Consider the following 56,180-nt stretch of genomic DNA (forward strand, 5'->3'; position numbering starts at 1 on the left):
TGTAATTCTTGATGACATTGTCATCCGCAAGCATCTGGTCCGGAACTTTCTGACCGACTACGTAGCTTATGTAACGCATGTTGTGCGATTGCGCCGCGACACCCAGTGACACAACGCCCAGCGAGATGAACAACAGACCGGAAAATGCAATTCTGCTCACGCGCATAACACTCTCCCATGTTGTGAACAAGACACTCTCACCCCTGCTGGCACTCTATGGGGGGCATCCTCGTATATCAATCGCTTTTTCAGCCAACACCGCAGGTGAGAGCGATCGGAATTTCTTGCACCATGCCCGGTGCCGCACGGCGAGTTGCGCAAGGAGCTGATCGGCTGCCTGTGCCAGGGCAGGAGCATGCGCAAGCCGCACACCCGCGGACCGGATTGCCCGCAAGAACGATCAAACGCGCCCGCCGAGGCTGCGGTTACCCTGCACCCCTCGACTCCACCGCCGGGTTTTACGGATGGCCGCTGCCGAAAAAGCGCTCTGGTTCATCGAAAGCCATTACAGCGAGGACCTGTCGCTGAGCCGCATCGCCGAGGTGGCCGGGGTCTCGCCGTTCCATCTGGCGCGGCTGTTCCAGGCGATGACCGGCTGCTCGGTGGTGCGCTACCTGCGCGCGCGCCGGATGACCGAAGCCGCGCGCCGCCTGGCCGGTGGCGCGCCGGACATCCTGGAGGTGGCGCTGGCCAGCGGCTACGGTTCGCACGAGGCGTTCACGCGTGCCTTCGGCGAACAGTTCGGCCTGAACCCGGCAAGCGTGCGCGAGCGCGGTTCGGTGGCCGGCCTTGCACTGGTCGAACCCTGGCGCACCGCCGACGACGTGCGCGTGGCGCTGGACGAGCCCCGCCTTGCCCGCGACGGCACGCGCCTCATCGCCGGGCTCGGCTGCCGTTACATGCCCGACACCACGCAAGGCATCCCGGCGCAGTGGCAGCGCCTGTCCCTGCATCACGCGGCCGCGCTGCCGAAACGGCATACCGCGTTCGGCGTGTGCTGCAACGGCGACGACGAGGGCAGCTTCGAGTACATCGCCGGCGCCGACGTGCCGGGTTTCGGCGGCCTGGATCCTGCGCTCAGCACCTTGCGGCTACCGGCACGCGAGTACGTGGTAGCCACCCACCACGGCCATATCTCGGACATCCGCCGTACCTGGCAGGCCTTCGTCGGCGACTGGCTGCCGCGCTCGGGCCTGCAGCTTGCCGATGCGCCCGAGTTCGAGAAATACGGCGCTGATTTCGACGACACCGGCGGCATCGGCGATGTCGAAATCTGGCTGCCCCTGCAAACCTGACACTCCACCGCCACCGCCATCGACGAGGACCGCATGACTGCACGCACTTTTCTCATTGCCCTGGCCGCCGCATCGCTGGGCGTCTGCACCCTGGCCCGCGCCGGCGCGGTGGGCGAAACCCACCGCGTGGCGCACACGCCAAGCGCCGCGCTGCGCGATGCGCAGCACCGCAGCGAGCTGCGCATCACCGTGTGGTATCCCGCCGCCGGCGACGTCGCCGAAGCGCCGCTGCAAATCGGACCGCCGGGGCACCCGCTGTTCGACGCCGGCCGCGCCGCGGCCGACGCGCCCTTCGCGCCGGGCCGACACCCGGTGATCCTGTTCTCGCACGGCTTCGGTGGCAGCGCGCGGATCATGGCCTGGTTCGGCACCGCGCTCGCACGCGCCGGCGACGTGGTGATCGCGGTGGATCACCCAGGCACCAACGCACGCGACCCGATCACCATGGCCGGCAGCCTGCTGGTATGGGATCGCGCGGTGGATCTGCGCGTGGCCCTCGATACGGCCAGGGATGACGCCCTCATCGGCCCGCATCTGGACACGCAGCGGCTCGGCGTAGCGGGCTTTTCGATGGGCGGTTTCGCGGCCCTGGTGAGCGCCGGCGCGCGGGTCGACCTCGATCACATCATCCGGTTCTGCCAATCGCATGCCGCCGATGCCACGTGCGCGGCACAGGCCGAGGCACCCGACCAGACCATGGCGGCCCGCGAACAGGCGCTGAAGGCGCCGGCAATGGCGGCGCTGGCGAAACACGCCGGCGACGATTACGCGATTCCCGGCATCCGGGCGGTGTTCGTGATGGCGCCGGGCGGGATCGAGGCGCTGCGCCGGACAGCCTGCGCGCGCTGAATACACCGGTGAGCATCCTGCTCGGCGATGCCGATCCGGTGGCCCCGCCGGCCAGCAACGGCAAGCTCGCCGCGACATTGCTGCCCCATGCCGCCCTGAAAACGCTCCCCGGCGTCGGCCACTACGACTTCCTCGCCGATTGCACCGCGCAGGGCCAACAGCAGGAGCCGATCTGCCAGCACATTCGCGTACCGCAGCAGCGCACCCACGCCACCGCGATTGCCACTGCGGAGGCGTTCTTCGAAAGCCATCTCTAGCGGGTGCCGGAGAGGAGACAAGGTGTCGGGGGTAATTTTTCAGGTGGCGCGTCGGGTCGTTTGAAAAATTGTCCCCGACACTTTATTGGCACCATGCCTACGCATGTAGAGTTTCCCCACCGAAGGAGCCCTGGAAGCCGGCAAGCCGCCAACTGGTCGACAAGGATCTGGAAGACAAGGATGGTCACCAGAGTACCGGACCACTTCCGTGGCCACCTCAAAGTTGTCGCTGGCACCTCTTCAATCATGGCTTCTCTGCGCCAGCCATCAGCGCGCGATGCCTCGCGTCGGTCCGATCGTCCGCCGGATACAGGCACTCGATGCGCAACTCCTGCGTGGCGATGGTCTGCGGCGCACCCACCGTGGTGACCATCGAGAAATAGCTGAGCGCATGGCCGTCCTTGACGAAGCTCAACGGGATCATCGGCAACGTCGGCTCCGATATCGCCGCCTCGGCCGGCCCCAAGACATCTTCCACGCCGGGATAGGCCATCAGCGCGGCGAGCAGGTCCCGGGTGCGCTCGTCGGTCACATGCCCCACCGACTCGCGATGCACACGCAGGACGAGACTCTTCGCGGTGCGGTCCCAGTGCGCGATGAAGGGGCGCAGGCCGGCAGGGTCGAACATCAGCTGCAGCAGGTTGCGCGGCTTCGGTCGCTGATCGAGATCGATGAACGTGTTGAAGAAGCGCGGTGCCGATGCGTTCGTCATGGACACATTCCAGTAGCGGTCCATCACCAGTGCGGGAAAGGGCTCGTGCTGGCGCAACACGCGCTCCAGAGCGGCGTTCACGCTCTTCATCTCGTCGGCGCTCCACGCATCCTCGTCGTAGATCGGCGCGAAGCCCGCCGCCAGCAGCAGGCGGTTGCGGTCGCGGAACGGCACCTCCAGCCCCTGCGCGATATTCATCAGGGTCTGCCGGCTCGGCGCGCTGCGGCCGCTTTCGATGAAACTGAGATGGCGCTGGGATACGCCGGTATCCAGCGACAACTCGATCTGGCTCTTGCCGCGCGTGCCGCGCCAGTAGCGAAGCAGTTCGCCCAGTTCGCCGCCGCCGGCGGCTTCGGTTGGCCGTGTGGTCATGCGATATCACCTGCATCGTCCGTACAAGGGAAGCCGCTCCGGGCGGAGCGTGCGGTGCCGGAACGCATGCGCCCGGCACCGCCCGATCATCCGCCACACGGCATCAGAACGCCGTCGGGCCGACCGCGCCGAACCAGCGACGGACCTTGGCCGGATCCTGCTCGTCCATGTAGAAAAAGTGCACCATCGTCGGCCGCACGACCGGCAGCGCCGGATCGTCGAAGCTCATCCGCACCTTGCCGTGGAACACCTTGATCGAGCCGCCGTCCCAATACTCCACCACGTCGTGGTGGGCGGTGAAGCCGCGGTCGATGAACCGGCGAAGGTTCTCGCGGATGCTGTCGCGGCCGTGCCAGTCGGCCACGCCGAGGTTGCAGACGGCATCCTGCACGAAACAGTCGAAGCCCTTGCCGAAGGTCTTGTCGTCGATCTCCTTCCAGAAATCGAGCAGCCACTGCGGCGGGTCCTGGCGGGTGAAAGTCATCGTGGTCATCGCATCTCTCCTGGGTATCTGGTTGGGCACCTGGCAAGGTGCCCGGAGTGACCCGAATATCAGTCGATGCGCATCGTTTCGTCGGGCGTGAAGCCACTATCCGTGACATGTCGCCTGCCGGCAACGACGTGAGAGGTAATAAAAGACGCGCCGATACGTGGTGCTGGGGATCCGGCAGGACGTGTGCGCCAGCCATATGCATTTGCAGTGCGGCGGCACGACCGTGTACGCGGGCGAGCATGTCCATCGTCGTGGGCAGGTGCCGGGCGCGTGGGCCAGTCCGGCAGTTCCACGCGCCACACCTGCACTTCCAGCTTTCCAACGCCGCGACCTTCGATGGGTCGGAAGGCCTGCTGTTCACCTTCGACCGCTCCGACCTGCCGGGGCCGGAAACCGAAGCGCAGCTGTTCGGCCAGGATGCCCCGTGGACACCGTCAACGGGGCGCCACCGCCAAGCGCCATTGCTGCTCGACATTGTGGTGATCGGGTTTCCGGCGTCCCGGTGATGCCACGAAGATGTCCCCGAGACCTTTTCTCCCGTATGCCGCCCGTGCAGCCTGGCGCCAATCCGGTGAAGTGCGACCATGCCCCGCGGCAATGCCGCGTAGAATGGCTGGTTTACGCTCCCCGAGCACCCTCATGGCTCTCACCGCCACCATCCACAAGGCCGAACTGTCGATCAGCGACATGGACCGGCACTATTACGCCACCCATCCGCTGACGCTCGCACGGCATCCCTCGGAGACCGAGGAGCGGCTGATGGCGCGCCTGCTGGCGTTCGCGCTGTATGCCGACGAACGGCTGGAGTTCGGCAAGGGGCTCAGCGACACCGACGAACCGGCCTTGTGGCGCAAGGCCTATACCGACGAGATCGAGCTGTGGATCGACGTCGGCCTGCCCGACGAAACGCGCCTGCGCAAGGCCTGCAACCAGTCGGGGCAAGTCGTGGTGCTGGCCTATGGCGGCCATGCCGCCGACGTCTGGTGGAGCAAGATCGCCAACGCGCTCACGCGCCACGACAAGCTCAGCGTGCTCGTCATCGACCCCGCCGACATGCAACAACTGGCCGCCCTGTGCGAGCGCACCATGCGCCTGCAATGCCTGATCCAGGATGGCGAACTGCAACTCATCGCCGGAGACACCACGCTGGCGATCCGCCCCGATATCCGCATGGGCGACTACGCCGTCGCCTGAGCCCGGCCGATCCATCCGGCGGAACCCGGCTACGGGGAACCTCGAATAACTCGTCATTCCTGCGCAAGCAGGAATCCAGTGACGTCCAAACCTTCGAAAGTCGAAGGCGCTGGATCCCAGCTTGTGCTGGGATGACGAGCGAAAGCAGGTTTTTCGAGGTTACCTGCGGCGCGTGCGCTGCCGGTTCGCCCCCCGCCAAATGTCCGCTGCTGTTCGAAGCAGACCGGGTAGGCGTGATGCCCCACCGAAAGAAAACGGACCCGCCGCGGCCCAAAGCTGTCACCATGACTCCGCGGCGAATTCCCGCCCGCAGGAGCGTCCCATGAAAGGCATGAACCAGAAAAAGGGCGACAAGAAGAAACCCCTGAAGACGGCCAAGGAAAAGAAAGCCGAAAAGGTCGCCAAGAAGGCCGCCAAGAGCTGACCGGGCGCCACCGCGCAGCGGTCGGCGCCAGCTTCAACCCTTCATCTGTGCCGCCTCGCGTCCCTGCTGGCGGATGACGGCCTCCTCGCGCGCATCGATGATCGATTGCATCACGCTGTCGACGTCCACCGCGCCCTCGTCGAACACGAAGTGGCCGGTCAGCTCGCTGTCCGGCCGCAGTTCGCCCTGCTCGAACAGCGCCCACATCTCCTCGGCGTAGTGCGTATCGAGCAGTTCCGGCGCGAAGCGCGACAGGCTGATCGTGATATTGCCCACGTCCCGCCGCAGCATGGTGCGCGCGGCATGGTTGCCGGCGGCGCTGACCACCTGCGGCAGATCGATGATGACCGGGCCGTCGGCCGCCACCAGCACGTTGTATTCGGACAGGTCGCCATGGACCAGTCCCTCGCACAACATGCACGCGACCTGCCGCACCAGGAAGCGGTGGTAGTCGCGCGCCGTCTGCGCCGACAGCTCCACCTCGCCCAGCCGCGGCGCCGAACGGCCCTCGGCGTCGGTAAGCAGCTCCATCACCAGCACGCCGCCAAAGTAGCCGTACGGCTGCGGCACCCGCACGCCCGCGCCCGCCAGTTGGTACAGCGCATCCACCTCGGCGCTTTTCCATGCCGCCTCGGCCTCCTTGCGCCCGAACTTGCTGGCCTTGCCCATCGCGCGCGCCTGACGGCTGCCGCGCACCTTGCGGCCCTCCTGATATTGCACGCGCTGCTGGAAGCTGCGCTGGGCCATGTCCTTGTAGACCTTGGCGCAACGCACTTCGTCGCCCGAGCGCACGACATAGACCGACGCCTCCTTGCCGCTTTTCAGCGGATGCAGGACTTCATCGATCACACCATCGTCAACGAGTGCCTGCAGGCTGGCAGGGGATTTCATGCGTGGGAAGGCTCGCTGACGGGAAAAAGACCCGCCATTATGACTGACAGGCCGTTATCGGCTGACCGCACGCCGCGGCCACCCGTTCAGGCCTGGAAAGGTGCCAGGGGCAATTTTCAGAAAGGCCACGTGCGCCAGGGACTTGTCCCTAACACCTTTTCCAGGCCGCATCCCGTTGCTCACTGCGCCGGCAACTGCGCATCCAGGAAGGCGTAGATGTCGGCGAACTCCGCGGCTTCGGCACCCAGCGAGGTCTGCATGCCATGGCCGCCGTTGGCGTCGGTGCGGATCCATACCGGCCGTCCGCTGGTGTCGGCGGTGCGCAGGCGCGCCGCGAACTTGCCGGTCTGCCAGGTGGACACGCGATTGTCGTTGAGGCCCACAGCCAGCAGCACGGCCGGGTACGCCGTGTGCGGCTTGATCTGCTGGTAAGGGTCCATCGCCAGCATCCAGGGGAAGTCCGAGGCCTTGCGCGGGTCGCCCATCTCGCCGATCTGGTTGGCGCCGTTGCGCGCATGCAGCAGGCGGATCGGATTGAGCTCGCCCACCAGGCACACGGCCGCGCCGAACTTGTCCGGGTCATGCACGATCGCACCACCGACCGCCAGGCCGCCGGCGCTGCCGGAAATCAGCGCGGTGCGTTGCGGGCGGCTGTAGCCCAGTTCGCCCAGGCGCTGCACGGCGGCGACGAAGTCCTCCACGCCCTTGTGCTTGTTCGGCCCTCTGCCGGCCTGGTGCCAGGCCTCGCCCTTCTCGCCGCCGCCGCGTATGTGCACGTAGGCAAACACGTTGCCCTGCTTGACCCATGCCAGCCGGGTGGGCTTGAACGAAGGCAGGATGGAGATGCCGTAGCTGCCATACGCGAATACGATGGCACGGTGCGAGCCGTCCAGCGTGGCGTCCTTGCGGTGCAGGATGGTGAGCGGCACGTGGGTGCCGTCCGGGCTGACCAGCTCGGTCTCGGTGGCCTCGACCATGCCGTAGTCGGCGGGGCTGGCTTCGTCCTGGCCCAGGCTGTGCAAAGTGCGGTCCGCGGGGTCGTAGCGCCAGGACTTCGGCGGCGTGGTCCAGCCGCGCAGTTCCAGCAGGAAACCGTCCTGGCCCGGGTCGGCGTGGAACAGCGAGGCCGAGCCGGACAACGGCATCGGCACGGCGTCCACCTTGCCGGTGCGGTAGTCGATGCGGCGGATGTCGTCGATGCCGTTCCTGGAAACCTTCACGTACAGCGCATCGCGGGCCGGCGCGACCTGCTGGGCGTCGTACAGGCCGACACCGGCCACCATGTCGTCGCCCTGCAGCGGCAGGATGGAGCGGGCCTGCCTGATCGACGCGTCGGGGCGCGACAGGTCCAGCGCCAGCACCTCGCCATTGGAACGTGCACGCGTTGAAACCAGGTACAGCGTGTCACCGTGGATGGCCGCGGCCTGCACGTGGTCGTCCAGGTCTGCAATGCAGTGCCAGCTCGCGCCCGGCTTCATCGCTTCGGCCTGCGGCGCCACGCAGTAGCGCTGGTCGGCCTGTGCGCCCAGCGACTGGCCCAGCGCCCAGCGCGAGCCGGCAGGAAATGCGATCACCGGGAAGCTGCGCGCAGGCATCGCGAACGATGGATTGACGCCTTCACCCTGGCCGGCGCGCAGCAGGATAGTGTCCTGCGACACCGGCGTGCCCAGCTTGTGCAGGCGTGCGCGCATGTCCTGCAGGGGATCGCCGCCGGTACGCTGCGCGGGCGGCGCCATCTGCGTGTACACGAAGCCGCTGCCGTCGGGCAGCCACTCGGCACCGAACTCGCCCCACACCGGCTCCACCGCATCGCCGGTGGGCTTGCCGGTCTTCACGTCCAGCACTTCGAGCCGGGTGACTTCGCTGCCGCCGTGGTCGACGTTCACCGCCACCTTGCTGCCGTCGGGCGACGGCGTGTACAGCGTGATCGAGGCGTGGCCGCCGTCACCCTGGATAGTGGACGGATCCAGCAGCACGCGCTCGGTGCCGCCCGCGTCACGCACCATCAGCGTGCCGCTGCCCTCCGCGCCCTGGCGGATAAAGAACAGCCTGCCGCCGGCATCGCGCTGGTTGCGGTGTATCACGGTGGTTCCATCGACCCTGGCCAGCGCCTGCTGCCAGCGCTGCAGGGTAGGCAAGGCGTCCAGCTTGGCGCGTGTGTACTGGCCCTGCGCGACCAGCCAGCGCTGGAACTCGTCGTTGTTGTCGCCTTCCATCCAGCGGTAGGGATCGTGCACGGTGTGGCCGAACAAGTGTTCGACCACGTCGGCCGTGCGCGCCGGCGGCGGCGCGCCATCCTGCGCGGCGAAAGCAAACGAGGCGAACGGTGCGAACAGGCTGGCGGCGGTGGCAACGGCCAGTGGAGCGGACCAGCGGAGCAGTCGGCGCATGAGCATGTCCTTGGCGTCCAAAGGAATCTCGCACCGCCGATCCTCGCGCATGCAGAGACTCCGGGACACCCCCATCCGTCATGCAGCGCGTGGGATGTGAACACCGTCGCAGGCACGCGCTCTTGTAGAGCGGCGTCAGATTGAGCTGACCAGGATTCGACTGACACCTTTTCCGTTTTCCAGGTAAAGCCCAGCAAGCGAACGTGACCCTGGTCCTGGCGCGCCCCGCACTGACACAACCCTAACGAGCGTCGTTGTTGAATGCAGGCACTTGGCTCACGGAGAGACGCTCATGAAGACACGAATCAGCGGTATGGCCACGACATGCGTGGTGGCGATCACCCTCGGCCTGGCCTGCGGATCGGCGGACGCACAGAGCCTGGGCGGTCTCGGCGGGAAGCTGGGTGGAATGCTCCCCGGTGGCGGCGAATCCGGCAGCACGGGCAACGTGGCGGGCATCCTGCAGTACTGCGTCAAGAACAACTATCTGGGCGGCGACTCAGGTGCATCCGGCATTGCAGGCAAACTGCTCGGCAAGACTGACGGCGGAGCGAGCAACTCCGATTATTCCAGCGGCGCAGAAGGCATTCTCAAGGGCAAGGACGGCAGCACCACGAACCTGGGCAGCATGGGTGGCGGCAACAGCGACATGAAATCCAAGCTGACAACCAAGGCTTGCGGTGTCGTCCTCAAGCAGGGCAAGTCGCTCGTGGGAAGCAGCGCATCGTCGTCCCCCCTGGGCAACGCCGGATCGCTGCTGGGGCATTGATCGGCGTACCCAACTGAACCAGGGGCAGGTTCGCAGGACTTAAGTGAACCTGAGTCCGTTCTTGTTGCGTTTGCAGAAACCGGGGACAGAGTCGACTTTCCAAGGTGTCGACCTCACAAAGTGCATTCTGACCCCCGTTTTCGCGCGGGACACCGCGCTGGGTACTCGACACCCACGTCGTGCTGTCGGCGCTGATCCGTCCCGGCGGCGTCAGCGGCCGCCTGCGTCTCGCCTGGCAGGCGGCACTGTGCGTGCCACTGGCCAGCCGTGCCACCGCCGCCGAGCTGATCCGCGTACTCGCCTATCCCAAGTTCAAGCTGACACCCGACGAACAGCACGACCTCCTCGCCGACTACCTACCGTGGACGGAGACCTTCCGCATCCCCGACCCGCCGCCCCGCACGCCGCCGTGCCGCGACCCGCACGACCTGCCGTTCCTGCAACTGGCGCTCGCCGCGAAAGCCGATGCACTGGTCACCGGCGACGCCGACCTGCACGTGCTCGCTCCGCTGCGCGGTCTCGCCATCCTCACGCCAGCGCAGGCGGTCGAGCGGCTGTCGTCGTGAACGTTCGACGGCGACTGGGTCATCCACCGTTTTCGAAATCCAGGGCAGCGTCCGAGGTTTCGCTCTCGCGCAACCGGATTAACCCGGCCATGCTTAACCGGACAACGCGCTCAGCCGATCCTTCAACCTTTGAACCTCCACCCGGTCCTTTGAATAACTTGGAAGTTGGAACGAAGCCGTCTCCAAATACCTGATTACGGATGTCGCGAGACCCAATTGACGAGGCTTAGCCTTTAAATATGCCCACGCAAGTTGCAATGAACAACGAAACTTTGGTACTCCAAATTTTTCAGCCCTAGAAAGAGAAGCCTCTGCCGAGCGAACTTCCCCTAAACGCGCCTCTATCATGCCACGCGTAAACCAGAGCTCACCCTCATTTGGCTGCAGCCCTGTCGCAATTTTTGCATTATGCAACGCCGCCGACATATCCCTATATTCGTGGAATAGAAAATAAGCAAACCTATCAAACAAGAATCCGTTCGTACTGTCAGTAACCACCGCTTGCTCATAGAGAGATTTTGCAGCACTGATATCCCCTTCAGCCAAAGCACGGTGAGCCGCTTTCGCCACAGGAATACGGAAAGCTTCCTTAACCCGATCACCCGTAAATGCCCTCGCTCTGCGCAAGAACTGAGTGTATAGCTGCTTCGCCCTATTAATCTCCTCCTGAGTGACGATTGCCTTGTCAGAACAGAAATCGAGGAAATTATTCGAAAAGCTGATTTGGACGCCACCCTCTATATTTACAACGGAGGCAATCCCGCTGGACTCTTCGATAGCGCGTTCAGCGTCGTTAATTGATATGTCGCATACGTTAGCGCAAATTTTTAGAGACTGGCTATCGTGAACGTCTGCAACTCTAGTCATTAGAACCAAAAGGCGACGCATATCTTTCGACAACCGAACCCATGCATCGGAAAACAAAAAGCTACCGAGATCCTTCCGAAGCATTCCGGCCACGCGCTCTTTAGCTTTTGAGAGCGTATTGTAGTTGGGGTCATTCAACGCATTCAAAAAAGCGTCCAATACTAGTGGCCGACGCTCGAGGCCTTGAACTACGTCAATAAGCTCAATGTCACTCGCCTTTTTGATTGCAGAAATTTTTAGCTTATCTTGGCCTCGAGCTCTCAAAAACTTCACTGCTTCGACAGTGCTAAGCGGCTTTACTTCCACCGGATCCGCCCCAAGCACCTCTCGGCGACGACTCGTTACAATTATTCGACCCAACCTCCTGGCAACATCTTTAATTTCCTGACCCAGTTGATCCCGCTCCGTTTCGTTCTCGATCAAAGTTTCCGCGTTATCAATAATTATAAGATGCTCATTTTTTTCCAGGCCAAGCTCATTACGCATCCGCTCCTGCATCAGCATTGCTGCCGCACCCACCGACTTACGATAAAAATCTCGGTCCGGATACTCTTCAAACAATAAGACATACAGGTGAGAGAGAAGATCCATAAGGTGCGGCTGTCCCATTCCAATTGGAGCAAGCCCATCAACGCCAAACTGGGAGCGTTTAGCCGTATAGAATGAAATGACACGCGGCCTCCATTCCACGCGCATCTCTTCCTCTAAGATCTTATGAAGGAATTCGACCACTAACGTCGTTTTGCCGACCCCACCGTCACCGTATACGAGACAAGCTCTCGATTCCACGTCTGAAAACCAGTCGTTGATCGATATACACTCTTCCGAACGTCCAGTGAATGTGTCCGTTATACGCTCCGGAATGTAGCAAAGAGGACGCCAACCGTTATCAAATTTTACAAGTAATGGCTGGTGTTTCCCAACAAAGCATGCAAATATGTTTGCAGCTTCATATGAATAGGATTCGATTTGGCCGTTCTGGCCATAATACTGCGCCTGGATCCGAACCTTCGAGCTATTGATAATTCTGATCCTCCGCACGAGAACCGGGCGACCATGCACACATGCCAGCATCCGCAATCGAACTTCGCCACCCACGGGGCCAACAAGCAATTCGGAACCATCCAAACGCGGCAAAAGGAAACCCAAGGTAGAAAGCACATACTTATAAGCCTCTAACTCAGCTTCACGATCGCAGCCACCTGGAAGCCCGTGCCCCTCTCCACCATCATTGCGTAGCGCGACAATTTTTCGCAACAAAGAAAACAACGTTGGAGCGACATCCGCACACAGGTGAAGCGCGGAGCTCTGATCAGGTATTTCCGCCATTCCGACTCGATATAACCCACTCCAGCCATTTTGATCCGCAGAAATTAGAAGCGAATCTAGAGAATCGACGAGGACACCATCGGTCGGGCTACGCAAACCATCAAGAGTTTCATGTGATGGCTGCGTGTCTGGGGAAGGACTCCGACACGCAATCCATTCTAGAAGCGAATAATCAACTACCTGCAAAAGATGTCGTATGGCAGCTACGAAATGTACCCGAGATTCTACATCAGAAGAGCTGGCCTGAATTTTATCGGCAAGGCCATTGAAATATGCGCGCACCCTATTCCCCTGTTTTAATTCGGACTTCGTTTAGGCGCCAGATCACACAGAAGGTGAAACCTGGGTTCCCCACGCACTTGATTACGACCCCATAGAATGGCTGGTGCTTGCACCGATCTTTTTAATGCCTTAGCCCATCGGCAACTTCAACCCCTGCTCCCTCGCACATTCAACAGCAATGTCATACCCCGCATCCGCATGCCGCATCACCCCGGTGCCCGGATCGTTCCACAGCACCCGCGCAATGCGCTTGTCCGCCTCCGCGCTGCCATCGCATACGATCACCACGCCGGCATGCTGGCTGTAACCCATGCCCACGCCACCGCCGTGATGGAAACTGACCCAGGTCGCGCCACCCGCCGTATTGAGCAGCGCATTGAGCAACGGCCAGTCGGACACGGCGTCGCTGCCGTCCTTCATTGCCTCGGTCTCGCGGTTCGGTGAGGCGACGGAGCCGGAGTCGAGGTGATCGCGGCCGATCACCACCGGCGCCTTCAGCTCGCCGTTGCGCACCATTTCGTTGAACGCGAGGCCGAGCTTGTGGCGTTGGCCCAGGCCCACCCAGCAGATGCGCGCGGGCAGGCCCTGGAAGTTGATGCGCTCCTTGGCCATGTCCAGCCAATTATGCAGGTGCTCGTCGTCGGGAATCAGCTCCTTCACCTTCTGGTCGGTCTTGTAGATGTCCTCCGGGTCGCCGCTGAGCGCCACCCAGCGGAACGGGCCGACGCCGCGGCAGAACAGCGGGCGGACGTAGGCGGGTACGAAACCGGGGAAGGCGAAGGCGTTGTCGCAGCCTTCGTCCTTGGCCATCTGGCGGATGTTGTTGCCGTAGTCGAAGGTGGGGATGCCCTGCGCATGGAAGGCGAGCATGGCTTCCACGTGCTTCTTCATGGATTGTTTGGCGGCGTCGCGGGTGCCGTTGGGGTCGCTCTTGCGGCGCTCGAACCATTGCTCCACGGTCCAGCCGCTGGGCAGGTAGCCGTTGACCGGATCGTGCGCGCTGGTCTGGTCGGTGACGGCGTCGGGCTTCACGCCGCGGCGCACGAGTTCGGGCAGCACGTCGGCGGCGTTGCCGAGCAGCGCGATGGATTTGGCTTCGCCGGCGGCGGTGTACTTGGCGATGCGCGCCAGCGCGTCGTCGAGGTCGCTGGCCTGCTCGTCCACGTAGCGGGTCTTGAGGCGGAAGTCGATGCGGCTCTGCTGGCACTCGATGGTGAGGCTGCACGCGCCGGCGAGGCTGGCCGCCAGCGGCTGCGCGCCGCCCATGCCGCCGAGGCCCGCTGTCAATATCCACTTGCCCTTGAGGCTGCCGCCGTAGCTCTGCCGGCCCATCTCCACGAAGGTTTCGTAGGTGCCCTGCACGATGCCCTGCGAGCCGATGTAGATCCACGAGCCGGCTGTCATCTGGCCGTACATCATCAGGCCCTTCTTATCGAGCTCGTTGAAGTGCTCCCAGTTGGCCCAGGCCGGCACCAGGTTGGAGTTGGCGATCAGCACGCGCGGCGCGTCCCTGTGGGTGGGGAACACGCCCACCGGCTTGCCGGACTGCACCAGCAGCGTCTCGTCGTCGCCCAGCTCGCGCAGGCTGCGCAGGATGGCGTCGAAGCATTCCCAGTTGCGCGCGGCGCGGCCGATGCCGCCGTACACCACCAGTTCCGCCGGGTTCTCCGCCACCTCGGGGTCGAGGTTGTTCTGGATCATGCGGAACGGCGCCTCGGTGAGCCAGCTCTTGCAGGTGAGCGTGCTGCCGCGCGGCGCGCGGATGGTGCGGGTGGTGTCGATGCGGGTGGGAGCGTTCATGGCGATCTCGCGGAACCGGAGAAAACCCGATTGTGGCGAGCGCCATGCCTGACGGCAAACCGCAGTGCGGCATCGCGGCTGGTCAGCTCGACTTGCTGCGCCGGTAGTAACGCTTGGCCTTGTCGCGGCTGCCGCAGTCGGCCATGTCGCACCAGCGGCGTTGGCCGTTGCGCGTCTGGTCCTCGAACAGCCAGTCGCACGACGGGCAATGGCGCAGCCGTTCGCGCTGCCCCGCCGTTACCAGCTCCGCGGCATCGAGCAGGACGGGCGCCAATGCGTCCCGGATCGTGACGGGCTCGATCCAGCGCCAGCCGAGGCTGTCCGGATCGATGACGCGACGGCTGCCGGCGACGCCGATCGCCTCGCTCAAGCGGGCTACCGCGGCGGCTGATGGCGACCCGCCGTGCGCCATCGGCCTCAGCACGGCAGCCAGCAGGGTGCGCACGTCGTGAACGGCGGCCACGTCCACCTCGCCAGCGGGTTCCGGCAGGCCCACGGCCCGGAGCCAGCCGCGGATGTTCCGGGGTGAATCGAGCCAATCGTGGGCACGCGGCGTATCCGGCCAACTGATGGTGTTGACCAGGTCGAGCGGTGGCCTTCCACCGACCAGTTTGTAGGTTCCCCGGTAGGCGCCGGGGTCGAGGTCGATCGCGTCCATGTCGACAATTTACCACTAAACGATGTTTGACAGGTGAGTCATCGAGGTCTATAAACCTCACCATCATGAACACACTTGCTGGTAATACAGATCAATACCCGGGCAGCCCCGCCGACCGCGTCCCGCCGCATCTCTACTTCGTGGGGAGCGCGCTGTTCCATTACCTAGGCCCCTCGTTCGCGGTGCTGCTGTTCGCCCGCGTCCCGGTTCCCGGGGTCGCCTGGCTGCGCATCGTCTCGGCCGCGGCGGTGTTTGCGCTCTGGCGCAGGCCCTGGCGGGCCCTGCACGACATGGACGGCCACGAACGGCGGCTGATCCTTGCGCTGGGTGGCGTCCTCGCGGTCATGAATTACTGCTTCTACGAGGCCATCGCCGCGCTTCCGCTCGGCACGGTGGCCGCCATCGAGTTCGTCGGGCCCGTGATGCTGGCCGCCGCGGGTGCGCGCCAGCCACGCAACCTGGCGGCGCTCGCGCTGGCGGTGGCCGGCGTGTACCACCTCACTGCCCCGCTGTGGCGCGGACAGCCGATGGCATTCCTGTGGGCGTTCGCGAATGCCGGGCTGTTCATGCTCTACATCGTGCTGGCCCATCGCATCGCCCGCGCCAGCCCCCGCACGAGCCCGATCGACCGGCTGGGCGCGGCCATGCTGGTCGCCGGCGTGGCGATCTCGCCGCTGGGCCTGGCCGATGCCCTGCCCGCGCTGCTCGACCCGGCGTCCCTCGCCGCGGGCATCGGCGTCGGCCTCAGCTCGTCGGTCATTCCGTATGTCTGCGACCAGCTCGCGATGCGCCGCCTGCCGCGCGCGACCTATGCCGTGTTCGTCGCCCTGCTCCCGGCGACGGCGGTGCTGGTCGGCATCGTGGTGCTGCGGCAATGGCCTACCCGGGCGGAATGGACCGGCGTGGCGCTGGTGGCCGTGGCCGTCGCCCTGCACCGCCCATCGGACTAACCGCAATACAGGAAGGCACCCCATGCAATACGTCAATCTGGGCCGCAGCGGCCTCAAGGTTTCCCGCATCTGCCTCGGCGCGATGAGCTACGGCTCATCGGCGGCCAAGCCCTGGATCCTCGACGAGCCCGCGGGCCGTCCGTTCATCCAGCGTGCGCTGGAGCTCGGCATCAACTACTTCGATACGGCGGACATGTATTCGGACGGCGAGAGCGAACGCGTGCTTGGCCGCGCGCTGCGTGACTTCGCGCAGCGGGACGAGGTGGTGGTCGCCACCAAGGTGTTCTATCCGACAGGCCGCGGCCCCAACGGCCGTGGCCTGTCGCGCAAGCACATCCTCGACGCGATCGACGGGTCGCTGCAGCGGCTGGGCATGGACTACGTAGACCTGTACCAGGTGCATCGCTGGGACGACGAAACGCCGATAGAGGAAACCCTGGCGGCGCTGGCTGACATCGTCAGGGCGGGCAAGGTGCGGTACATCGGCGCATCGAGCATGTTTGCCTGGCAGTTCCAGAAGGCCTTGATGACCGCCGACCGGCATGGCTGGCCGCGCTTCGTCTCGATGCAGAACCACTACAACCTGGTCTATCGCGAAGAGGAACGGGAGATGCTGCCGCTGTGCCGCGCCGAAGGGATCGGCGTCGTGCCGTGGAGCCCGCTGGCGCGAGGCCTGCTGGCCGGCAACCGGTCACGCGATGGCGTCCGCACGAAGCGTGCGGACAGCGACGCATTCGCCGCAAGCCTGTACGGCAGCGACGACGATTTTGCCGTCGCCGACGCGGTCTCGAAGCTGGCCGCTGCGCGCGGGATTGCGCCGGCACAGGTCGCGCTGGCGTGGCTGCTGCGCCAGCCCGGCGTCACCGCGCCCATCGTCGGCGCCACCCGGATGACGCACCTCGAACAGGCCGTCGCATCGCTGGACGTGCGACTGGACGACGATGAATGCGCGCAGCTGGAGGCCCCCTACCGTCCGCACCGCGTACTCGGGCACGACTGAGCCGGCGCCGGCGCCGACAATATGCATGTGGCGGGATGCCCGAAACGGCGAAATCTCAATGGCAGCCCTGCGGTGGCGACAACTTCGCGTGGAACAGCACGTCGTAGGCCAGCGTGCCCATCACGGCATAGCCGCGGTCGTTCGGATGCAGGCCCGCGTCGCCCGCGCAGACGGTCGCCATGCCGACCGGCAACGGGGACTGCTTCGCGACCAGCGGCGGCGGCGCGTACGCGCCTGCCACGGCTTCGGCGAAATCGATCACGCCGTCGAACGCACCCGAGTGGCGTATCCACTCGTTGAACTGTAGCCGCACGGCTTCCCGTTGCGGGCTGTACCAGTCCGAAACCCCGGCAAACGGCGTGACCGTGCCGGCATAAATGCGCAGATGGTGCTGGTGGGCGACGTCGGCCAGCATGCGCATCGACGCGATCAGGTCGCCGGTCGACGCGCCGTTCGGGTAGCCGGCCGGATCGATGCCGCGATTGATGTCGTTGGCGCCGAACAGCACGACCACGTCGGTAACGCCGGGGCGGTCGACCACGTCGCGCAGGAAACGCTTCAGGCCGGAAGCGCCGGCGCCTGGCGCACCGATCTGGTCGGTGGTCAGTTCGTCGGCACTGATGCCGGCATTCACCACCGCCGCTGCGTCGCCGTTGCGCTGGGCGACGCGGGCCAGCACCGCCGGCCAGGATGCGCCGGGTGCGCTGGCGAGGTAGCCATCGGTGATCGAGTCGCCGAACGCGACGATGCCGCGGATGTCGGCCGGTGCCTCGACCTCGACACCGGCCAGCAGGTAGATGTGATCGTCCCGCGTACGCGGCAATGCCTTCGCGGCCGGCCGCTGCGCCAGCGACGGCTGTCGCGTGGCGTCGCCGTCGACCGCGTACGTGGTGTGCGCCCGTTCCAGCGGATGGAAATCGGCCAGCTGCGCCGGCCCGTCGAAGTACAGGCTGACGACCACGTTCGACAGCGCCGGCACGTGCAGGTCGACCGGGTCGCTGACGGCCTCGCTGCCGGGCGCGATGGTGACCGAAGGCTTGCCGTCGAAGCTCAGCGGCCGATCGCTGCCGGGATCGATCGCCGACAGGTCGCCGGCATGGCCGGCGCCGAGGGCGATCCGCGCGGTGCTCACGGTGAGCGACGCACGGCCGTAGTAGTTCGACAGCCGGATGCGCACGCGGCCGCCGCCGGCGCTGACGTTCACGCTCTGGCGCAGGGTCAGGTGATCGACCGTGGGCGCGCGCTCGACCGGCTGCCCCCAGGCGTCCCGTTCCGGCTTGCCGTCACGACCGGCGGCGCGCGCGACCTGCGAAGTCATCGCCTGCCCCCAACTGGCGACCCATTTCCGCGCCGCCGGCTTCGTGGGAGCCGCGCAGGCCGGGAGCAGCAGGCATGCCGACAGCAACGCCGCAAGCGCGACGATGCACGGCGTAGGGGCATTGCGACATGCATGGGTCATGCGTGTGTGCCCAGGGAAGGGAGCGGTGTTGCCTGGATCGTTCGGCAATCCGCATCCGGCTGTCAATGCGCCGCACCGGCCAGCCGTGATCCCGTCGCCAGGCTGGCCCGGGGCGCTCCACCACCCCGACCGGAACATCGTTCCTGCCCCGATTGACGAGCACCGGGCAGCGGCAGAGACTGGCAAACCGGGGATCCGGGCATGGCCATCGCGCGTCACAGCGGGGGAGGCTGCCATGCATGCCAAAGAGTCGATGTACCGCTTTACGATCGCCACCACGATGCTGCTCGCCATGGGCGGCTTGCAGGCCGCCGACAAGAAGGCGCCGACGGATGCCGAACTGATCGCGAGCGCGATGCGGGCGGCGCCGGCGAGCGTCGCGAAAAACGCCACGATCGTCGTGCCGGGCGCGGACGGCACGATGCGCACGCTGCGCAAGGGCACGAACGCGTTCACGTGCATGCCGGACAACCCGGCCACGCCGGGGCCGGACCCGATGTGCGCGGACAAGAACGCGTGGGCGTGGCTCGGCGCGTACATGGCGCACAAGCCGCCGCCGTCCGGGACCGGCATCGCGTACATGCTGCAGGGCGGCGTCGATGCAAGCAACACCGATCCGTCCGCGATGAAACCCGCGGCAGGCCAGCACTGGATCCGCACCGGCCCGCACCTGATGATCTTCGGCGCGGATGCGGCGTTCTACGACGCGTATCCGAAGAGCGCGACACCGGACACTTCGGTGCCGTACGTGATGTGGGCCGGCACGCCCTACCAGCACCTGATGGCGCCCGTGCACTGAGCCCATGCGGGAAAGACAAGGCTCGTGCCATTGATGTCCGAAAACGGCGAGTCGCAACGGCTCGCCGGTGCTAGCCTGCCGGCATGAACGATCCCCATGCCGTCACCCTGCTCGACCCGCGCACCTGCGAGCAGGCGCGGCTCAGCCGCGACGCACGCTTCGACGGCCTGTTCTTCACCGCCGTCAGCAGCACCGGCATCTACTGCCGGCCGGTGTGCCCGGCGCCATCGCCGAAGCGCGAGAACGTGCGCTATTACGCGAGCGCGGCAGCGGCGGAAGCGGCCGGTTTCCGGCCCTGCCTGCGTTGCCGCCCGGAGCTGTCGCCGGGCAATGACGTGTGGCAGCGTGGCGACCACGTGGTGGCACGGGCGCTGAAGCTGATCGGACATGGCGCGCTGGACGAAGGTTCGCTGGACCAGCTGGCCGCGCGCGTCGGCGTGGGCGCGCGGCAATTGCGCCGGCTGTTCGTGGAGCGGCTCGGCGCGCCGCCGCTCAGCGTGCACACTACGCGCCGCCTGCTGTTCGCGAAGCAGCTGTTGACGGAGACGAGCCTGCCGGTGACGGAAGTCGCGCTCGCGTCCGGCTTCCGCAGCCTGCGCCGCTTCAATGCCGCGTTCGCGCAGGCGAACCGCATCGCGCCGCGTGAACTGCGCCGCCAGCCGCGCACAGCGGCAACGGACGGCGCGCTGGTGCTGCGGCTGGCGTATCGACCGCCGTTCGATTTCGCGTCGCTGCTCGCGTTCCTGCGCGGCCGCGCACTGCCGGGTATCGAGCAGGTGGACGAAGCCAGCTATGCGCGCGTGTTCGGCCCCGCCGACGCGCCGGGCTGGTTGCGCGTTTCCGCATGGCTGGATGGCGGGCACGCACTGAAGCTGGAACTGCACTGCCCGCAACCGGCACGGATGCTGGATGTGGTGGCTCGCGTGCGTCGCCTGTTCGACCTGGACGCGGACCCGCGCGCGATCGTCGGCGCGTTGCGCAGCGATGCCACACTGCGCCCGCTGCTGCGCAGGCGCCCGGGCCTGCGCCTGCCGGGCAGCTGGGACGGCTTCGAGATCGCGGTGCGCGCGATCCTCGGCCAGCAGGTGAGCGTGGCCGCGGCGCGCACGCTGGCCACGCGCCTCGTGCAGCGCCACGGCGCGGCATTGGACGCGGCGCCGCTGCTCGGCCTGGACCGTCTGTTTCCCGCACCCGAAGCGCTGGCGGATGCCGACCTGCGCGAGATCGGCGTGACCACGGCACGCGCGGCGACGATCCGCGGCATGGCGCGCGCGCTGCTGGACGGCCATGTGGATTTCCGCGCGGAGCAGCCGCTGGACGAATTCGTGGCGCGCTGGGTCGCCCTCCCCGGCATCGGCGAATGGACCGCGCACTACATGGCGATGCGTGCATTGAACCACCCCGACGCGTTTCCGGCCGCCGACCTGATCCTGCGCCGTGCCGCCGCAGGCGATGGCGAGGCGCTTGGCACGAAGGCGCTGACCGCGCTGGCCGAGGCATGGCGGCCGTGGCGCGCTTATGCAGTGATCCACCTGTGGCGTGGCAGCGCCGATGCCACGCCGGCACCGCGCGCGAAGCGCAAGGGAGCGACCGCATGAATGCGCCGGAGACGATCTGGTACGACGAGTTGCCCACGCCGATCGGCCAGCTGCGCCTGGTCGCCGATGCGCAGGGCCTGCGCGAGGTGTGGTTCGAGAGCGGACGTCACCAGCGTGCGCCCGCACCGCATTGGCGCCACGACCCGGACCGGCTCGCGTTCGCCCGCGTGCAGCTGGAGGAATATTTCGCCGGCACGCGGCAGGTGTTCGCGTTGCCGCTGCATCCGCTGGGCACGCCGTTCCAGCTCGCGGTGTGGCACGAATTGGCGCGCATCCCCTACGGCAGCACCACCAGCTACGGCGAAATGGCGCGGCGCATCGGCCAGCCGCAGGCGGTACGCGCGGTGGGCGCCGCGAACGGGCGCAACCCGTTGCCGATCGTGCTGCCTTGCCATCGCGTGATCGGCGCGGACGGCAGCCTCACCGGCTTCGGTGGCGGCCTGCCGGTGAAACGCTACCTATTGTCGATGGAACAGCGCATCGCGCACGGCGACCTGTTCGCCGCATCCTGACTCCAGCCGGCACGCCGGAAACCCCAAGTCTCCCCTGGCCATGCCGGATGGCCTATTGCCGTGGCCGCCCGCCGATGTATACAGTGTATACATGAAGAAGCCGGATACCGCCGCGAAGATCCTCCGTGCCGCGCATCGCCTGTTCGACCGCGAGGGCGCGGACGCCGTGACGATGCGGCGGGTGGCCGAGCAGGTCGGCATCACGCCGATGGCGATCTATCGCCATTTCCCGAATCGCGAGGCCTTGCTGAAACGGATCTCGGACGATAGCTTCGAGACGGTGGCGCAGGAATGGCGCGGCCGCTCGCGCCAGCGCGACACCCTGAAGCGCCTGCTCGCCACGCAGGAGAAATACCTGGACTACGCACTGGCCCATCCGCACCTGTTCGACCATGCCTTCTCGGCGCGCCGCGACGACGCGCGACGCTTTCCCGAGGACTTCCGCACGCGCCGCTCGCCCACGTTCAACGTGGTCGCCGACACGCTGGCCGCAGGCATGCGCCAGGGCCTGCTGCGCGAAGACGACCCATGGGACGTCGCCATGACGCTGTGGGCACACACGCACGGCCTGATCGCGCTCTACCGCGCCGGCCGCTTCAGCTACGACGAAGCGCAGTTCCGCAAGTTCTATCTGGCATCGATTGGGAGATTGCTCGATGGCATCAAGGCTTGATCGTCACGCGCTGCCGGCGTGGCTGGCGGCAACCGCACTGTCCGCGCTGGTCTGGTGGTTCGGCAGCGGCCTGCATCCACGGTGGTGGCTGACCTGGCTGGCGCCACTGCCCGTGCTGTGGCTGGCCCCGCGCGTGCCGGCACGATGGGCTGCGCTGGCGGCGTTCGTCGCCTATGCCGTCGGCGGGATGAACCTGTGGGATTACCTGCACGGGGTGATCGGTCTCCCGCTGCAGTTCGACATCTACTCGATCGCGGCGCCCGCGCTGGTGTTCGCGCTGTGCGCATTGCTCTACCGGCGCCTGCTCCGCTCGGGCCATGTGGTGTCGGCTGCGCTGGCCGTGCCTGCGCTGTGGGTCGCCATCGAATACCTCAACAATCTGGGCTCGCCGCACGGCACCTGGGGCAGCATTGCCTACAGCCAGATGGACGCGCTGCCGGTCATCCAGATCGCTGCCGTCACCGGCATCTGGGGCATCGGTTTTCTCGTGCTGCTGCTGCCGGCCGCACTCGCCGCGCGCCTGACGCCCACGGCACCGCGGCGCGGGCGCACGATGGCTGTGGGCATCACCGTGCTGCTGGTCGCAGCCGCATGCGGCTACGGCATCTGGCGTCTGGCGGCGGCCGCCACCGGCAGCTTGCGCATCGGCCTGGTGTCGCTGGAGAAGCCGATCCGGCCTGTACTGGACAGCACCGCCGGCCAGGCCCTCGAAACGCGCTATGCCGAGGCCATCGGGCAACTCGCTGCCGCCGGCGCCAAGGCAGTCGTCATCCCCGAAACCTCGTTCGCCACGAACGCGGACACCGTGCCGGCATTTGCCGCACTGGCGCAACAGGATGGCCTGATCCTGGACATCGGCATCGACGGCAGGAACGACCCACATGCCGAGCGCAACATGGTCATGGCGTTCCAGCCGAGCGCTTCCGCGCCAGTCACTTATTTCAAGCACCACCTGATCCCGGGCTTCGAGCACCAGTACACGCCCGGCGAGCGCTACACGATGCTGGACGGCTCCCCGCGAACCGGGCTGGCCATCTGCAAGGACATGGATTTCCACGACACCGGCCAAGGCTATGCGATGCTCGGCGCACAGCTGCTGCTGGTGCCTGCCTGGGACTTCGGCGTGGATGGCTGGCTGCACAGCCGCATGGCCATCATGCGCGGCGTGGAAAGCGGTTTCGCCATCGCCCGGGCCGCGCGCAGCGGCCGCCTCACGCTCAGCGACGATCGCGGCCGCGTGCTGGCGGAAGCGTCCAGCGAGCGGCACGACACCACGCTGGTAGGCAACCTGCCGCTGCGCGAAACACGGACGCTGTACTCCCGCTGGGGCGACTGGTTCGCCTGGCTGGATCTGGTGCTGCTCGTCGCCCTGCTGTTCGCGGCGTGCCTGCCCATGCGTCGACGCGCCTGATCCGCGTGGGCACAGGTGCCAGCGAAGCCTCAGTGGCCCTGCGATTTCTTCGACGTGCCGGTCGTCGCGGCGGCAGGCTGCCGTGACGGCAACGCGGAAGCGTCACCGTACCGGTTGACGAGATCCTGCTGGCGGGCGTTCTCGAGATCCTGCTGCGCGCGATTGGCCTGGTCCTGCTGGTTGCGCGCGGCGGCGCCCTGCGCCAACGGCTGTTGCTGCATGTTCGCCACGTTCTGGCGCTGCTGCGCCTGCTGCTGGCTCTTCTGCAGCTGGTCGCCGACCTGTTGTTGCCGCACGGACTGCTGGAAGCGGGCGTTCGCAGGGGACGTCTGCGCCATGGCCGTGCCCGTGAAAGCGAGCAACCCCGCCAGCAGCCAGTGCGGCATGGAACGGTGCAGTTTTTCACCCCAAAGACGTGCGATGGTCATGTCGTTTAGGCGATCATGGAAGGACGTTCGTATCGTATGGATTCCTGCATGAAGATTCCGTTTCGCCTGCTGCTGGCCGTGCTGGTGGCGCTTGGCGCCGGTTGCGCCACGCAAGCACCCGTCCCCGCAACCACCACGCAAGCCGCCACCACGGCTGCCGCACGCCCCGCACCGCTGCTGCTGATCTCGATCGACGCGTTCCGTGCGGACTATATCGACCGCGGCCTCACGCCTACCCTGGCCATGCTGGCGAAGAGCGGCGTGCACGCCGAAGCGATGCAGCCGTCGTTCCCCTCGCTGACCTTTCCGAACCACTACACCCTGGTCACCGGCCTGTATCCGGACCACCACGGCATCGTCAACAACACCATGTTCGATCCGCAGCTGGGCAAGTTCTCGCTGGGCAACCGCAAGGCAGTGAGCGACGGCCGCTGGTGGGCCGAGGGCACGCCGATCTGGGAGACCGCGGACGCGCACGGCCTGCGCACCGCCACCATGTTCTGGCCCGGCAGCGAGGCGGACATCCACGGCAGGCATCCGGACTACTGGAAACCCTACGACGGCAAGGTGACGCCCGACCAGCGCGTGGACCAGGTGCTGGCCTGGCTGGACCTGCCCGCCGACCAGCGGCCCGGCTTCCTCACCCTGTACTTCGACGAGGTCGACCACGCCGGCCACGACCATGGCCCGGATTCGCCCCAGGTCAACCAGGCGCTGCGCGACACCGATGCGGCGCTGGCGCGGCTGGTGCAGGGCTTGAAGCAGCGCGGCCTGTTCGACCGGATCAACCTGATCGTGCTCGCCGACCACGGCATGGCCAGCGTGCCGCTGGAAAACAATGTGCTGATCGACAAGCTGCTGCCGTTGGACGACGTGCACACCGTCAGCCTCGGCATCCTCGCCGGCTTCAATCCGAAGCCAGGCCACGACTTCGCCGCGATCGAGCGCAAGCTGGAACAGCCGCAGCAGCACATGCGCTGCTGGGACAAGACACGCATCCCCGCCCGTTTCCACTACGGCAGCAACCCGCGCGTGCCGCAACTGGTGTGCCTGGCCGACACCGGCTGGCGCATCACCACCACCGAATACCAGGCGCGGCACAAGGGCCACGTCAGCATCGGCGACCATGGCTACGACAACGCCGATCCGCGCATGCGGGCGCTGTTCGTGGCGCACGGCCCGGCGTTCCGCGAGGGCCTCACCGTGCCCGAGTTCCCGAACGTGGACGTCTACCCGCTGATGACCCGCCTGCTCGGCATCCCCGCCGCCGCGAACGACGGCGACTACGACGCGGTGAAGGACATGCTGAAGCCGGCGGCGCAATAAATCCTTGTAGGAGCACACCCTGTGCGCGATGGCTCTGGCGTCTGATCGAAGCAAAAGCCATCGCGCACAGGGTGCGCTCCTACAAAACGTCGCTAGGGCATCGCGCCCTTGCTCATCGGCGTGGGCGGCGTGGCCACGTTCACCAGCGGCTTCAGCCGGATCAGCCCCAGTGCGATCGCCAGGCCGGCCAATACCAGCGCGCCGACGAAGGCGGCCACGCCGTTCCAGCCGCGCGCGGCGTAGAACAGGCCGCCACTGGCGCCGGCCACGCTGGAGCCCATGTAGTAGCAGAACAGGTACGTCGACGAAGCCTGCGCCTTCGCCGCGCCGGCGCGCCGGCCCACCCAGCTGCTGACGATGGAATGGCCGCCGAAGAAGCCGAACGTGATCGCCACGATGCCCAGCGTGATCAGCCACAGCGACGCGGCCAGCGTCAGCAGCACGCCCGCCAGCATCAGCGCGAGCGCCGTCCACAGCACCTTGCGGCGGCCCAGCTGGCCGGCGAGATGGCCCATCCACGCCGAACTGAAGGTGCCGATCAGGTAGATGCCGAAGATCAGGCCCACCACGGCCTGGCTGAGGTTGTACGGCGGCGCGAGCAGGCGGTAGCCGAGGTAGTTGTAGACGGTGACGAAGGCGCCCAGCAGCAGGAAACCCTCGACGAACAGCCACGGCAGGCCGCGGTCGTGGAACATGCCCGAGAAACGCGCGGCCAGCGCGCGCGTGGAGAGCGGCTGGCGCGCGAAATGTCGCGACGGCGGCAACGCGCGCCAGAATGCCAGCGCGCAGGCCAGGCCGATCACGCCCACCACGGCCACGCCCACGCGCCAGTCGAAGAAATCGGTGAGCACGCCGGTGACGAGGCGTCCGCCCATGCCGCCCACCGCGCTGCCGCTGATGTACAGGCCCATGCCGAGGCCGATCGACTCGACGTGCATCTCCTCGCTGAGATAGGTCATCGCCACCGCGGGCAGGCCGCTCAGCGTGAGCCCCAGCAAGGTGCGCACCACGAGCAGCGAGCCCCAACTCGGCATCGCCGCGCTGGCCAGCACCAGCACCGCGGAGGACAGCAGCGAAGCCACCATCACCGGCTTGCGCCCCCAGGCATCCGACAGCCCACCCGCGAATAGCATCGCGAACGCCAGCACGCCGGTGGTGAGCGACAGCGACATCGCCGCGCCGGCCTCGCTGACGCCGTAGTCGCGGCTGAACTCCGGCATCAGCGGCTGCACGCAGTACAGCAGGCCGAAGGTGGCCAGGCCCGCGGCGAACAGCGCGAGGTTGGTGCGGCGGAACGCGGGCGTGCCATGGTGGATGTAGTCGTCCGTGACCGGCGACGCGACAGCGTGGCTTTGGGCGTCCATCAGGTGCCGAGGCTTCGGGTGGGCGGGGATGCGTCAGGATAATCCCGCCCGGCACGATGATCGACCCTGCGCCACCGGCGCCGCGTCTGGCCGCGCGTGGCGCCGGCGTATCGTCAGGCGCGCGCCGGCTTGCGCGCGAAGAACGCCACGATCAGGCCGAACAGCAGCATGGCGAGCAGGTTCAGCACGACCGGCATCGGCGCGGCCGGCGCCTTGAACGGCGCGGCGGACAGCGGCACCACCGCGTAATTCATCACCACGTAGATCGCCACGCCGTAGGCCAGCCCCGCCAGCGGCCAGCGGCCGCGCAGCCAGGTCATGCGCGTGGCGGCCATCACGAAGATCGCGGCGATCAGCAGCGACATCGCCCATTGCAGGCCCAGCCCCAGCCAGGCGGCCGGCGCACCGGCCTGGAACGAGGCGTTGCCCAGCACGCCGCTGGCGATCGCATGCAGGATCATGGCGGGACTGAGATGGTTGATAAGCGCCGCGGCGCCGATGTCGATGGTGCCGGCGATGAAGCCGCCGCAGAGTATGGCTCGACCGGTCTGGTTCATGCGTGACAGCCCTCGATGCGTGGAGTGGCGCAAACCGGCGCGGACACGCGCCGGGGGAAGCTGCTGTGTACGCCCCGGTATGGGCGAAAACCTGTGCCGGTCGTCACGGGCTTTCGCGGCTCTCGCGAGGCCGGCGCTCAACGCGCCGGCTCAAGCTCCAGCAGCCAACCCTTGCCCGGCTCCACCGGGATCGCGTCGCCCGGCTTGAACGTGGCGGCGGGCTGGAAGCCCTCCACCGCAGGCGCCACCAGGCGGACACGCGAAGGATTCAAGCCGAGCATCTTCCAGTCGATCGTCAGCTTCACCTTCGTCGTGGCGGGCGCCCACGAAGCGATCGACACCAGGGTCTTGTCACCCTTGCGCACGTAGCTGGTGGCGAGCACGTCCGGGTTGCCGGTTTTCACCGGCGTGTCGTGCACCCACCAGCCGATCATGTCCGCCTGCTCGATGCCGAACGCATCCCAGAGCTGCCACAGGTGGCGCGGGTCGCCGCCGGTCCACGGCAGGCGATTGGTCATGCCGAACACCATGCCCCGCCACGGGTTGCCACCGTTCTGCAGCATCTCGCCCATCAGGCCGTAGGGGATGCCGGAGATCTCGGTGAGCCAGTACGCGGGCGAGGTGTGTTCGTAATCGAACTCCTCCCCGAACCACAGGCGGTCGATGTACGGGAACAGGCCCATGTAGAGCAGCGCGCTGTTGATGTAGCCGTCGCGCGCGTCGAACTGGCTGGCCGAATGCAGGTCGATCAGCGGGTGCGGGCGATGCGCGTCCAGCACCTTGCGCACGCGTTTCATGGTGGTGCGGTCGTAGGCCACGTCGTCGAGGTACAAGCCATCGATGCCGACGTTGCGCGCCAGCCAGTCCAGGCCTTCGATGTAGTAGTTGTGCCAGCGGCTCTGGCCGGCGTCGATCACCGCCGCGTCGCGGTTCTCCGGCACATGCCAGGCGGGGATGTAGTCGCCATCCAGATGCTCCTGCAGCCAGGAGAAGCCGCCGCCCCTGCCGGCGCTGATGATCTCGCTGCACGGCCCGGGCGCGGCCTTGCCGTCGGCGCCGATGCGGCAACCAGTGAGGCTTTCCAGCATCGGCAGTTCGGGCGAGCGGTCGGACAACTCGCGGATGGTGTCGTAGATCTTCACCTCCATGCCCAATGCATGCGCCTGGTCGATGAAGGCCTTCATCGCCACGGGCGTGAGGAACGGGTAGTTGATCCACGGATTGATCGGCGTGGCATGGTGGATGTTCACCACGTTCGCGCCTTCGGCCTTGATCTGCTCGAGGTTGGCGTAGCCGTGGTAGTAGCGCTCGGCGAAGTGCTGCGCCGGCTTGATGACCTTGAACGGTGTCACCCGCAGCACGAGGTCGTAGTGCAGCGTCTGTCCCGCCGCCATCGTGCGCGCGCCGCTGAATGCCTTGACCAGGTAGCGCGCGCCGTCGCGCGCAAACGTGATGCCGCCGGCGCCCGCGTTGTCCCACGAGCTGGGCATCACCAGCGGCTGCTGGTGGTAGAAGTTGGTGTTGAGCGGACGCCGGTAATGCTCATCGCGCAGGTGGAATTCCAGGCCCGCGTTCACCGCGCCGATCCATGCGCCGTCCTGGTTGTTCTCCACGTTCCACTTCCACGCGAAGCTGTCCGGCGTGGCGGAGCCGGTGCGGCCCAGGCCCAGCTCGTACTGCGCCACGTCGTTCTTCAGCGGGATCTCCAGACGGATGTCGTCGAGCTTCACCGCCTGTGTGGCGGTGAGTGCGATCGCGTAGCTGAGCGTGCCGTCCATCTCCAGGCTCGCGGTCACCTCGCCACGCAGCGGGCCGGCCTGCCCCGCCACCTGCCAGTGCACCTTGCCGGGGCCATCCACCACGACCTTGGGCGTGCCCGCAGCATTCAGGGCATGCGTGCTGCCGCCAGCGTCCTGCACCAGCAATTGCATCGGCGCTGCCAGCAAGGCGCGTGGAGTTTTCGTGTAGCCGGTCATGCGTTCGTCGAAGAAGCTGTCGATCTGCGCCGGCAGGCCGCTGGGCGCGAGCATCACGGTGCGCCCGAGGATGCCGAGCTTCGCGCCATGCACGGTCACCGCGGTGAACGGCTTCACCAGGTCGTTGTTCTGCGCCAGCGTGGAATTCAGCCAGCGCAGGCGGGTGAGCCTGGAGGGATCATTGTCGCCGTGCGCCACCGCTTCGCCTGCATCTACGGTGATCGCCAGCGGCACCTGCCGCGGCGGCACGCCGTCCGCGCTGATCGTCAGCGTGCCGCGATAGACGCCGGGCTTGGCGTCGGCGGGAACGTCCAGCCCCATCCACAACGGCTGCACGCGCCCTTGCGCCACGTCGAGGCGATCGGTGAACGGCTTGCCGGCATAGTCGATGCCGCCGAGGTTGAAGCAGGTGAGCCGCGCGGCCGGGATCGCGGCGCCATCCGGACCATGCAGCTCGCCGAAACTCACGCGCACGTCCTGCGCCGCGGCGCGCGCGGTCCACAGGCCGACCTGGAAGCCCAGGTATTCGCCGCGCAACGCATGATCGGCGAAATTGCCGCCCGCGCCGCGCCCGGCCCAGCGCTCGGGGAGCTGGGTGAACATGCGGATCGGGTGCTCGCGCGTCTCCGGGAACAGCAGCCAGGGTTGGCCGGGGTTCGCCGCCAGCACGCGTTGCACTTCGGCCGGCGTGGCGGTGTGCTCCATGTCGGTGTAGGCGTCGAAATCGTCCACCGCCTGGTAGCCGGTCACGCGCGCCTGTGGCAGCTTCGCCGCGCGGCGCGGATCGTCGAGACGATTCTTCTTCACCCACGCGGCGTCGGCGGTATCCGTCGGTGCGCGGTATTTCACCGTGGGGTAGTTGCGCGAACCGCTGCTGATATAGGGCTGGTAGTAGATCGCATAGGTGCCGGCCTGCTTCGCCTCGAACGCCAGCACGCCTTCGGCCTGGTCGATGCGCTCGCGCACCACGTTGCCCACCACCTGCCCGTCCGGACCAACCACGATGGTGGCCACGCTTTCGGGATGGTGGTCGCGCCGGTGCCAGGGGATCGTCGCCTGCACCGCCGTGGCGGGCTTGGCCACGGCGACGGTGTAGCGGTGGTTGCCGTACTGGTCGGCGTTCCAGCGCAGCTGCACGCCATCTTGGAGCGTCTGCGTCTGCGCCACGGCAGCGCTGATGCTGCCGGCAAGCAAGGCACAGGTCAGCAGGCCCAAAGCTCGTGGATGACGCATGGCGGCTCCCCTCGGTCGATGATCGAAGCCCGATATGTAACCTGTTGGCCGACATTACGCAAGAAAACGATCTAAAACGAAATCACTTGAAACAATTTTTGTAGCAAGCCCGGACGTCATATCCACATGCCAAGGCTTCATTTTTTTGGACGTCCATTCATCAGCAGACTCGGATCACCCCGCGAAGAAGCCGTGATCCCGCATGCGAAGACGCTCCCTTTTGCTGCTCGCCGGCCTGCTGCTGGCCCCGCTCGCCCATGCCGACGACGGCGTGCCCTACATCGACCTGCGCTACCGCGACAGCACGTTGCACCAGGCCAACCTCGCCGACACCGGCCACGCCCACACCTTGCGCCTGCAACTGGGTTACCTGTGGACGCCGCTGCCCGGTTTCTCCGCCTATGCGGAAGGCACCAGGGTGCTCTCGCTGTTCGGTCGCCAATACAACGACACCACCGGCAGGCGCACACCCTACCCCGCCGAAGCCGATCCCCCTTCCACCGAATTGAGCAGCGCATGGGTGGGCTACGCAGACGATACCGCAGGCGTCCGTGCCGGCAGGCAATACCTCAACCTGGACGACCGGCGCTTCTTCAGCTCCAACGCCTGGCGCCAGAACCCACAGTCCTTCGACGGCATCACCGGCTACCTGAACCTGGGCAGCGGCACCACCCTGGCCTACGACTGGATCGGCCAGGTCAACCGCACCGTGGGCGCGGATTTCCCCGACATCGACCAACGCCGCTGGAAGCTCGACGGCAAGCTGCTGCACGTGGATCAGGCACTGCCGCTGGGCAAGCTGACAGCCTATGCCTACTTCGTGAAAAACCTCACGCTGCCGACCGACTCCGTGCGCACCGAAGGTGCACGCTGGGTCGGCAGCGCACTCTTCGGGCAAACGAAGCTGGGCTGGACGGCCGAGGCCGCACGCCAACAGGACTACGCCAACAACCCCGCGCATTTCAGCCTGCCCTACCACCTGTTCGAGCTCGACTACGGCCTGCCGGCGATCTCGGCGCGGGCAGGCGAGGAGTCGCTGGGCGGCAATGGCCACACCGCCTTCAACATCGCCTACGGCTCGGGACATAGCTTCGACGGCTGGGTCGGCGTGTTCGCCGTCCCGTCGCACGGCCTGCGTGATCGCTACGCGGGCCTGCAAGGCCAATTGCCGTGGCAACGGCTGAGCTGGCAAGTCACCCGTCACGACTTCCAGCCCGCCAGCGGCGACGGCCCGCGCTACGGCAGTGAAACCGATGTCGGCGTGCTCGCCAGCCTCGGCACGCGCCTGGGCCTGGAACTGCAATACGGCGATTACCGCGCCGGCAGCTTCAGCGTGAACCAGCGCAAGCTGTGGCTGATGATGGAGTACCGCTACGGCAGGCAGGCGATTTAAGCCATGGAGCCTGCTTGCGACAGGCCCTGAGAGCCTGTTCAAAGTCTCCGCGTAGCTCGCGTTGCCTTGCCCTGGCTGTCAGGTGGTAGTGCCTGGTGCAGCGCCTGCCTGGCTGGCAGGCCCAGCCGCGCGCTGCCGCATGGCGGCCAGGGCAAGGCAACCCGAAGGGCCGGGGCTGTTTGTCCCCATGCCGGCGTCATCGCTCGGTCGTGGACGGACGTCCACTCCTTCGCTCTTCCTTGGCCTGCGTGCAAACAGCTTCCGGCGCGGGCCACGCGGAGACTTTGAACAGGCTCTTACGCACTGCGGTCGCCGCGCAACGCGCGCACGGCCTCGTCGTCTCCCGCCGCCTCGCGCCCGCTCACCCAGCCGAACAGCGCGATGCCAACAATGATCGCCAGCGCACCGAGCAGCGCCCAGCCATGCGGCCAGGCCTCGCCGAGCAGGGCCGCGCCCAGCACGGTGGTGAACAGCAGCTCGGCCGCCTGCATCGCTTCCACCGCAGCCAGCGCGGTGGGCTGCGTGCGCACGCGGTCGGTGGCGGCGAAGAACAGCACGGTGGCGATCACGCCCGAGGACAAGGCCACACCGCCGGCCAGCAACACTTCGCGCCAGCTTGGCCAACCCACCGTGCACAACGTTGCCAGCGCAATCAGCAGCCACAACGGCCAGCTGCACAGCGTCATGCCGAACACGCGCTGCAAGGCATTCACCCGCTGGGCGCTGGTTTCCAGATGCAGCAGCAGCATGCGGTTGCCCAGCGGATAGGCGAACGCGGAAAGCACCACCGCGCCCACCGCCAGCCAATCGCCGGCACTGAGCTTGCCGTGGGCGTGGCCCCATTGCAGCGCGAACACGCCCGCCACGATCAGCGCGCCGATCGCCAGCGTGGGCCACGCCAACCGTCGGCGCGCGTCGCGATAGATCAACGGCGCCAGCAGCGGCCCCGCCAGCACCGTGGTCTGGAAGCTGCCCGCCACCAGCCACGCCGGCCCACTGCCGGCGGCCCAGGTCAGCGGTATGCCGAACAGCACGAAACCCACGCTGCTCCACACCAGCCACGCACGCGGATGCGCACGCAGCTCGCGCGGCAACTCGCCCAGCCCGCCGCGCCACGGCAGCGCCAACGCCAGCAAGGGCAAGGTGATCAGGTAACGCAGGATCACCGCCCACGCCCAATGCCCGCCGCCGCTCACCAGGCTGCGGTTGAGCACATAGGTCATCGTGAAGAACAGCGCCGCGCACAGCGCCAGTCCCACGGCGGCGAAGGCGCTGCGGCGCATCGGCAGGTCGGTGGCATCAGGCAGAATCATCTACTCCGCGAACTGTCTGCATCCAGCAACAAACACAGGCTTCTGACGTATGCATCCCCGGCAAGCAGGTATGTGTCTTGATGCGTAGCGCCATCCACCGTCGCAAATGTCACGTTCGAGTGTCCCAGCGTCGCACTCCGCGCAAGCGCATAGGGCGTCACCGTATCGGCCGTCCCCTGAAACACCGAGACTGGCACGGATGGAATTTGCCCGAAAAGCGGTGCGGCGGCATAGTCCGGCCGCCCCAGCAACGCGCGCACAGGGAGCATCTGCCAGCCGACCAGCGCCGGATGCCGACTGATCCATGCCCGGACGACACTGGGCAGGTCCGCCCCGAGCCCGTCGACGAGTACGCCCCTGGGCCTGAATTTCGATGCTTCCACCAGCGCCACGGTTGCACCGAGCGATCGGCCAACGAAGACGCTGCGCCCCATGTCGCAACGAACCGCTTTGCTCACCTGCGATATCGCCATCGCAAGCTGGGCGGGCAGGAGATCCCTGTGCGAATACCCCTGCGCCCCGTCCTGTCCGGGGTATGAAATGGCGTAAACATCGGCCCCGGCCCCCCGTATCAGGGGGAACAGCGTTCTCTCGTAGGTGCCGATGCCGCCGTGCTGTCCCGGAAAGAAGAATGCGCACGCCTGCCTGGCGTCGCCATATCTGCGCACCACGACAGTGGTTCCAGGCGAAACGGCAACGTCGAACCGCTGGTCCTCGTGCGTCCGGCCATTGGACTGCGCGCTGAATATCAGCCGGTCGAGACTCCAGCGCAGGAGTGCCGCAGGCAGGGCGAAATACAGGACAACGACCGCTGCGACGAAGATCCACAGAATATTTCTGGACCGCGGAAAAATCCTCCGCCCGCTCTCGCGGCGATGCTGCATGGAGGCCTTCAATCGCCGACCACCGGCAACCTCAACTTCACCTCCAGGCCGTCGCCGTCGCCGTTGCGGGCGAGGATTTCGCCGCCGTGCGCCTTGGCCACGCGTTGCGCGATGGCCAGGCCCAGGCCGTGGCCGTCGGCGCGCGCGGCGTTGCTGCCGCGGAAGAACGGCCGGAACAGGGAGTCGAGTTCGTCCTCCAGCACGCCGGGGCCGTGGTCGCGCACCACGCATTCGGCCTGCCCGGCCACGACACGCACCGCCAGCTCCACGCGGCCACCCTCGGGGCTGTACTTGATCGCGTTGGAGATCAGGTTGCCCAGCGCCCGCTCCAGCAACACGGGGCTGCCGACCACTTCGACCGGGCCGCTGGCGGGCAGCCAGTGCAGGTCGATATGGCGCGCGTCCGCTTCCAGCGTCGCCTGCCGCAGGCTGTCGCGCGCCAGTTCGGCGAGGTCCAGACGCTCGCGCTCCATGCCCGGCAGACCACCCTCCATGCGCGACAGCGCCAGCATGTCCCCGGTCATGCGATCGAGCCGGGCAATCTCCTGCTCGGCCTGGCGGAAGTAACGCTCCGCCGCCGCGGAGTCGTCGCTGCGCTGGGCCAGGTCGAGGATCAGCTGCAGGCGCGCCAGCGGCGAACGCAACTCGTGCGAGAGATCCTGCAGTACGCGCCGGTCGTGCGTGACCAGCGCCTCGATGCGCTCGGCCATGGCGTCGAAATCGCCGGCGAGCTGCACCAATTCATCGCGCGAGGCGCCGCCGGGATGGTCCACGCGCGTCGACAACTCGCCGGCGGCCATGCGCCGCGTCGCCTCGCGCAGCGCCTGCACCGGCTTCGCCACGCTGCGCGCCACCCACCACCCCACCAGGCCGATGCACAGCAGGGACAGCGCGAACTGCACGCCGAGCAGGATCTTCTCGCGCGTCTGCGGCCGCAGGCGCATGTGCGAGCGGCTCATCGCCACCAGCTGGCGGACGTGTCCGTCGGCGCCGGCGACGGGTTGCACCGCCACGTACACGGACTGGTACTGGCCGCGCCACGGCCGCAGCACCATGCCGCGGTCGGCGGACAGCATCGCCGGCAGCGAGTGCCACACCGAGGCCGGCAAGCGGATCGGTTGCAACGGCTGGCCATCCTCGAACAACGTGGCCTCGACACCGTCATGGCGCTGCCGCTCGATCCATTGCGCCAGCGCGGGCGCACCGCCCTGCTCGTAGGTCTGGTCGGCCGATTGCGCCAGTGCGCTCCAGTCGATCTCCACCGCCGTGGTGTATTCGACGAAACGCCGGGTAAGGAAGCCGCCCAGCACCAGCACCAGCAGGTTCACCGCGCAGAACCACAGCAGCAGGCGCCAGTAGAGCGAGCTCTTGAACGGATTCATGGCACGCCCGCCACCAACACGTAACCGGCGCCGCGCACCGCGTCGATCCGCGGCGACTGCGCCGAAGCCTCGGCCAGCTTGTGGCGCAGGCGGCTCACATGCACGTCGATGCTGCGGTCATAGCGCTCCAGCTCGCGCCCCAGCGCGAGGCGGGTGAGCGCCGCCTTGTCCACCAGCTCGCCCGCGCGCTGCGCCAACGCCAGCAGCAGCTGGAACTCGGCGCCGGTGAGCGACAGCTCGTGCTCCTCCACCAGGGCCCGGCGTTCGCCGGGCAGCAGGCGCAGCACGCCAAGCTGCAGTTCCCCGGAAGCGGTGCCCGGCACGTTGCGCCTAAGCTGGGCGCGGATGCGGGCCAGCAACTCGCGCGGCAGGCACGGCTTGGCGAGGTAGTCGTCCGCGCCCAGTTCCAAACCCACCACCCGGTCCACCGGCTCGCCGCGGGCGGAAAGCATGATCACCGGCAGGCGGTATTTCATGCGCAGCTCGCGCAGCGTCTCGAGGCCGTCGCGGCCCGGCATCATCACGTCGAGGATCAGCAGGTCGGGCCGCTGCGCCGCGTTGTGCAGCCGCGCCAGCGCCTCCTCGCCGTCGTGGGCAAGGTCCACGGCAAAACCTTCGCGCCGCAGGTACTCGGCCAGCAGGCCGCACAGCGCGCGATCATCGTCGGCAATCAGGATGCGTGACATGGCAGGTTATTTAGCGGATCGACGATGGCCCACCCAAAGGCTTTACCCATCTTTACGCTTCCGCAAAGAACATACACGCCCGGATGTCGTCCAATAAACACACGTTCCACTCCCCACGACAAGAGGCGACAACCATGCGCAAGAACCTTTTCATCGGCCTGGCCCTGAGCTCGGCGCTGGCGATCGGCAGCTTCGCCGTCGCCGCACAAGGCGCCCCCGGCCCGCACGGCGGCTGGGGCCATCACGGCGGCGCGCACGGCATGATGGCGTTGCACAAGCTCAACCTGAGCGACGCCCAGAAGGCCAGCATCAAGCAGATCATGAAGAGCAGCTTCACCCAGAACAAGAGCCAGTTCCAGGCCGTGCGCCAGCAGCGGCAGGCGTTCCAGGCGATGAGCCCGACCGATCCCGGCTACCAGGCCGCCGCCGCTTCGCTGGCCCAGGCCGAAGGCGCCGCCACCACGGCTCGCGTGCAGCAGATGGCCAACGTCCGCGCGCAGATCTACAACGTGCTGACCCCGGCCCAGCAGTCGCAGCTGGCCTCGATGAAGGCGCAGCAGCAGGCCCGCAAACAGCAGTGGCAGCAGTTCAAGGCCCAGCACCCGACCGGCAGCGGCACGCCGAGCGGCCAGTAAGCCAGCAGGTAACGCTCGCGCAGCCCCTCCCCTGCGCAGCGGGAAGCCGCGTCGGCCCGCGCCGGCGCGGCTTTTTTGCATGGGATCCGAGCGCCCCCGCCGATGGTCGCCGGTCCTCAGGTCGGGGCGACCCAGCGCGATGCATGAGGCGCTGACCCGTTTCCCATGCCGACCGCTGCCGCTCCGCGCGTCGCGTGTCGTGCCAGCCAGCGACGGATCTCGGCCAGCACTGCCTCCGGCGCCTCCATGTTGGCGTGGTGTCCCGCCCCCTGCACCACCAGCAACTGCGCATGGCGGATGCCATCGGCGAGCCGGGCGGACAATTCCTGCACTTCGGGCTGGTCCTCGCCGCCCACCATCAGCAGGGCCGGCACGGCAAGCTCGTCCAGGCGATCCAGCGCGGAAGGCTGCGGTGTGCGCTGGTCCTGCGCGGCATGGCGCCAGTAATTGGGTTCGAGGCGGAACTGCAGCGCGGTCATCGCCTCGGTGCGGCGGCGGACACCGGGGTCGACATCCGCCGATGCGCGAAGCGGCCCATCGGTGAAGGCACGCAAAGAGCTGTCGATCATGCCCGGCACGTCGTAGGTGCCGAGTGCCTGGAGGAAGGCACGCGCGGCCGGCGTGCGGTCGGCGAACCTGCCCCAGTAGCCGGCGCCGACGAAGATCAGGGCGCTGACACGTTCGGGATACGCGAGCGTGAAATCCAGCGCGGTGGCAGCACCGCCGGAACAGGCCAGCAAGGCCGTGCGTTCGACGCCGCAGGCATCCAGCACCGCGGCAAGATCCTCGTGGTGCGCATACGCGCGACCTGGCACGATCCCCGACTGGCCAAAACCGCGCGCGTCGTAGCGCAGCACGCGATGGTCGTGCGCCAGCGCGGCGAACTCGTGATCCCACTGCCGGCTGTCGACCAGGAAGCCGTGCAGCATGGTCACCGCCTCGCCATGGCCCGCCGCTTCGACGTGCAGGCGGGCGCCGTCCGCTTCGACCGATGATGTCGTCACTGTCATGGGGAATCTCCTCGGTTTCCGTTATGTGCGATCAACGCGGATTCGCTGCCACCAAGCCCTGCGTGGCGCTGGTTTCGGAAGCTGCCACACGCACCGGCGCACGGTAGCCGTCCGGCTTGTCGCCGACCGCTGCGCCGCTATGGATGCGTTCCTGCTGCGCCTGCTCGAAGAAGCTGTACGGGAACTGCTGCGGCAGTGCGGAAACGTCGTCCAGCAGGCGCAACGCCTCGTCGGGCAGCGGGCGATCCAGCGCGGCGAGGTTGTCCTCGAACTGCGCCATCGTACGCGCGCCGAGTATCACCGAGCCGATCGCGGGACGGCGCACCGCCCACTGGATCGCCACCCGTGCCATCGACAGGCCGTGCTCGCGCGCCACCTGCTCCACGGCGCGGACGATGGCCCAGTTGCGTGGCGTGAACTTGTCCTGCAACGACACCAGCCCGCTGCCCTTCAGCGCCTGGATGCGGCCGTCGCCATCGCCATCGTGGCCGGATTCGCTGGGCTTGTACTTGCCCGAAAGCATGCCCATGCCAAGCGGGCTCCACGCCGTGATGCCGTAGCCGAGTTCCTGCGCGAGCGGCGCGTATTCGCGCTCGATGTTGCGTTCCACCAGCGAATACTGCAGTTGCAGGTTGACCAGGGGCTGCAGGTGATGCGCATGCGCCAGGGTCTGGATTTGCGCGGCGTACCAGGCCGGCACATCGGACAGGCCCGCGTAGCGGATCTTGCCGGCGCGCACCAGGTCGTCCAGCGTGCGCAGCACTTCCTCCGCCGGCGTGAGGCGGTCCCAGATGTGCAGCAGGTAGAGGTCGATGTAGTCGGTCCGCAGGCGGCGCAGCGACCCTTCTACGGCGCGCAGGATGTTCTTGCGCCCGTTGCCGCCGGCATTGGGATTGCCCGGCTCGGCGTTGTAGCTGAACTTGGTGCTCAGCACGACGCGGTCGCGGCTGCCGCTGTCGGCGATGAACCGGCCCAGCAGGGTCTCGCTCTGGCCCTCGGTGTACAGGTCGGCGGTGTCGACGAAGTTGCCGCCGGCGGCCAGGTAGCGGTCGAACATCGCACGCGCGGTGGCTTCGTCCGAACCCCAGCCCCAGCTTTCGCCGAAGGTCATCGTGCCCAGTGCAAGGCGGCTGACGCGCAGGCCGGAACGGCCGAGGGTGTAGTAGTCCAGCGACATGGCGGATCTCCGGTGGGTGAGTGGAACGGACGCCAGTCTGCGCCTTGCGATTGCACCGAAAAACCGACAGCATGTTGATGCTTTATGAAGTCATGCTAATCAATCATGGAGCCTTGCCCATGCGTGACGACTACGCCCTGCGCGCGTTCCGCGCCATCGCCGAACACGGCAGCTTCACCCGTGCCGCGGCGGCGCTGGACGTCACCGCCTCGGCACTGAGCCAGACATTGCGGCAACTGGAAACGCAGGTGGGCACGCGCCTGCTCCATCGCACCACGCGCCGCGTGGGCCTCTCCGAGGCAGGTCACGAACTGCTGCAGCGGATCACCCCGGCGCTGAAGGAACTGGATGCGGCGATGGATGCGCTGCGCCAGCACGGCGACCGCCCTGCCGGCCTGCTGCGCCTCACCGTGCCGGACGTGGTGGCGATCGCCCTGCTCGACCCGCTGCTGGGCGAATTCATGGCGCGCTGGCCGGAGGTGAAGCTGGACATCCACGTCGACAACGGCCTCAGCGACCTGATCGCCGAGGGCTTCGATGCCGGCATCCGCCTCGGCGAGCGCCTGCAGCGCGACATGGTGGCGCTGCCGGTGGGCGGGCCGATGCGCTCGGTGGTGGTGGGCTCGCCGGCCTACTTCGCGCGCCACGGCCGGCCGACACAGCCGCGCGAGCTGGAAGCGCACGACTGCATCAACTTCCGCCAGATCAGCAGCCGCGCGCTGTACCGCTGGGAATTCGCGCACAAGGGCGGTCCGCGCAAGGGCCAGTGGTTCGAGATCCCGGTGGATGGCCGGCTCACCGTCAACCATGTGCCGCTGGCGGTGCGCGCCGCGACCGCGGGCGCAGGGCTGGCCTGCGTGCTGGAACCGTTCGCGCGCGAGACACTGGCCGACGGCCGGCTGGAAAGCGTGCTGGACGACTGGTTGCCGCCGTTCGCCGGCTTCCACCTCTACTACCCCAGCCGCTTCCAGGTGCCGCCGAAGCTGCGCGTGTTCATCGACTTCCTGCGCGAACACCGGTCAATGGCCGGGACGGCGCAGGCCGCGCGCCATCCCGGCCGCAAACGGCCCGGGCCTCAGCGATAACGCCAGTGACCGCCGACCCAGACATGGCCCGGGCCCCAGTAGCCCGGCACCCACACATGGACGGGGCGCGGCGCCACCATCACGCATCCGGTGAGCACACAGCTGCCACCCAACAAGGCGGCGGAGATCAGGCAGGCAGACAGGAAACGACGCATGGCGCACTCCTCGTGGGGGATGTGCTGCATGAAACGCCATGCATCCGTGGCGCGATGACTGCCGGCCCGGCGCTTTCCGGAAAAGGTTCAGCCGGCCCTTATCCACCTGACCGGAACCCAACTCAGTTTCCTGCGGCACGTCCTATCGCATGCGTGGCGCGATGGATCAGGCGTGCGGCGACACGGGCCGTGACACGGTCGCGGTCGAACGGCGGCGACAGCTCGGCCACGTCCAGCACCTTCACCTTGCCGGTAGCGGCGATCGCGTCGAGCAAGGGCTCGACCACCTCCAGCGGCACGCCGCGCGCGCTGGGCGCGCTGACGCCGGGCGCCATCGCATGCGGCAATGCATCGAGGCAGATGGTCTGGTAGATCACGTCGACGTTCGCCAGCTTCGCCTGCAGCTCCGCGATGCGCGCGGGCAGGTCGAGCAGGCCCAGCTCGTCGTCGCGCACGTAATGCACGCCGAGCTCGGCGGCGGTGTCGAACAGCACGCGCGTATTGGCCGAGGCGCTGATGCCGTACACGCAGTAGTCCAGCGGCAGACCGTGCGCCGCCGCGTGCTCGATGGCCTGCAGGAACGGCGTGCCGGAACTGCCGCGATCCTGCCGGCGCAGGTCGAAATGGGCGTCGATGTTGACGATGGCCACGCGCGGGCGCCGCTCGCCCAGATGCCGGGCCAGGCCCTGGTACGTGGCGAACGCGATCTCGTGGCCGCCGCCGAGGCCTACCGGCAGGTGGCCGGCGTCGAGCAGCGCAGACAGCTTTTCGGCGTAGCGTTGCTGCGCGCCTTCGAGGTCGCCGTCGACCACGTCCACCGTGCCTGCGTCATACAGCGGCGTGTCGTCGAGCAGCGGCAGGCTGGAGAGCATCGCGCGCAATGCCGCGGGGCCCTCGGCCGCACCCACCCGGCCGCCGTTGCGGCGCACGCCCTCGTCGCTGGCAAAGCCCAGTACCGCCACGCCAGGCGCGGCACCGGCCACGGGCTCGCGCACCCACTGGTGCCAGCGCCGCGTGGCGGGACCTTCCGGCAGGTCGACCCGGCCACTCCAGCCGCTCACGACGGCACTCATGGCGACACCTGTCGCAGGAAACACATGCAGATGGCCTGGTTCATGGATGACTCCCGTATGTGATGCGCGCATTGTAATCGTCGCGCTCGCATCCGCTTCACCCACGCCACCGCAGCATGCGTGCATGGCAAAGAAAAACGGCGAACGCATCCCCAAGTTGCGCCTGCGACTGGCCGCGCCCGACGACGTGCCGGCGCTGGTCGAGCTCACCGCACGCGTCTACACGCCCGAAAACGGCTACTCGGCAGAAATGCTGCGCTCCCAGCAGACGCACTTCCCGCAGGGCCAGTTCGTGGTGGAATACGAAGGCAAGGTGGTGGGCTACTGCGCCACCTTCCGCATCGACGAGGCCGCCGCGCTGGCGCCGCATACCTGGGTCCAGATCACCGCCGGCGGCATGGCCTCGCGCCACAAGCCGGACGGCAACTGGCTGTACGGCATCGAGGTGGTGGTGCACCCGGACTATCGCCGCATGCGCATCGGCCAGCGCCTGTACCTGGCGCGCAAGCGGCTGTGCATGGACCTGAAGCTGCGCGGCATCGTGTTCGGCGGGCGCATTCCGGGGCTGGCGCGCAACATCCAGCGCTACGGCAGCGCCGAGGGCTACGTGCAGGCAGTGCAGGAAGGCCGCCGCCGCGACCTCACGCTGAGCTTCCAGCTGGCCAACGATTTCGAGGTGATCGGCCTGCTGCGCAACTATGTACCCTCGGACCACGATTCGCTGGGCTATGCGGTGCACCTGGCATGGCGCAATCCGCTGCTGCTCGACCAGCCGGACATTCCCTCGACCTCCTCTCCGCGCCTGCTGCCCAGCACGGTGCGCGTCGCCTCGGTGCAATACCTGCAGCGGCGCATCGCCTCGTTCGAGGAATTCGCCACCCAGGTCGAGTATTTCACCGACATCGCCGCCGACTACAACGCGGACTTCGTGGTTTTCCCCGAGATGATCACGCTGCAGCTGCTGTCGATCGAGAACACCGAGCTGCCGGCCACCGAAACGATCCGCAAGCTCAGCCAGTACACGCCGCAGGTGAAGGAGCTGTTCGGCCGGCTGGCCGTGCACTACAACATCAACATCATCGCCGGCACCCACCCCACCGAGCAGGCCAACGGCGACATCCACAACGTCTGCTACGTGTGCCTGCGCGACGGCTCGATCCACGAACGCGAGAAGCTGCACCCCACGCCCAGCGAGCGCATCACCTGGAACATCTCGGGCGGTGACGGCGCCGCCACGGTGCTGACCGACTGCGGCCCTGTCGGCGTGATGATCTGCTACGACAGCGAATTCCCCGAAGTGGCGCGCCACCTGGTGGACCAGGGCGCGCTGATCCTGTTCGTGCCGTTCTGCACCGACGTGCGCGAAGGCTACCTGCGCGTGCGCTACTGCGCGCAGGCCCGCGCGGTGGAGAACCAGTGCTACGTGGTGCTCTCCGGCAACGTGGGCAACCTGCCCGGCGTCAACAATTTCGACATCCAGTACGGCCAGAGCTGCATCCTCACCCCCAGCGACTTCCCGTTCGCGCGCGACGGCATCGCCGCCGACTCCACCCCGAACAGCGAGACCGTGCTGTTCGCCGACCTGCACCTGGAGAGCCTGGCCAGCGCCCGCAACGCCGGCGCCGTGCAGAACCTCAAGGACCGTCGCTTCGATCTGTACGAGACGCGCTGGCTGCCGAAGCCGCCCGCTCTGCGATAATCGGCGGATGTCCGAGCCATCCGCACCGCCGAAATCGTCCAACCCGCGCCTGCAGGCCGTGCTTGGCCACGAGTTCTTCGCGCCGCACCAGTGGAAACGCCGCATCGCGCTGTGGAGCGGCGCGGTGCTGGTGGCGCTGGCGGCGATCCTGTTCGCCAAGGCCAGCACCTGGTCGTACGACTTGTTCCTGCGCATCCTGGCGCACGGCACGTGGATACCGCTGATCCTCACCCCGCTGGCGTTCGGCCTGTTGTCGTGGGTCACCGAGGGCCAGCTGCGCGCGGCGCGCGGCAGCGGCATCCCGCAGGCGATCGCGACTCTGCATGTGGAGGACGAGGGCTTCCGTGCACGGATGCTGGCCTTGCCGATAGCGGCCAGCAAGATGGCGCTGACCCTGATCGCCCTGGCGGTGGGCGCCTCGATCGGCCGCGAAGGGCCTACCGTGCACGTGGGTGCGGGATTGTTCTATTCGCTGGGCCGGCGCTTCGGTTTCACCGACGCCAAGGCGATCTCGCGCTTCATCCTCGCCGGCGGCGCCTGCGGCATCGCGGCCGCGTTCAACACGCCGCTGGCCGGCGTGATCTTCGCCATCGAGGAACTGGCCGGCACCTTCGAGCACCGCTTCAGCGGCCTGCTGCTCACCGCGGTGTTCGTGGGTGGCGTGGTATCGCTGGGCATCATGGGCAACTACTCGTACTTCGGCACCGTGCAGACCGACCTGCCGCTGGGCCATGCGTGGCTGGCGGTGTTGCTGTGCGGGGTGATCTGCGGGCTGCTGGGCGGGCTGTTCGCGCGGCTGATCCTGCTCGGCAGGCGCGGCCCGCTGGCGCTGGTCGGCCGCCTGCGCTCGCGCAACCCCGTGCTGTTTGCCACCGCCTGCGGCCTCGCGCTGGCAGTGATCGGCGTGCTCTCGCATGGCAGCGTGTACGGCACCGGCTACGACCAGGCGCGTGCCTTCGTGCAGGAGGCGGCGCAAACGCCCGGCGAGGGTTTCGGCATCGCCAAGCTGCTGGCGAACGTGGTGTCGTACTGGGCCGGCATCCCGGGCGGCATCTTCTCGCCGGCGCTCGCCGTGGGCGCGGGCCTCGGCCACAACATCGCGCACTTCCTGCCGCACGCGCCGGCCGCCGCGGTGGTGCTGTTGGGCATGAGCGCCTATTTGTCCGGCGTCACCGGCGCCCCGCTCACCTCGGCGGTGATCGCGATGGAACTGACCGACAACCAGGCGATGGTGATCCCGATCATGGCCGCCTGCCTGCTTGCCCGCGCGGCGGCGTCGATCTTCTCCCCCACGCCGGTGTACAAGGACTTCGCCGAACGCATGGTGCGTGATTTCGAGCAACAACAGGCAGCGCACGCTGCCCCGCCGCCCGCCACCGGCGGTACCAGCGCCTATGAGGAACCGGCCGCAGAGCCTGCCGACGCCCTCACCGACGATTCCGACAACGGACACCACCAGGCATGACCGCCAACCGCTGGGACCTGCTGCTTACCCATGCCAGCTTGGCGGGCTTCGCCGTCGACGCGCCGTTCGGCCTGATCGAAGACGGCGCACTGGCCTGCGTCGACGGCCACATCGCCTGGATCGGCCCGATGCGCGAGCTTCCGCCTGGCGCGAGCGCCAGGCACGTCGAAGACCTTGGCGGCGCCCTGCTCACGCCAGGACTGGTGGACTGCCACACCCACCTCGTGTTCGGCGACAACCGCGCCCACGAATTCGACATGCGCCTCAATGGTGCCAGCTACGAGGAGATCGCCCGCGCCGGTGGCGGCATCGTCTCCAGCGTGCGCGCCACCCGCGCCGCGAGCGAGGACGAACTGTTCGCGCAATCGCTGCCGCGCGCCCGCGCCCTGCTCGCCGACGGCGTGACCACGCTGGAGATCAAATCCGGCTACGGACTGGAACCGGAAGCCGAGCGGCGCATGCTGCGCGTGGCGCGGCGCATCGGCGCCGAGCTGGGCATCACGGTGCGCACCAGCTTCCTCGGCCTGCACGCACTGCCGCCGGAATACAGGGAACGCCGCGACGACTACGTGGCGCTGGTGTGCGACGACATGCTCCCCACGCTGGCGGCCGAAGGCCTGGTCGATGCAGTGGATGCGTTCTGCGAACGCATCGCCTTCACGCCCGCCGAGACGCGCCGCCTGTTCGAACGCGCACGGCAACTCGGCCTGCCGGTGAAGCTGCACGCCGAACAGCTGTCCGACCAGGGCGGTGCCGCGCTGGTGGCCGGTTTCGATGGCCTGTCCGCCGACCATCTGGAACACCTGGGCGAAGCGGGCATCGCCGCGATGGCGGCAGCCGGCACCGTGGCCGTGCTGCTGCCCGGCGCGTTCTACGCGCTGCGCGAAACCCGCCTGCCGCCGGTGGCGGCGCTGCGCGAGCACGGTGTGCCGATCGCCATCGCCACCGACTGCAACCCCGGCACCTCGCCCCTGCTCTCGCTGCGGCTGGCCGCGAACATGGCCTGCACGCTGTTCCGCCTCACACCCGAGGAAGCCCTGCGCGGCGTCACGGTCAACGCGGCCCGCGCGCTGGGCCTGCCGGACCGCGGCACGCTCGCCGTAGGCCAGCGCGCGGACCTGGTGGCGTGGAACGCGAAGCAACCCGCCGAGCTGTGCTACTGGATCGGCGGCCAGCTGGTGCGACAGATCTGGCTGAACGGCCAGCCCGTGTAGGCGCGGCTTCAGCCGCGATTCCGCAGCACGCACGTGGCAAAGGCATCGCGGCTGAAGCCGCTCCTACGCGCGCGCAGGCAGGCGTGCGATCAGTGCCTCGACAAAGGCCGGCGGCAATTCGGCACGCACCGGCACGCGCCACCAGTGCGGCTGGGCGAAGCCACGGCATTTCACCGCGTCCTTGTCGGTCATCAGCACCGCCAGGCCGTCGCCGAAGGCAAGCTCGCCGGCGACGAAAGCATGGTGATCGGGAAACGCATGCTCGATCACTTCGACGCCTGCATTGCGCAAGCCGGAGAAGAAGCGTTCCGGATTGCCGATGGCGGCCACCGCGTGCACACGCCGGCCCGCGAAGCCCGAAAGCGGCTGCCGCTGCGCGCCATCGAGCGTCACCGCATCACCACCCGCAAGCTGCATGGGATATTCGCCGGCCTGCGGCATAGCACCGTTGCACACGCGAAAATCCACGCGCGCCAGCCGTCGCAATGGTTCGCGCAGCGGACCGGCCGGCAGCAGGTGGCCGTTGCCGAAACGGCGCGCGCCGTCGATCACGCAGATCTCCACGTCGCGGGCGAGGCGATAATGCTGCAGGCCATCGTCGGCGATCACCACATCGCAGCCGTCCTCCACCAGCAATTGCGCCGCCGCGGGGCGGTCGCGCCCCACCGCCACCGGCACGCCGCTGGCGCGGATCAGGCAAGGCTCGTCGCCCACCGCGGCGGGATCGGGCGCCCCGTCCAGCAGCATCGGCTCGCGCTGGCGGCCGCCATGGCCGCGGCTGACCACGCCGGGGCGGAAGCCGCGCGCATGCAAGGCTTCCGCCAGCGCGATAGTCAACGGCGTCTTGCCGGTACCGCCCGCGGTGAGGTTGCCGATCACGATCACCGGTACCTGCAGACGCGCATGGCGCAGCGCACCGGAGCGATACAGCACGCGGCGCAAGGCGGTGAGTGCGCCGTACAGGACGGCCAACGGCCAGGTCCACCATGGGCTGCGACCGGTGCCGTACCACGCGAGCTGGAGTCTGTCGGCAAGCGCCATGAGCGCCTCAGTCGCCGCCCTGGCCTGCGTCGTGGAACTGCATGCGGTGCAAGGCGGCGTAGTGGCCGTTCTGCGCCAGCAACTCGGCGTGGGTGCCGCGTTCCACGATGCGGCCCTGCTCCATCACGGCGATCTGGTCGGCGCCCTCGATGGTGGAGAGGCGGTGCGCGATCACCAGGGTGGTGCGGTCGCGCATCAGCTGCTGCAGCGCCTGCTGGATCAGCCGCTCCGATTCGGTGTCCAGCGCGCTGGTGGCCTCGTCCAGCACCAGGATCGGCGCGTTCTTGAGGATCGCGCGGGCGATCGCAATGCGCTGGCGCTGGCCGCCGGACAGCATGTTGCCGCTTTCGCCGATATGGCTGCGGATGCCCTTGGGCAGGCGCGCGATGAATTCCATCGCGTTGGCCGCCTCGGCCGCGGCCACGATCTCGGCCTCGCTGGCGCCGGCCAGCTCGCCGTAGGCGATGTTGTTGGCCACGGTGTCGTCGAACAGCACCACGCTCTGCCCCACCCAGGCGATCTGCCGGCGCAGCGAGGCCAGTGTGTAGTCCTCGTAGTTCTCGCCGTCCAGCACGATGCGGCCCGCGCTTGGTTCGTTGAAGCGTGGCAGCAGGCTGACCAAGCTGCTCTTGCCGCTGCCGGAACGGCCGACCAGCGCGGTGACCGTGCCCGGCGCGCAATGCAGATCCACCCCGCGCAGCGCGGGAAAATCGTTGCGCGAATAGACCAGTCGCACGTCCTCGAAACGCAGGTCGCCGCGCGTGCGCACCAGCTCGCGCGTGCCGCGGTCGACCTCGGGCGGCAGGTCCATGATATCGAACAGATCCTCCGCCGCCGACACGCCGCGCTGGATGTTCGCCTGCACGTTGGTGAGCCGTTTCAACGACGGCAGCATGCCACCCATCGCGACCAGCACAGTGATGAAGGTGCCTGACGAGATGCTGTTGATCTCCCACGACCGGGTGCCCAGATACACCAGCAACGCCAATGCCATCGCGGCAACCGTCTGGATCGAGGAGCTCGACGTCGCACTGGTGGCGGCAATCTTCAGATTCAGACGACGCGTGCGGCTGATCACTTCGTCGAAACTCGCGGCAGCCTGCTTCTGGCCGCCATAAACACGTACTTCACGATGCGCACCGACCGATTCGTCCACCACGCCGACGACCGACCCCATCATGCTCTGGATACGCCGACTGATGAGCCGATAGCGCCGGCTCACCGCCGTGGCGATCAGCACGATGGGCGGAATCATCACGAACAGCGCCAGGGTGAGGTACGCGCTGGTGCTGAGCATCACGTACATCATGCCGACCACCATGGCGGTCTCGGTGATCACTGTCCTCACCGCATCCGTAGAGGCCGAAGCTACCTGCTCACAGGTATAGGTGACGCGGGAAATCTGGTGCCCCGACGCCTCGCCCCCGAAAAAGGTCGCCGGTAACCGGAGGTAGGCGGCGAATACATCACTCTGGATGGACTGCACCACGTTGCGACTGATGTAGGAAATGCCGTAGTTGCCGATGAAGATGGCCACGCCACGCGCAAGGAAGATGCCGATGATCCAGAGCGGCATCCAGAAAATCAGGTAAGGATCCTTCTTCGCAAACAGCTGATCGATGATCGGCTTGATCAGCTTTGTGAAGACCGTCAGGCTGCCGCTGTCCAATGCCATGCAAACCATCGTGATCACGCCGATGGCCCAGTAGCGCCGTGTATACCCCAGCAGACGCTTATAGACACGCCAGGTCTGTGCGTCCCAGATCACAGTCTTGCCGCCGCTCATTGCGCCCCGCCCGGCTGCGTCGGCGTGGTGGCGATCGACAGGCGGGTGAAGCCGAGCTGGCCCAGCGCGTCCATCGCGGTCACCACGCTCTGGTGCGAGGACAGCGCATCGGCGCGGATCGTCACCGGGCGGTCATGGTCGCCGTTCGCGTTGCGCTCGATCACCTGCTTCAGCGCATCGATGCCCTCGCCCGGCACCGCGTCGCTGCCCACCCAGTAGCGGCCATCGCGGTCGACCGTGATGGTGAGCGCGGGCGCGTTCATGTCGCGGTCCTGCACGCTGGCGTCGGGCAGGGTGACCTGCATGCGCGAGTGCTGGATGAAGGTGCTGGTGAGCACGAAGAACATCAGCAGGGTGAGCAGCACGTCGATCAACGGCACCACGTTGATCTCGAAGTCGTCCCCGCGGCGGTCGTTGCCGATGCGCATGCGCTTCAGCCCGCGCCCGGAGCGGTGGCGGCAGTCGCCGACGTGCGGCGTGGGCGCGCCGCGACCGGCGCATGGAGAGTGAGTTCGTCCAGCAGCGCGGTGGCCTGCTTCTCCATCTGCACACAGTAGCCGGCCACGCGCGAGCGGAAGTAGCGGTGCAGCACGTAGGCGGGGATCGCCACGGTGAGACCGGAGGCAGTGCAGATCAGCGCCTCGCCGATGCCGCCGGCCATCTTCGCCGGATCGCCGATGCCGCCGGCCATCACCTGCATGAACATGCGGATCAGGCCGATCACCGTGCCGAACAGGCCCAGCAGCGGGCCGATCAGCGCGATCGTGCCCAGCGTGTTGAGGTAGCGCTCCATCTCGTGCACCACATGCCGGCCGGTGTCCTCGATGCGCTCCTTGATCAGCTCGCGCGACTGGCCGCGTATCGCCAGCGCGGCGGCCAGCAGCTCGCCCAATGGCGAACCGTTCGACAACGCCTCCAGGTGATTCGGGTCGAGCTGGCCGGCGCGCGCCCACTGGCGCACTTCCTCGCCCAGCCCCGGCGGCAGCACGGCCTTGCGCCGCAGCGTCCAGCAGCGCTCCAGCACGATCGCCAGCGCCACCAGCGAACACACCAGGATGGGCAGCATCGCCCAACCGCCAGCCATCAGGATATCGAGCACGTTCGTCCCCACCGGGCGTTCAAAACGAAGAGGCCGCATCATAGCAGCCGGGCCGGCCGGTTCCGTGGCGGGAGTGGCAGTCTCCGCGCGCAGCGGAAATCAGGGTCTGGCCACGGTCTCAGGGCATCTCGCGCCAGTAGCGCGGATCGCGCAGCCGCCAGCGCCCGGTGACGTCCGCCGGTGCTCCGGCCGGGAAATCGATGCCGATCGCGCCGCTGTCGGCGGTGTTCAGCACCGGCACGCCGGCCTCGGCATAGCGCGCCATCACCTCGGGCTTCGGATGCCCGAAACGGTTGTGCCAACCGGCCGAGACGATGGCGAACGGCGGATCCACCGCGTCGATGAAATCCGCGCCGGACGAAGTCTTGCTGCCGTGGTGGGGCACCATCAACACCGGCGCCACGCCCTTGCCCAGCGCTGCCGCCACCTGCGGTTCGATCTTCGCCGTAATGTCGCCGGTGAGCAGCAGGCTGCCGCCTGCACCCTCCACCAGCAATACGCAGGAACGGTCATTGCCCTTGCCACCGGCATCCGGGGTGGGACTCAGCACGCGGAAGCGCACGCCGTCCCAGGACCATGCCTGCCCGCTCGCGCAGGACGACATCGGCAACGGCATGCGTTCCGGCTCGCCCGCATAACGAAGCGCCGCGGGAAAGGCAGCGGCCACGGCCAGCGTGCCGCCGGCATGGTCGTTGTCGGCATGGCTCACCATCAGCATGTCCAGCCGCGCGATGCCAAGCGCATGGACTGCAGGCAGTACCGCCGCTTCGCCCAGGTCGAAACCCGAGGGATAACGCGCCCCCGTGTCGTAGAGCAACGTATGGCCGCGGGTGCGCAGCAGCACCGACAGGCCCTGCCCCACGTCCAGCACCCAGACCTCGAACGCTCCCGCTGCCGGCCGCGCCAACCGCGGCCACAGCAGCGGCAGGAACAGCAGCAGGCCCAGCGCACGCAACGGCAAGCCGCGCGGCAGGAACATCCACAACGCACCCAGCGTGGCCAGCAGCAGCGCCCACGGCGCCAGCTGCGGCAGATACCAGTGCGCACCCGGCCAGGTCGCCATGCGTTCCAGCAACCACCACTGCGCATGCGCCAGTTGCGCCGCCAGCCACAGTACCGGCGTGGCCAGCGGCGGGCACAGTCCGAGACACAGCATGCCCAGCAAGGCGCAGGGCACGATCACGAAGCTCACGAACGGCACCGCGATCAGGTTGGACAACGCCCCTACCAGCGAAGCTTCGCCAAAGAACCACAAGGTCAGGGGCAGCAGCGACACCGTCATCAGGAGCTGCCCGGCGGTGAGCTCGTGCAGGAAAGCGCGCAGGCCGCGCCCGCGCGACTGCAGGCACAACATCAGCAGCGCCACGCCGGTGAACGACAACCAGAATCCCGCGGCCAGCACTGCCAGCGGATCGACGGCAAGGATCGCGATCAACGCCAGTGCCAACGACTGCGCGCCATGGCCACCACGCCGGCTGCAACACGTCAGCGCCACCACCGCGATCATCAGCAGGGTACGCACGGTGGGCAAGCCGAAGCCAGCCAGTGCGCTGTAGACACCCGCCGCCAGCAACGCGCCCGCTGCCTGCGCCTGCACCCGTGGCAGGCGTAGCGCCAATCCCGGCCACAACAGGTACAAGGCTCCGAGCAGCCAGACGCCAAACACCGCCGACACGCCCACGTGGAAACCGGAGATCGCGATCAGATGCGGGATGCCGTTGGCACGCGCCACTTCCCAGTCGTGCTGACTCAGGCCCCGTGTATCGCCCACCGAGAAGGCCTGCAGCAGGGCCGCATCGTGCGGGTCGCGCACCCGCCCGGCGATCTCCCGCGCGATCGCATCGCGCACCCCGTCCACACACCAGGTGCCGGTCAGCAGCGCGTTTCCTGGATCCTCGCGCACATAGCCGGTGGCCACGATGCGGCGCTGCAAGGCCACGCGCTCGCCGTCCGCCGTGCCGGGATTGAGCAACCCGCGCGGCCGCTTCAAGCGCAACAGCAGGCGCCTGCTCTCACAGGGTCGGAGCGGGGGCGCCTCGTCGTACCAGGACACCATCATCCGGCCATGCAAGGGCATGGGCTCGCCATCCAGCATGGCGTGTTCGGCGACGAAGGCAAAGCGTGTGGCGTCTTCACGCTTCAGGGGCAGCTCGTCGACGTGCCCGGTCACCACGAAGTCGCGGCCTTCCAGCGCACGCGGCAGGCGCGCCTCCATCGCATTGGCGCCGACGTGCATGGCCCACAGCGCCCCGGCACAGACGCATAACGGAAGACGCCAGTGCGGCCGGCGCCAGAACGCCACTGCGCCGGGCAGCAACAGCGGGATTGACAGCCATGCCGGTGGCAATGCCGGCAGCCATTGCACTGCGAGCACGCCAACCAGCAGCGCGGGCGCCGCCAGTGTCGCGGTGAGTGGCCTGTTGCGCATTTGCGCCACGCCCTGCCTCCCTGGGTATCGGGTCGAGGCTAGCGCGACGATGCCGCGGAAACGGACGAAAAGTACGTAGGCAAAAGCCTTTGTTGATCTCGCCAAACCGCCATCTTGGCGATTTGGCGAGTCAGTGGGCCCGGTCAAAACCGGGCCGGCTTCCGCCATTCAAGCGTCGGCGCGGCGGGCCATCCGCGGCGGCCCTTCAGTCGCGCGGCTTCTCGCGCAGCACGCCGCCGTGCAGCACCAGGGTGCGATCCATGCGCGCCGCCAGCCGATGGTCGTGGGTGACCAGGATGAAGCTGGTGCCGATCTCGCGATTGAGCTCCAGCATCAGCGCGTAGACCTGGGCGGCGTTGCCCTCGTCGAGGTTGCCGGTGGGCTCGTCGCCCAGCACGCAGGCGGGCCGGGTGACCAGCGCGCGCGCCACCGCGCAGCGCTGGCGTTCGCCGCCGGAGAGCTCGGCCGGCTTGTGATGGATGCGCGCAGCCAGTCCCACCCGCTCCAGCAAGGCCGTGGCCTGCTTCTGCGCCTCGGCGATCGCCGTGCCGCGGATCAGCAGCGGCATGCACACGTTCTCCAGCGCGGTGAATTCGGGCAGCAGGTGGTGGAACTGGTAGACGAAGCCCAGCGAGCGGTTGCGCACCCGGCCACGCTCGGCGTCGGAGAGCTTCGAAAGCTGGCGTCCGTCCACCTCCACCTCACCCGCGCTGAGCGTATCCAGCCCGCCCAGGATGTGCAGAAGCGTGCTCTTGCCGGTGCCGGAGGCGCCCACGATGGCCATGGTCTCGCCGCGTTTCAGCTCGAAGCTGACGTCGGTGAGCACTTCGGTGCGCAGGCCGCCCTCGGCGTAGGTCTTGGCCACACGGTGGGCGCGCAGCACGTGTGCGTTCGGCGACATCGGATGCTTCTCACTCATAGCGCAGCGCCTGCGCCGGCTGCGTGCGCGAGGCGCGCCACGCGGGATACAGGGTGGCCAGCAGCGAGAACGCGAAGGTGACCGCTGCCACCCAGCCCACGTCGTGCCATTCCAGCCGGCTGGGCACCTCGGTGATGTAGTACACGTCCGGCGACAGGAACTGCACGTGGAAGACGTGCTCGACCCACTTCACGATGCCCGGCAACCGCCACGACAGCAGCGAGCCCAGGCTCACGCCGAAGCCGATGCCCACCAGGCCGACCAGCAGGCCCTGCACCATGAACATGCCCATCACGCTGCGCGGCGTGGCGCCCAGCGTGCGCAGGATCGCGATGTCCGCCTGCTTGTCGGTGACCAGCATCATCAGCATCGAGACCAGGTTGATCACCGCCACCAGGATGATCAGCGACAGGATGATGCCCATCACCTTCTTCTCCATCGAGATCGCGGAGAACAGGTTGGCATTGGTCTGTTCCCAGGTCTGCACCTGGTAGATCTGGCCCAGCTTGTCGGCCAGTTCGCGCGCCACCGGGCGAGCATTGAGAAGATCGTCCAGCTTCAGGCGGATGCCGCTGGGGCCGCTCTGGCTGTTGAGCTTCTCGGCGTCCTGGATGTTGATCAGGGCGAGGCCGGAATCGAACTGCTCCATGCCCATCGAGAATGTGCCCACCACGTGGAAGCCGCGCATGCGCGGCATGCCACCGAACGGGGTGGCGCGGAACTCGGGGACGGCCATCACTACCTGGTCGCCCACGCTCACGCCGAGCTGGGTGGCCAGGTCCTGGCCCAGCACGATGTTCCAGTTACCCGGCGTCAGCTCATCGAGCTTGCCATGCACCATGTGCTGGCCGATGTCGACCACCGAGGGTTCCAGCCTGGGGTCGATGCCGCGCGCCATCGCCGCAGCGGGTGCGCGCCCTTGCAGCAACGCCTGGATTTCCACGTAAGGCGCGGCACCCCGCACGTGCGGGTTCGCCTTGGCGATCTGCAATGCGCGCGGCCAGTCCTCGATGCTCTGGCCGATGCCGGAGATGGTGGCGTGCGAGATCGCGCCGAGGATGCGCGTCTTCATCTGGTAGTCGAAGCCGTTCATCACCGACATCACCGTGATCAGCGCGATCACGCTGATCGAGATGCAGACGATCGAGACCGCGGAAATGAAGGAGATGAACTGGTTGCGTCGCTTGGCGCGGGTATAACGCAGGCCGATGTAAAGCTCTAGCGGTCGGAACATGGGCGGTCGCAGATGGGGTCGGAGGGCGGCTCGCCCGGTAGAGCCGGCATTATCCGGCATTCGCTCGGACAACGCAGGGGGAGCAAAGTGCCGGCGGAAGCCGGAGGTTCAGATGCGCGCCACGGCTTCGCCCGGCTGCACCGTGGCCAGTCGCATGCGCAGGCGGCGCCGGATGTCCGCGTCGCTGTTGTCCGGCGCCAGCAACAGCACCTGTTCGCCCAGCGAAGCTGCGTGCAACCGCAACAGGATGCAGGCACCCAGCACGCGGAACGAAGCCAGGGTGGCTGGCGCGTCGCCATGGTCGGCGAGGCGCAGGCTCCAGCCGCCTTCGCCGCTCCAGCCTGCCGCCCGCACGGGCGAAGCCGACCAGCGTCGCACGGCGCGGAACACCAGCAAGGCGACCAGCGCAGCCAGCAGCAACTTCAAGCCACCCGGCAATCCGGACAGCACGATGGCGAGGATCGCCAAGGTCGCCGCCATCCACAGCAGGCGCGGCAGCCAGCGCGAGGGACGGTATTCAAAGCCGATGGCGGGCGCGGATGTCATCGATGATCGCCTGCCAGTCCGCGCGCGGTGCCTTGGCGTGGCCCATCACCCAGTCCCACAGGTCAGGATCCTGCACGTCGAGCAGTTCGTCGAAGGCTTGCTGCTGCGCTTCGCCGGCGTGCGGGAAGGCCTCGTCCAGCCAACCGCCGAACAGCGCGTCCAGTTCGCGGGTGCCGCGGCGGGTGCGCCAACGCAGGCGGCCCTTATCCATGAAGATTGGCGCGTAGCGCCGCCTTCGCCTCCTCTCCCCTTCGGGGAGAGGATTGAGGTGAGGGGCCAATCTTGCGTCGAGCCATCATCGGAAGCTTTCCTCGATCAACTTTCCCGCGAGCACCCGCCCCTCACCCTGCCCTCTCCCCGGCGGGGAGAGGGAAAACATCAGGCGCGGCGCTCCACCATCAGCTTCTTGATCTCCGCGATCGCCTTGGCCGGGTTGAGGCCCTTCGGGCAGGTGCGCGCGCAGTTCATGATGGTGTGGCAGCGGTACAGCTTGAACGGATCTTCCAGGTCGTCCAGGCGGGCGCCGGTGTCTTCATCGCGGCTGTCGACGATCCAACGGTAGGCCTGCAGCAGGATCGCCGGACCGAGGTAGCGGTCGCCGTTCCACCAGTAGCTGGGGCACGAGGTGGAGCAGCAGGCGCACAGGATGCACTCGTACAGGCCGTCGAGCTTCTTGCGGTCTTCCGGCGACTGCAGGCGCTCGCGGTCCGGCGCAGCGCTCTGCGTGCGCAACCACGGCTTGATCGAGGCGAACTGGGCGTAGAAGTGCGTGAGGTCGGGCACCAGGTCCTTCACCACCGGCATGTGCGGCAGCGGATAGATCTTCACGTCGCCCGCGGCCACCTTGTCGATCGCGCAGATGCAGGCCAGCGTGTTGGTGCCGTCGATGTTCATCGCGCACGAACCGCAGATGCCCTCGCGGCAGGAGCGGCGCAGCGTGAGCGTGGGGTCGATCTCGTTCTTGATCTTCAGCAGCGCGTCCAGAACCATCGGGCCGCACGCGGCCAGGTCCACCTCGTAGGTGTCGATGCGCGGATTCTGGCCGTCATCCGGGTTCCAGCGGTAGACACGGAAGATGCGCGGCTTCTTCGCGTCTTTCGCCGGGAAATGCTTGCCGGGCTGGATCTTGGAATTCTTGGGTAGCGAAAACTCTGCCATATGCTGAACCCTTCAATCTTGCATGTAGGAGGGGCTTCAGCCCCGATCACTGCCTGATGCGGATACCGGTCGCGGCTGAAGCCGCTCCTACGGACGATCAATAGACGCGCTTCTTCGGCGGCACCACCTCGACCTCGTCGGTCAGGGTGTACATGTGCACCGGGCGGAAGTCGAAGCTGGCCTTGCCGTTCTCGTCCACCTTGACCAGGGTGTGCTTCATCCACTCGGCGTCGTTGCGATCCGGGAAGTCCTCGCGCGCATGGGCGCCACGGCTTTCCGGGCGCTGCTCGGCCGAATGCATGGTGCCCACCGCCTGGTCGAGCAGGTTGGCCAGCTCCAGCGTCTCGATCAGGTCGGAGTTCCA

General features: G+C 67.3%; 52 protein-coding genes and 1 pseudogene (2 of these 53 running past the window's edge). 21 read left to right on the plus strand and 32 right to left on the minus strand.

The genetic code is table 11. The features are described from left to right. Positions 1-160: the 5' portion of an RcnB family protein gene (locus tag ABQJ54_RS12660; protein ID WP_367854671.1), read on the minus strand. 140 nt of this gene lie to the left of the window's left edge; 160 of the gene's 300 nt are visible here — the first part of the coding sequence; the start codon lies at positions 158-160; its stop codon lies off the left edge, out of view. Between the two features lie 304 nt (positions 161-464). On the opposite strand from ABQJ54_RS12660, the gene ABQJ54_RS12665 reads away from it, so the two are divergent. From ABQJ54_RS12665 to ABQJ54_RS12675, 3 genes are read left to right on the plus strand one after another with little or no spacing between them, the layout of a single operon-like run. Further along, positions 465-1,295 carry an AraC family transcriptional regulator gene (locus ABQJ54_RS12665; RefSeq protein WP_367854672.1) on the plus strand — a complete coding sequence of 277 codons (831 nt, stop codon included), beginning with the start codon at positions 465-467 and terminating at the stop codon, positions 1,293-1,295. 33 nt (positions 1,296-1,328) lie between these two features. Then, positions 1,329-2,144: an alpha/beta hydrolase family protein gene (locus ABQJ54_RS12670; RefSeq protein ID WP_367854673.1), complete on the plus strand. Its 816-nt coding sequence runs from the start codon at positions 1,329-1,331 to the stop codon at positions 2,142-2,144. A gap of 8 nt (positions 2,145-2,152) precedes the next feature. Beyond that, positions 2,153-2,401: a hypothetical protein gene (locus ABQJ54_RS12675; protein WP_367854674.1), complete on the plus strand. Its 249-nt coding sequence runs from the start codon at positions 2,153-2,155 to the stop codon at positions 2,399-2,401. Positions 2,402-2,645: 244 nt separating this feature from the next. On the opposite strand, the gene ABQJ54_RS12680 is transcribed toward ABQJ54_RS12675, so the two are convergent. Together ABQJ54_RS12680 and ABQJ54_RS12685 are read right to left on the minus strand one after the other, a co-directional pair. Next, positions 2,646-3,485 carry a helix-turn-helix domain-containing protein gene (locus ABQJ54_RS12680; protein WP_367854675.1) on the minus strand — a complete coding sequence of 280 codons (840 nt, stop codon included), beginning with the start codon at positions 3,483-3,485 and terminating at the stop codon, positions 2,646-2,648. A gap of 103 nt (positions 3,486-3,588) precedes the next feature. After that, positions 3,589-3,978, minus strand: coding sequence for a hypothetical protein (locus ABQJ54_RS12685; RefSeq protein ID WP_367854676.1), 390 nt, complete (start codon positions 3,976-3,978; stop codon positions 3,589-3,591). A gap of 239 nt (positions 3,979-4,217) precedes the next feature. Here ABQJ54_RS12685 and ABQJ54_RS12690 point away from each other — a divergent pair, with 239 nt between their 5' ends. Both ABQJ54_RS12690 and ABQJ54_RS12695 read left to right on the plus strand, forming a co-directional pair. Next, entirely contained in the window at positions 4,218-4,484 is a 267-nt protein-coding gene (locus ABQJ54_RS12690) for a hypothetical protein (protein ID WP_367854677.1), read from the plus strand. Between the two features lie 133 nt (positions 4,485-4,617). After that, positions 4,618-5,172, plus strand: a complete 555-nt coding sequence (locus tag ABQJ54_RS12695; RefSeq protein WP_367854678.1) for a YaeQ family protein — start codon at positions 4,618-4,620, stop codon at positions 5,170-5,172. Between the two features lie 457 nt (positions 5,173-5,629). On the opposite strand, the gene ABQJ54_RS12700 is transcribed toward ABQJ54_RS12695, so the two are convergent. Continuing rightward, positions 5,630-6,487, minus strand: a complete 858-nt coding sequence (locus ABQJ54_RS12700) for a PA4780 family RIO1-like protein kinase (RefSeq protein ID WP_367854679.1) — start codon at positions 6,485-6,487, stop codon at positions 5,630-5,632. A 179-nt stretch (positions 6,488-6,666) separates the two neighbouring features. Next, the gene (locus ABQJ54_RS12705; protein WP_367854680.1) at positions 6,667-8,877 is read right to left on the minus strand and encodes a prolyl oligopeptidase family serine peptidase; all 2,211 of its coding nucleotides are present in this window, start codon (positions 8,875-8,877) and stop codon (positions 6,667-6,669) included. A 292-nt stretch (positions 8,878-9,169) separates the two neighbouring features. Between ABQJ54_RS12705 and ABQJ54_RS12710 the strand changes: the two genes are divergently transcribed. Together ABQJ54_RS12710 and ABQJ54_RS12715 are read left to right on the plus strand one after the other, a co-directional pair. Further along, complete coding sequence (locus ABQJ54_RS12710; RefSeq protein ID WP_367854681.1) at positions 9,170-9,646, plus strand: DUF2501 domain-containing protein; 477 nt, start codon at positions 9,170-9,172, stop codon at positions 9,644-9,646. Positions 9,647-9,813: 167 nt separating this feature from the next. Then, positions 9,814-10,212: pseudogene (locus ABQJ54_RS12715) on the plus strand (putative toxin-antitoxin system toxin component, PIN family); the annotation flags it as partial. A gap of 93 nt (positions 10,213-10,305) precedes the next feature. Here ABQJ54_RS12715 and ABQJ54_RS12720 read toward each other — a convergent pair. The 3 genes from ABQJ54_RS12720 to ABQJ54_RS12730 form a co-directional block, all read right to left on the minus strand. After that, positions 10,306-12,690, minus strand: coding sequence for a hypothetical protein (locus ABQJ54_RS12720; protein WP_367854682.1), 2,385 nt, complete (start codon positions 12,688-12,690; stop codon positions 10,306-10,308). 129 nt (positions 12,691-12,819) lie between these two features. Next, positions 12,820-14,490, minus strand: a complete 1,671-nt coding sequence (hutU, locus tag ABQJ54_RS12725; protein WP_367854683.1) for a urocanate hydratase — start codon at positions 14,488-14,490, stop codon at positions 12,820-12,822. An 82-nt stretch (positions 14,491-14,572) separates the two neighbouring features. After that, positions 14,573-15,148 carry a CGNR zinc finger domain-containing protein gene (locus tag ABQJ54_RS12730; protein WP_367854684.1) on the minus strand — a complete coding sequence of 192 codons (576 nt, stop codon included), beginning with the start codon at positions 15,146-15,148 and terminating at the stop codon, positions 14,573-14,575. A 65-nt stretch (positions 15,149-15,213) separates the two neighbouring features. On the opposite strand from ABQJ54_RS12730, the gene ABQJ54_RS12735 reads away from it, so the two are divergent. After that, positions 15,214-16,098 carry an EamA family transporter gene (locus tag ABQJ54_RS12735; RefSeq protein ID WP_367854685.1) on the plus strand — a complete coding sequence of 295 codons (885 nt, stop codon included), beginning with the start codon at positions 15,214-15,216 and terminating at the stop codon, positions 16,096-16,098. A 22-nt stretch (positions 16,099-16,120) separates the two neighbouring features. Next, entirely contained in the window at positions 16,121-17,098 is a 978-nt protein-coding gene (locus tag ABQJ54_RS12740) for an aldo/keto reductase (protein ID WP_367854686.1), read from the plus strand. 55 nt (positions 17,099-17,153) lie between these two features. On the opposite strand, the gene ABQJ54_RS12745 is transcribed toward ABQJ54_RS12740, so the two are convergent. Further along, on the minus strand, positions 17,154-18,416 hold the full coding sequence (locus ABQJ54_RS12745; RefSeq protein ID WP_367854687.1) for a GDSL-type esterase/lipase family protein: 1,263 nt from the start codon (positions 18,414-18,416) through the stop codon (positions 17,154-17,156). A gap of 169 nt (positions 18,417-18,585) precedes the next feature. On the opposite strand from ABQJ54_RS12745, the gene ABQJ54_RS12750 reads away from it, so the two are divergent. The 5 genes from ABQJ54_RS12750 (at position 18,586) to ABQJ54_RS12770 (ending at position 23,550) form a co-directional block, all read left to right on the plus strand. After that, a complete protein-coding gene (locus tag ABQJ54_RS12750) occupies positions 18,586-19,356 on the plus strand; it encodes a hypothetical protein (RefSeq protein ID WP_367854688.1) in 771 nt (256 codons plus the stop codon). An 83-nt stretch (positions 19,357-19,439) separates the two neighbouring features. After that, positions 19,440-20,954, plus strand: a complete 1,515-nt coding sequence (locus ABQJ54_RS12755) for an AlkA N-terminal domain-containing protein (protein WP_367854689.1) — start codon at positions 19,440-19,442, stop codon at positions 20,952-20,954. Next, complete coding sequence (locus ABQJ54_RS12760) at positions 20,951-21,466, plus strand: methylated-DNA--[protein]-cysteine S-methyltransferase (RefSeq protein WP_367854690.1); 516 nt, start codon at positions 20,951-20,953, stop codon at positions 21,464-21,466. The genes ABQJ54_RS12755 and ABQJ54_RS12760 overlap by 4 nt, the downstream gene beginning before the upstream one ends. Before the next feature lie 91 nt (positions 21,467-21,557). Further along, the gene (locus ABQJ54_RS12765; RefSeq protein WP_367854691.1) at positions 21,558-22,139 is read left to right on the plus strand and encodes a TetR/AcrR family transcriptional regulator; all 582 of its coding nucleotides are present in this window, start codon (positions 21,558-21,560) and stop codon (positions 22,137-22,139) included. Next, positions 22,123-23,550: a nitrilase-related carbon-nitrogen hydrolase gene (locus ABQJ54_RS12770; RefSeq protein ID WP_367854692.1), complete on the plus strand. Its 1,428-nt coding sequence runs from the start codon at positions 22,123-22,125 to the stop codon at positions 23,548-23,550. Before ABQJ54_RS12765 ends, ABQJ54_RS12770 begins: the two co-directional genes overlap by 17 nt. 29 nt (positions 23,551-23,579) lie before the next feature. On the opposite strand, the gene ABQJ54_RS12775 is transcribed toward ABQJ54_RS12770, so the two are convergent. Continuing rightward, the gene (locus tag ABQJ54_RS12775) at positions 23,580-23,978 is read right to left on the minus strand and encodes a hypothetical protein (RefSeq protein ID WP_367854693.1); all 399 of its coding nucleotides are present in this window, start codon (positions 23,976-23,978) and stop codon (positions 23,580-23,582) included. Between the two features lie 48 nt (positions 23,979-24,026). Here ABQJ54_RS12775 and ABQJ54_RS12780 point away from each other — a divergent pair, with 48 nt between their 5' ends. Beyond that, entirely contained in the window at positions 24,027-25,304 is a 1,278-nt protein-coding gene (locus ABQJ54_RS12780; RefSeq protein ID WP_367854694.1) for an alkaline phosphatase family protein, read from the plus strand. 92 nt (positions 25,305-25,396) lie between these two features. On the opposite strand, the gene ABQJ54_RS12785 is transcribed toward ABQJ54_RS12780, so the two are convergent. From ABQJ54_RS12785 to ABQJ54_RS12795, 3 genes are all read right to left on the minus strand, one after another. Beyond that, complete coding sequence (locus tag ABQJ54_RS12785; protein ID WP_367854695.1) at positions 25,397-26,668, minus strand: MFS transporter; 1,272 nt, start codon at positions 26,666-26,668, stop codon at positions 25,397-25,399. Between the two features lie 113 nt (positions 26,669-26,781). Next, positions 26,782-27,225 carry a hypothetical protein gene (locus tag ABQJ54_RS12790; RefSeq protein WP_367854696.1) on the minus strand — a complete coding sequence of 148 codons (444 nt, stop codon included), beginning with the start codon at positions 27,223-27,225 and terminating at the stop codon, positions 26,782-26,784. A gap of 137 nt (positions 27,226-27,362) precedes the next feature. Beyond that, on the minus strand, positions 27,363-30,434 hold the full coding sequence (locus ABQJ54_RS12795; RefSeq protein WP_367854697.1) for a glycoside hydrolase domain-containing protein: 3,072 nt from the start codon (positions 30,432-30,434) through the stop codon (positions 27,363-27,365). A gap of 202 nt (positions 30,435-30,636) precedes the next feature. Between ABQJ54_RS12795 and ABQJ54_RS12800 the strand changes: the two genes are divergently transcribed. Beyond that, complete coding sequence (locus ABQJ54_RS12800; protein ID WP_367854698.1) at positions 30,637-31,827, plus strand: alginate export family protein; 1,191 nt, start codon at positions 30,637-30,639, stop codon at positions 31,825-31,827. A 296-nt stretch (positions 31,828-32,123) separates the two neighbouring features. On the opposite strand, the gene ABQJ54_RS12805 is transcribed toward ABQJ54_RS12800, so the two are convergent. The 4 genes from ABQJ54_RS12805 to ABQJ54_RS12820 are packed head-to-tail and all read right to left on the minus strand — an operon-like array spanning position 32,124 to position 36,092. Beyond that, a complete protein-coding gene (locus ABQJ54_RS12805) occupies positions 32,124-33,140 on the minus strand; it encodes a multidrug resistance efflux transporter family protein (RefSeq protein ID WP_367854699.1) in 1,017 nt (338 codons plus the stop codon). Further along, the gene (locus tag ABQJ54_RS12810; protein WP_367854700.1) at positions 33,137-34,024 is read right to left on the minus strand and encodes an alpha/beta hydrolase; all 888 of its coding nucleotides are present in this window, start codon (positions 34,022-34,024) and stop codon (positions 33,137-33,139) included. Before ABQJ54_RS12810 ends, ABQJ54_RS12805 begins: the two co-directional genes overlap by 4 nt. 8 nt (positions 34,025-34,032) lie before the next feature. Further along, on the minus strand, positions 34,033-35,406 hold the full coding sequence (locus ABQJ54_RS12815; RefSeq protein ID WP_367854701.1) for a sensor histidine kinase: 1,374 nt from the start codon (positions 35,404-35,406) through the stop codon (positions 34,033-34,035). After that, complete coding sequence (locus ABQJ54_RS12820) at positions 35,403-36,092, minus strand: response regulator (protein ID WP_367854702.1); 690 nt, start codon at positions 36,090-36,092, stop codon at positions 35,403-35,405. The genes ABQJ54_RS12815 and ABQJ54_RS12820 overlap by 4 nt, the downstream gene beginning before the upstream one ends. 134 nt (positions 36,093-36,226) lie before the next feature. Here ABQJ54_RS12820 and ABQJ54_RS12825 point away from each other — a divergent pair, with 134 nt between their 5' ends. After that, positions 36,227-36,727: a Spy/CpxP family protein refolding chaperone gene (locus ABQJ54_RS12825; protein ID WP_367854703.1), complete on the plus strand. Its 501-nt coding sequence runs from the start codon at positions 36,227-36,229 to the stop codon at positions 36,725-36,727. A 116-nt stretch (positions 36,728-36,843) separates the two neighbouring features. On the opposite strand, the gene ABQJ54_RS12830 is transcribed toward ABQJ54_RS12825, so the two are convergent. Together ABQJ54_RS12830 and ABQJ54_RS12835 are read right to left on the minus strand one after the other, a co-directional pair. Beyond that, positions 36,844-37,737 (minus strand): alpha/beta fold hydrolase, encoded by an 894-nt coding sequence (locus ABQJ54_RS12830; RefSeq protein WP_367854704.1) that lies wholly within the window; start codon positions 37,735-37,737, stop codon positions 36,844-36,846. A gap of 31 nt (positions 37,738-37,768) precedes the next feature. Then, positions 37,769-38,914: an aldo/keto reductase gene (locus ABQJ54_RS12835; RefSeq protein ID WP_367854705.1), complete on the minus strand. Its 1,146-nt coding sequence runs from the start codon at positions 38,912-38,914 to the stop codon at positions 37,769-37,771. Between the two features lie 119 nt (positions 38,915-39,033). Here ABQJ54_RS12835 and ABQJ54_RS12840 point away from each other — a divergent pair, with 119 nt between their 5' ends. Further along, positions 39,034-39,999: a LysR family transcriptional regulator gene (locus ABQJ54_RS12840; protein ID WP_367854706.1), complete on the plus strand. Its 966-nt coding sequence runs from the start codon at positions 39,034-39,036 to the stop codon at positions 39,997-39,999. Here ABQJ54_RS12840 and ABQJ54_RS12845 read toward each other — a convergent pair. After that, positions 39,990-40,154: a hypothetical protein gene (locus ABQJ54_RS12845; protein WP_367854707.1), complete on the minus strand. Its 165-nt coding sequence runs from the start codon at positions 40,152-40,154 to the stop codon at positions 39,990-39,992. The two genes, ABQJ54_RS12840 and ABQJ54_RS12845, sit on opposite strands and share 10 nt — an antisense overlap. A gap of 122 nt (positions 40,155-40,276) precedes the next feature. Next, a complete protein-coding gene (gene hutG / locus ABQJ54_RS12850) occupies positions 40,277-41,227 on the minus strand; it encodes a formimidoylglutamase (protein WP_367854708.1) in 951 nt (316 codons plus the stop codon). A 124-nt stretch (positions 41,228-41,351) separates the two neighbouring features. Between hutG and ABQJ54_RS12855 the strand changes: the two genes are divergently transcribed. The 3 genes from ABQJ54_RS12855 to hutI are packed head-to-tail and all read left to right on the plus strand — an operon-like array spanning position 41,352 to position 45,605. Next, positions 41,352-42,926: a GNAT family N-acetyltransferase gene (locus ABQJ54_RS12855; RefSeq protein ID WP_367854709.1), complete on the plus strand. Its 1,575-nt coding sequence runs from the start codon at positions 41,352-41,354 to the stop codon at positions 42,924-42,926. A 7-nt stretch (positions 42,927-42,933) separates the two neighbouring features. Next, positions 42,934-44,391: a chloride channel protein gene (locus ABQJ54_RS12860; protein ID WP_367854710.1), complete on the plus strand. Its 1,458-nt coding sequence runs from the start codon at positions 42,934-42,936 to the stop codon at positions 44,389-44,391. Then, on the plus strand, positions 44,388-45,605 hold the full coding sequence (hutI, locus tag ABQJ54_RS12865; RefSeq protein WP_367854711.1) for an imidazolonepropionase: 1,218 nt from the start codon (positions 44,388-44,390) through the stop codon (positions 45,603-45,605). Before ABQJ54_RS12860 ends, hutI begins: the two co-directional genes overlap by 4 nt. Before the next feature lie 63 nt (positions 45,606-45,668). Here hutI and lpxK read toward each other — a convergent pair whose 3' ends face one another. From lpxK to sdhA, 11 genes are all read right to left on the minus strand, one after another. Further along, the gene (gene lpxK, locus ABQJ54_RS12870) at positions 45,669-46,646 is read right to left on the minus strand and encodes a tetraacyldisaccharide 4'-kinase (protein WP_367854712.1); all 978 of its coding nucleotides are present in this window, start codon (positions 46,644-46,646) and stop codon (positions 45,669-45,671) included. A 7-nt stretch (positions 46,647-46,653) separates the two neighbouring features. Beyond that, positions 46,654-48,432: a lipid A export permease/ATP-binding protein MsbA gene (msbA, locus tag ABQJ54_RS12875; protein WP_367854713.1), complete on the minus strand. Its 1,779-nt coding sequence runs from the start codon at positions 48,430-48,432 to the stop codon at positions 46,654-46,656. Then, positions 48,429-48,860, minus strand: a complete 432-nt coding sequence (locus ABQJ54_RS12880) for an ExbD/TolR family protein (RefSeq protein ID WP_367854714.1) — start codon at positions 48,858-48,860, stop codon at positions 48,429-48,431. Before ABQJ54_RS12880 ends, msbA begins: the two co-directional genes overlap by 4 nt. 5 nt (positions 48,861-48,865) lie before the next feature. Further along, positions 48,866-49,516: a MotA/TolQ/ExbB proton channel family protein gene (locus ABQJ54_RS12885; protein WP_367854903.1), complete on the minus strand. Its 651-nt coding sequence runs from the start codon at positions 49,514-49,516 to the stop codon at positions 48,866-48,868. 133 nt (positions 49,517-49,649) lie between these two features. Further along, the gene (locus ABQJ54_RS12890; RefSeq protein ID WP_367854715.1) at positions 49,650-51,959 is read right to left on the minus strand and encodes a DNA internalization-related competence protein ComEC/Rec2; all 2,310 of its coding nucleotides are present in this window, start codon (positions 51,957-51,959) and stop codon (positions 49,650-49,652) included. A gap of 205 nt (positions 51,960-52,164) precedes the next feature. After that, positions 52,165-52,878, minus strand: coding sequence for a lipoprotein-releasing ABC transporter ATP-binding protein LolD (gene lolD, locus ABQJ54_RS12895; RefSeq protein ID WP_367854716.1), 714 nt, complete (start codon positions 52,876-52,878; stop codon positions 52,165-52,167). After that, complete coding sequence (locus ABQJ54_RS12900; RefSeq protein ID WP_367854717.1) at positions 52,871-54,112, minus strand: lipoprotein-releasing ABC transporter permease subunit; 1,242 nt, start codon at positions 54,110-54,112, stop codon at positions 52,871-52,873. The genes lolD and ABQJ54_RS12900 overlap by 8 nt, the downstream gene beginning before the upstream one ends. A 108-nt stretch (positions 54,113-54,220) precedes the next feature. Continuing rightward, the gene (locus ABQJ54_RS12905) at positions 54,221-54,658 is read right to left on the minus strand and encodes a protein YgfX (protein WP_367854718.1); all 438 of its coding nucleotides are present in this window, start codon (positions 54,656-54,658) and stop codon (positions 54,221-54,223) included. Then, the gene (locus ABQJ54_RS12910; RefSeq protein WP_367854719.1) at positions 54,630-54,869 is read right to left on the minus strand and encodes an FAD assembly factor SdhE; all 240 of its coding nucleotides are present in this window, start codon (positions 54,867-54,869) and stop codon (positions 54,630-54,632) included. The genes ABQJ54_RS12905 and ABQJ54_RS12910 overlap by 29 nt, the downstream gene beginning before the upstream one ends. A gap of 167 nt (positions 54,870-55,036) precedes the next feature. Beyond that, the gene (locus ABQJ54_RS12915) at positions 55,037-55,816 is read right to left on the minus strand and encodes a succinate dehydrogenase iron-sulfur subunit (protein WP_367854720.1); all 780 of its coding nucleotides are present in this window, start codon (positions 55,814-55,816) and stop codon (positions 55,037-55,039) included. Positions 55,817-55,913: 97 nt separating this feature from the next. After that, a protein-coding gene (gene sdhA, locus ABQJ54_RS12920) for a succinate dehydrogenase flavoprotein subunit (protein WP_367854721.1) crosses the window boundary here: on the minus strand, positions 55,914-56,180 show its final stretch. It continues 1,521 nt past the right edge of the window; 267 of the gene's 1,788 nt are visible here — the last part of the coding sequence; its start codon lies off the right edge, out of view — the gene reads right to left on this strand; it ends in the stop codon at positions 55,914-55,916.

The organism is Rhodanobacter lycopersici (genome assembly GCF_040812335.1).
GTDB lineage: Bacteria > Pseudomonadota > Gammaproteobacteria > Xanthomonadales > Rhodanobacteraceae > Rhodanobacter_A > Rhodanobacter_A lycopersici.

Coding starts and splice junctions, on each gene's coding strand:
- ABQJ54_RS12665 (WP_367854672.1), top strand. CDS start 465: ATGGCCGCTGCCGAAAAAGCGCTCTGGTTCATCGAAAGCCATTACAGC.
- hutG (WP_367854708.1), bottom strand. CDS start 41,227: ATGAGTGCCGTCGTGAGCGGCTGGAGTGGCCGGGTCGACCTGCCGGAA.
- ABQJ54_RS12805 (WP_367854699.1), bottom strand. CDS start 33,140: ATGATTCTGCCTGATGCCACCGACCTGCCGATGCGCCGCAGCGCCTTC.
- lolD (WP_367854716.1), bottom strand. CDS start 52,878: ATGAGTGAGAAGCATCCGATGTCGCCGAACGCACACGTGCTGCGCGCC.
- ABQJ54_RS12880 (WP_367854714.1), bottom strand. CDS start 48,860: ATGCGCATCGGCAACGACCGCCGCGGGGACGACTTCGAGATCAACGTG.
- ABQJ54_RS12680 (WP_367854675.1), bottom strand. CDS start 3,485: ATGACCACACGGCCAACCGAAGCCGCCGGCGGCGGCGAACTGGGCGAA.
- ABQJ54_RS12800 (WP_367854698.1), top strand. CDS start 30,637: ATGCGAAGACGCTCCCTTTTGCTGCTCGCCGGCCTGCTGCTGGCCCCG.
- ABQJ54_RS12910 (WP_367854719.1), bottom strand. CDS start 54,869: ATGGATAAGGGCCGCCTGCGTTGGCGCACCCGCCGCGGCACCCGCGAA.
- ABQJ54_RS12905 (WP_367854718.1), bottom strand. CDS start 54,658: ATGACATCCGCGCCCGCCATCGGCTTTGAATACCGTCCCTCGCGCTGG.
- ABQJ54_RS12815 (WP_367854701.1), bottom strand. CDS start 35,406: ATGAATCCGTTCAAGAGCTCGCTCTACTGGCGCCTGCTGCTGTGGTTC.
- ABQJ54_RS12840 (WP_367854706.1), top strand. CDS start 39,034: ATGCGTGACGACTACGCCCTGCGCGCGTTCCGCGCCATCGCCGAACAC.
- ABQJ54_RS12780 (WP_367854694.1), top strand. CDS start 24,027: ATGAAGATTCCGTTTCGCCTGCTGCTGGCCGTGCTGGTGGCGCTTGGC.
- hutU (WP_367854683.1), bottom strand. CDS start 14,490: ATGAACGCTCCCACCCGCATCGACACCACCCGCACCATCCGCGCGCCG.
- ABQJ54_RS12795 (WP_367854697.1), bottom strand. CDS start 30,434: ATGCGTCATCCACGAGCTTTGGGCCTGCTGACCTGTGCCTTGCTTGCC.
- ABQJ54_RS12885 (WP_367854903.1), bottom strand. CDS start 49,516: ATGGCTGGCGGTTGGGCGATGCTGCCCATCCTGGTGTGTTCGCTGGTG.
- ABQJ54_RS12735 (WP_367854685.1), top strand. CDS start 15,214: ATGAACACACTTGCTGGTAATACAGATCAATACCCGGGCAGCCCCGCC.
- ABQJ54_RS12785 (WP_367854695.1), bottom strand. CDS start 26,668: ATGGACGCCCAAAGCCACGCTGTCGCGTCGCCGGTCACGGACGACTAC.
- ABQJ54_RS12900 (WP_367854717.1), bottom strand. CDS start 54,112: ATGTTCCGACCGCTAGAGCTTTACATCGGCCTGCGTTATACCCGCGCC.
- msbA (WP_367854713.1), bottom strand. CDS start 48,432: ATGAGCGGCGGCAAGACTGTGATCTGGGACGCACAGACCTGGCGTGTC.
- ABQJ54_RS12755 (WP_367854689.1), top strand. CDS start 19,440: ATGAACGATCCCCATGCCGTCACCCTGCTCGACCCGCGCACCTGCGAG.
- ABQJ54_RS12830 (WP_367854704.1), bottom strand. CDS start 37,737: ATGACAGTGACGACATCATCGGTCGAAGCGGACGGCGCCCGCCTGCAC.
- ABQJ54_RS12835 (WP_367854705.1), bottom strand. CDS start 38,914: ATGTCGCTGGACTACTACACCCTCGGCCGTTCCGGCCTGCGCGTCAGC.
- ABQJ54_RS12730 (WP_367854684.1), bottom strand. CDS start 15,148: ATGGACGCGATCGACCTCGACCCCGGCGCCTACCGGGGAACCTACAAA.
- ABQJ54_RS12820 (WP_367854702.1), bottom strand. CDS start 36,092: ATGTCACGCATCCTGATTGCCGACGATGATCGCGCGCTGTGCGGCCTG.
- lpxK (WP_367854712.1), bottom strand. CDS start 46,646: ATGGCGCTTGCCGACAGACTCCAGCTCGCGTGGTACGGCACCGGTCGC.
- ABQJ54_RS12745 (WP_367854687.1), bottom strand. CDS start 18,416: ATGACTTCGCAGGTCGCGCGCGCCGCCGGTCGTGACGGCAAGCCGGAA.
- ABQJ54_RS12760 (WP_367854690.1), top strand. CDS start 20,951: ATGAATGCGCCGGAGACGATCTGGTACGACGAGTTGCCCACGCCGATC.
- ABQJ54_RS12670 (WP_367854673.1), top strand. CDS start 1,329: ATGACTGCACGCACTTTTCTCATTGCCCTGGCCGCCGCATCGCTGGGC.
- ABQJ54_RS12700 (WP_367854679.1), bottom strand. CDS start 6,487: ATGAAATCCCCTGCCAGCCTGCAGGCACTCGTTGACGATGGTGTGATC.
- ABQJ54_RS12790 (WP_367854696.1), bottom strand. CDS start 27,225: ATGAACCAGACCGGTCGAGCCATACTCTGCGGCGGCTTCATCGCCGGC.
- ABQJ54_RS12855 (WP_367854709.1), top strand. CDS start 41,352: ATGGCAAAGAAAAACGGCGAACGCATCCCCAAGTTGCGCCTGCGACTG.
- ABQJ54_RS12695 (WP_367854678.1), top strand. CDS start 4,618: ATGGCTCTCACCGCCACCATCCACAAGGCCGAACTGTCGATCAGCGAC.
- hutI (WP_367854711.1), top strand. CDS start 44,388: ATGACCGCCAACCGCTGGGACCTGCTGCTTACCCATGCCAGCTTGGCG.
- ABQJ54_RS12770 (WP_367854692.1), top strand. CDS start 22,123: ATGGCATCAAGGCTTGATCGTCACGCGCTGCCGGCGTGGCTGGCGGCA.
- ABQJ54_RS12845 (WP_367854707.1), bottom strand. CDS start 40,154: ATGCGTCGTTTCCTGTCTGCCTGCCTGATCTCCGCCGCCTTGTTGGGT.
- ABQJ54_RS12685 (WP_367854676.1), bottom strand. CDS start 3,978: ATGACCACGATGACTTTCACCCGCCAGGACCCGCCGCAGTGGCTGCTC.
- ABQJ54_RS12710 (WP_367854681.1), top strand. CDS start 9,170: ATGAAGACACGAATCAGCGGTATGGCCACGACATGCGTGGTGGCGATC.
- ABQJ54_RS12765 (WP_367854691.1), top strand. CDS start 21,558: ATGAAGAAGCCGGATACCGCCGCGAAGATCCTCCGTGCCGCGCATCGC.
- ABQJ54_RS12705 (WP_367854680.1), bottom strand. CDS start 8,877: ATGCGCCGACTGCTCCGCTGGTCCGCTCCACTGGCCGTTGCCACCGCC.
- ABQJ54_RS12860 (WP_367854710.1), top strand. CDS start 42,934: ATGTCCGAGCCATCCGCACCGCCGAAATCGTCCAACCCGCGCCTGCAG.
- ABQJ54_RS12775 (WP_367854693.1), bottom strand. CDS start 23,978: ATGACCATCGCACGTCTTTGGGGTGAAAAACTGCACCGTTCCATGCCG.
- ABQJ54_RS12740 (WP_367854686.1), top strand. CDS start 16,121: ATGCAATACGTCAATCTGGGCCGCAGCGGCCTCAAGGTTTCCCGCATC.
- ABQJ54_RS12825 (WP_367854703.1), top strand. CDS start 36,227: ATGCGCAAGAACCTTTTCATCGGCCTGGCCCTGAGCTCGGCGCTGGCG.
- ABQJ54_RS12810 (WP_367854700.1), bottom strand. CDS start 34,024: ATGCAGCATCGCCGCGAGAGCGGGCGGAGGATTTTTCCGCGGTCCAGA.
- ABQJ54_RS12690 (WP_367854677.1), top strand. CDS start 4,218: ATGTCCATCGTCGTGGGCAGGTGCCGGGCGCGTGGGCCAGTCCGGCAG.
- ABQJ54_RS12890 (WP_367854715.1), bottom strand. CDS start 51,959: ATGCGCAACAGGCCACTCACCGCGACACTGGCGGCGCCCGCGCTGCTG.
- ABQJ54_RS12915 (WP_367854720.1), bottom strand. CDS start 55,816: ATGGCAGAGTTTTCGCTACCCAAGAATTCCAAGATCCAGCCCGGCAAG.